This is a genomic window from Streptomyces sp. NPDC048415 (assembly GCF_040651675.1).
In the GTDB taxonomy this organism is placed as follows: Bacteria; Actinomycetota; Actinomycetes; order Streptomycetales; family Streptomycetaceae; genus Streptomyces.
The window spans coordinates 226,995-271,364 of sequence record NZ_JBEZKJ010000003.1 but is presented as its reverse complement, the minus strand read 5'-3'; the positions used below and the strand labels follow the sequence as shown (position 1 = coordinate 271,364).

Annotated in this window: 40 protein-coding genes, 2 pseudogenes and 1 riboswitch (1 of these 43 cut by a window edge); of the genes and pseudogenes, 9 read left to right on the top strand and 33 right to left on the bottom strand. The window is 70.3% G+C overall.

What is annotated here, in order from left to right; genetic code table 11:
• Positions 1–219: 219 nt before the first annotated feature.
• From AB0D27_RS04360 to AB0D27_RS04335, 6 genes and pseudogenes are all read right to left on the bottom strand, one after another.
• Positions 220–966 (bottom strand): SIMPL domain-containing protein, encoded by a 747-nt coding sequence (locus AB0D27_RS04360; RefSeq protein WP_362501856.1) that lies wholly within the window; start codon positions 964–966, stop codon positions 220–222.
• Positions 967–1,345: 379 nt separating this feature from the next.
• On the bottom strand, positions 1,346–2,131 hold the full coding sequence (locus AB0D27_RS04355; RefSeq protein WP_362501855.1) for an SGNH/GDSL hydrolase family protein: 786 nt from the start codon (positions 2,129–2,131) through the stop codon (positions 1,346–1,348).
• 145 nt (positions 2,132–2,276) lie between these two features.
• Positions 2,277–2,507 (bottom strand): annotated as a pseudogene (locus AB0D27_RS04350) (DUF6250 domain-containing protein); the annotation flags it as partial.
• Positions 2,495–2,911, bottom strand: a complete 417-nt coding sequence (locus AB0D27_RS04345; RefSeq protein ID WP_362501906.1) for a hypothetical protein — start codon at positions 2,909–2,911, stop codon at positions 2,495–2,497. The gene AB0D27_RS04345 and the pseudogene AB0D27_RS04350, both read right to left, overlap by 13 nt.
• Before the next feature lie 192 nt (positions 2,912–3,103).
• Positions 3,104–4,027, bottom strand: a complete 924-nt coding sequence (locus AB0D27_RS04340) for a LysM peptidoglycan-binding domain-containing M23 family metallopeptidase (RefSeq protein WP_362501853.1) — start codon at positions 4,025–4,027, stop codon at positions 3,104–3,106.
• Positions 4,028–4,031: 4 nt separating this feature from the next.
• Positions 4,032–4,188: riboswitch (cyclic di-AMP (ydaO/yuaA leader) on the bottom strand.
• A 302-nt stretch (positions 4,189–4,490) separates the two neighbouring features.
• Positions 4,491–6,560, bottom strand: a complete 2,070-nt coding sequence (locus AB0D27_RS04335; RefSeq protein ID WP_362501851.1) for an alpha-galactosidase — start codon at positions 6,558–6,560, stop codon at positions 4,491–4,493.
• 189 nt (positions 6,561–6,749) lie between these two features.
• Here AB0D27_RS04335 and AB0D27_RS04330 point away from each other — a divergent pair, with 189 nt between their 5' ends.
• Complete coding sequence (locus tag AB0D27_RS04330) at positions 6,750–7,547, top strand: tyrosine-protein phosphatase (RefSeq protein ID WP_362501849.1); 798 nt, start codon at positions 6,750–6,752, stop codon at positions 7,545–7,547.
• A 7-nt stretch (positions 7,548–7,554) separates the two neighbouring features.
• Here AB0D27_RS04330 and AB0D27_RS04325 read toward each other — a convergent pair whose 3' ends face one another.
• From AB0D27_RS04325 to AB0D27_RS04230, 20 genes are all read right to left on the bottom strand, one after another.
• A complete protein-coding gene (locus tag AB0D27_RS04325) occupies positions 7,555–7,671 on the bottom strand; it encodes a DUF6126 family protein (protein WP_362501904.1) in 117 nt (38 codons plus the stop codon).
• Positions 7,672–7,715: 44 nt separating this feature from the next.
• Positions 7,716–8,354 (bottom strand): XRE family transcriptional regulator, encoded by a 639-nt coding sequence (locus AB0D27_RS04320; RefSeq protein ID WP_362501847.1) that lies wholly within the window; start codon positions 8,352–8,354, stop codon positions 7,716–7,718.
• A gap of 83 nt (positions 8,355–8,437) precedes the next feature.
• Positions 8,438–9,838 carry an aspartate aminotransferase family protein gene (locus AB0D27_RS04315; protein WP_362501845.1) on the bottom strand — a complete coding sequence of 467 codons (1,401 nt, stop codon included), beginning with the start codon at positions 9,836–9,838 and terminating at the stop codon, positions 8,438–8,440.
• Positions 9,835–11,766: a 1-deoxy-D-xylulose-5-phosphate synthase gene (gene dxs, locus AB0D27_RS04310; protein WP_362501843.1), complete on the bottom strand. Its 1,932-nt coding sequence runs from the start codon at positions 11,764–11,766 to the stop codon at positions 9,835–9,837. Before dxs ends, AB0D27_RS04315 begins: the two co-directional genes overlap by 4 nt.
• A gap of 28 nt (positions 11,767–11,794) precedes the next feature.
• Positions 11,795–12,952 (bottom strand): flavodoxin-dependent (E)-4-hydroxy-3-methylbut-2-enyl-diphosphate synthase, encoded by a 1,158-nt coding sequence (gene ispG / locus AB0D27_RS04305; protein ID WP_362501841.1) that lies wholly within the window; start codon positions 12,950–12,952, stop codon positions 11,795–11,797.
• 4 nt (positions 12,953–12,956) lie between these two features.
• Positions 12,957–13,979 (bottom strand): adenosyl-hopene transferase HpnH, encoded by a 1,023-nt coding sequence (hpnH, locus tag AB0D27_RS04300; RefSeq protein ID WP_362501839.1) that lies wholly within the window; start codon positions 13,977–13,979, stop codon positions 12,957–12,959.
• Positions 13,980–13,984: 5 nt separating this feature from the next.
• Complete coding sequence (locus tag AB0D27_RS04295; RefSeq protein WP_362501837.1) at positions 13,985–14,626, bottom strand: 1-hydroxy-2-methyl-2-butenyl 4-diphosphate reductase; 642 nt, start codon at positions 14,624–14,626, stop codon at positions 13,985–13,987.
• On the bottom strand, positions 14,626–16,629 hold the full coding sequence (shc, locus tag AB0D27_RS04290) for a squalene--hopene cyclase (RefSeq protein ID WP_362501835.1): 2,004 nt from the start codon (positions 16,627–16,629) through the stop codon (positions 14,626–14,628). The genes AB0D27_RS04295 and shc overlap by 1 nt, the downstream gene beginning before the upstream one ends.
• Before the next feature lie 113 nt (positions 16,630–16,742).
• Positions 16,743–17,873, bottom strand: coding sequence for a polyprenyl synthetase family protein (locus AB0D27_RS04285; RefSeq protein WP_362501833.1), 1,131 nt, complete (start codon positions 17,871–17,873; stop codon positions 16,743–16,745).
• Entirely contained in the window at positions 17,870–19,288 is a 1,419-nt protein-coding gene (gene hpnE, locus AB0D27_RS04280; RefSeq protein WP_362501831.1) for a hydroxysqualene dehydroxylase HpnE, read from the bottom strand. Before hpnE ends, AB0D27_RS04285 begins: the two co-directional genes overlap by 4 nt.
• Positions 19,285–19,425 (bottom strand): DUF6380 family protein, encoded by a 141-nt coding sequence (locus AB0D27_RS04275; protein ID WP_362501829.1) that lies wholly within the window; start codon positions 19,423–19,425, stop codon positions 19,285–19,287. Before AB0D27_RS04275 ends, hpnE begins: the two co-directional genes overlap by 4 nt.
• Positions 19,425–20,375, bottom strand: coding sequence for a presqualene diphosphate synthase HpnD (gene hpnD, locus AB0D27_RS04270; RefSeq protein ID WP_362501827.1), 951 nt, complete (start codon positions 20,373–20,375; stop codon positions 19,425–19,427). The genes AB0D27_RS04275 and hpnD overlap by 1 nt, the downstream gene beginning before the upstream one ends.
• Entirely contained in the window at positions 20,372–21,274 is a 903-nt protein-coding gene (gene hpnC / locus AB0D27_RS04265) for a squalene synthase HpnC (protein WP_362501825.1), read from the bottom strand. The genes hpnD and hpnC overlap by 4 nt, the downstream gene beginning before the upstream one ends.
• Before the next feature lie 358 nt (positions 21,275–21,632).
• A complete protein-coding gene (locus AB0D27_RS04260; protein ID WP_362501902.1) occupies positions 21,633–22,403 on the bottom strand; it encodes an ABC transporter ATP-binding protein in 771 nt (256 codons plus the stop codon).
• Positions 22,404–22,407: 4 nt separating this feature from the next.
• Positions 22,408–23,337, bottom strand: a complete 930-nt coding sequence (locus AB0D27_RS04255) for an ABC transporter permease (RefSeq protein WP_362501823.1) — start codon at positions 23,335–23,337, stop codon at positions 22,408–22,410.
• A 101-nt stretch (positions 23,338–23,438) separates the two neighbouring features.
• The gene (locus AB0D27_RS04250) at positions 23,439–24,332 is read right to left on the bottom strand and encodes a glycosyltransferase (RefSeq protein ID WP_362501821.1); all 894 of its coding nucleotides are present in this window, start codon (positions 24,330–24,332) and stop codon (positions 23,439–23,441) included.
• Entirely contained in the window at positions 24,329–25,108 is a 780-nt protein-coding gene (locus AB0D27_RS04245) for a CDP-alcohol phosphatidyltransferase family protein (protein WP_362501819.1), read from the bottom strand. The genes AB0D27_RS04250 and AB0D27_RS04245 overlap by 4 nt, the downstream gene beginning before the upstream one ends.
• A complete protein-coding gene (locus AB0D27_RS04240) occupies positions 25,086–26,147 on the bottom strand; it encodes an iron-containing alcohol dehydrogenase family protein (protein WP_362501817.1) in 1,062 nt (353 codons plus the stop codon). The genes AB0D27_RS04245 and AB0D27_RS04240 overlap by 23 nt, the downstream gene beginning before the upstream one ends.
• Complete coding sequence (locus AB0D27_RS04235; protein WP_362501815.1) at positions 26,135–26,887, bottom strand: phosphocholine cytidylyltransferase family protein; 753 nt, start codon at positions 26,885–26,887, stop codon at positions 26,135–26,137. Before AB0D27_RS04235 ends, AB0D27_RS04240 begins: the two co-directional genes overlap by 13 nt.
• Complete coding sequence (locus AB0D27_RS04230) at positions 26,884–28,689, bottom strand: DUF5941 domain-containing protein (RefSeq protein WP_362501900.1); 1,806 nt, start codon at positions 28,687–28,689, stop codon at positions 26,884–26,886. Before AB0D27_RS04230 ends, AB0D27_RS04235 begins: the two co-directional genes overlap by 4 nt.
• A 334-nt stretch (positions 28,690–29,023) precedes the next feature.
• On the opposite strand from AB0D27_RS04230, the gene galE reads away from it, so the two are divergent.
• The 3 genes from galE to idi all read left to right on the top strand — a co-directional run bounded on the left by galE (position 29,024) and on the right by idi (position 31,928).
• Positions 29,024–30,004, top strand: coding sequence for a UDP-glucose 4-epimerase GalE (galE, locus tag AB0D27_RS04225; protein WP_362501813.1), 981 nt, complete (start codon positions 29,024–29,026; stop codon positions 30,002–30,004).
• A 134-nt stretch (positions 30,005–30,138) separates the two neighbouring features.
• Positions 30,139–31,077: a cation diffusion facilitator family transporter gene (locus AB0D27_RS04220; protein WP_362501811.1), complete on the top strand. Its 939-nt coding sequence runs from the start codon at positions 30,139–30,141 to the stop codon at positions 31,075–31,077.
• Positions 31,078–31,334: 257 nt separating this feature from the next.
• A complete protein-coding gene (gene idi / locus AB0D27_RS04215) occupies positions 31,335–31,928 on the top strand; it encodes an isopentenyl-diphosphate Delta-isomerase (protein ID WP_362501809.1) in 594 nt (197 codons plus the stop codon).
• Here the strand turns inward: idi and AB0D27_RS04210 are convergent, their stop codons facing one another.
• Together AB0D27_RS04210 and AB0D27_RS04205 are read right to left on the bottom strand one after the other, a co-directional pair.
• The gene (locus AB0D27_RS04210) at positions 31,929–32,435 is read right to left on the bottom strand and encodes an ATP-binding protein (RefSeq protein WP_362501898.1); all 507 of its coding nucleotides are present in this window, start codon (positions 32,433–32,435) and stop codon (positions 31,929–31,931) included. It abuts the gene before it with no gap.
• A 174-nt stretch (positions 32,436–32,609) separates the two neighbouring features.
• Positions 32,610–33,254 carry an HdeD family acid-resistance protein gene (locus AB0D27_RS04205; RefSeq protein WP_362501807.1) on the bottom strand — a complete coding sequence of 215 codons (645 nt, stop codon included), beginning with the start codon at positions 33,252–33,254 and terminating at the stop codon, positions 32,610–32,612.
• Between the two features lie 66 nt (positions 33,255–33,320).
• Here AB0D27_RS04205 and AB0D27_RS04200 point away from each other — a divergent pair, with 66 nt between their 5' ends.
• Complete coding sequence (locus tag AB0D27_RS04200; protein ID WP_362501805.1) at positions 33,321–34,064, top strand: enoyl-CoA hydratase/isomerase family protein; 744 nt, start codon at positions 33,321–33,323, stop codon at positions 34,062–34,064.
• Between the two features lie 13 nt (positions 34,065–34,077).
• Here AB0D27_RS04200 and AB0D27_RS04195 read toward each other — a convergent pair.
• Positions 34,078–34,712: pseudogene (locus tag AB0D27_RS04195) on the bottom strand (DJ-1/PfpI family protein).
• A gap of 20 nt (positions 34,713–34,732) precedes the next feature.
• Positions 34,733–35,686 (bottom strand): GlxA family transcriptional regulator, encoded by a 954-nt coding sequence (locus AB0D27_RS04190; protein ID WP_362501803.1) that lies wholly within the window; start codon positions 35,684–35,686, stop codon positions 34,733–34,735.
• A 113-nt stretch (positions 35,687–35,799) separates the two neighbouring features.
• Between AB0D27_RS04190 and AB0D27_RS04185 the strand changes: the two genes are divergently transcribed.
• From AB0D27_RS04185 to AB0D27_RS04175, 3 genes are all read left to right on the top strand, one after another.
• On the top strand, positions 35,800–36,666 hold the full coding sequence (locus AB0D27_RS04185) for a hypothetical protein (protein WP_362501801.1): 867 nt from the start codon (positions 35,800–35,802) through the stop codon (positions 36,664–36,666).
• A 52-nt stretch (positions 36,667–36,718) separates the two neighbouring features.
• On the top strand, positions 36,719–36,850 hold the full coding sequence (locus AB0D27_RS04180; protein ID WP_362501799.1) for an LPFR motif small protein: 132 nt from the start codon (positions 36,719–36,721) through the stop codon (positions 36,848–36,850).
• Between the two features lie 127 nt (positions 36,851–36,977).
• Positions 36,978–39,356: a Tex family protein gene (locus AB0D27_RS04175; protein WP_362501797.1), complete on the top strand. Its 2,379-nt coding sequence runs from the start codon at positions 36,978–36,980 to the stop codon at positions 39,354–39,356.
• Positions 39,357–39,450: 94 nt separating this feature from the next.
• Here AB0D27_RS04175 and AB0D27_RS04170 read toward each other — a convergent pair whose 3' ends face one another.
• Positions 39,451–41,097, bottom strand: a complete 1,647-nt coding sequence (locus AB0D27_RS04170) for an ABC-F family ATP-binding cassette domain-containing protein (protein ID WP_362501795.1) — start codon at positions 41,095–41,097, stop codon at positions 39,451–39,453.
• A gap of 186 nt (positions 41,098–41,283) precedes the next feature.
• Positions 41,284–42,303, bottom strand: coding sequence for an oxidoreductase (locus AB0D27_RS04165; protein WP_362501793.1), 1,020 nt, complete (start codon positions 42,301–42,303; stop codon positions 41,284–41,286).
• A 67-nt stretch (positions 42,304–42,370) separates the two neighbouring features.
• Between AB0D27_RS04165 and AB0D27_RS04160 the strand changes: the two genes are divergently transcribed.
• Positions 42,371–43,384, top strand: coding sequence for an FAD-dependent oxidoreductase (locus AB0D27_RS04160; protein ID WP_362501791.1), 1,014 nt, complete (start codon positions 42,371–42,373; stop codon positions 43,382–43,384).
• 2 nt (positions 43,385–43,386) lie between these two features.
• On the opposite strand, the gene AB0D27_RS04155 is transcribed toward AB0D27_RS04160, so the two are convergent.
• A protein-coding gene (locus tag AB0D27_RS04155; protein ID WP_362501789.1) for a Xaa-Pro dipeptidyl-peptidase crosses the window boundary here: on the bottom strand, positions 43,387–44,370 show its 3' portion. 978 nt of this gene lie beyond the right edge of the window; only the last 984 of its 1,962 coding nucleotides appear in the window; the start codon falls outside the window, past its right edge; it ends in the stop codon at positions 43,387–43,389.

The following is a 44,370-nucleotide window of genomic DNA, read 5'->3' as shown; positions in this document are numbered from 1 at the left end:
GGGCTGAAGCGGGAGGCGTTGGTCGCGGCGGTGCGCTAGAGGCCGCGCCCCCGGCGCGTCGACCGTCGTACGCCCTGGCACCGGGCCGGTACGCGCACGGCGATCACTGGGTCCGTACGACTGCTGCGACCGCCGGGGCGCCTACGACTACGGTGACCACCGGGCCCGTGCGGCTACCGCGACCACCGCTCGCGTGTGAAGAGCCGGCACCTTTTCCGTTCAGTCCAGCTCGTACACCGCCGTGACCGTGATCGTGTCCCGGGTCTCGCCCGGCGCGACCGGCACGTTCGTCCCGGCCTGGTCGAAGGCCGCCGTCGCGATCGGTACCGGGCGAGACTCGCCGCTGCCGTCCTCGGTGAGGGAGACCAGTCGGCCGAGGCGGTGGCCACCGAGGCGGGCGTACTGGAGGGCCTTCGCGTACGCGTCCTCGTAGGCGGCCTCGCGGGCGCGGGCGTGCAGCGGAGCCGGATCGGCGATGTCGAAGGCGACGGAGTGGATGCGGCCCGCGTCGCCTGTGGCGTCCGTGAGGGCCTGCAGGACCGCACCGGTCGCGGCGATGTCGCGGACCTTGAGGGCGAACGACTGCGCGGCCTGGTAACCCGTCAGCTGGGAGACGCCGCCGTGGTCCTCGTAGACCGGGGACAGCGAGACGCTCTCGGTGCGGATGTCCCGCTCCTGGACGCCATGGGCCCGCACGGCGTCGAGCAGGGCGTTCGACGCGGCGCTCTGCGCGGCGAGGGCCTGCTTCGAGGTCTTCGCGGTGACCTCCACACCGGCGCCGACGATCGCGAGATCCGGCGCCGCGGTGGCGGTGCCCTGGCCGGTGACGGTGACCGTCGAGGGGCTGGGTGCGGCAATGCCGCCGGGACGGGCGGCCAGCGCGAGGGCGGGTGTCGTCGCGGCCTGGGGAAGGGTCAAGGCGAGGAGGGTCACGGCGAGCGCGGTGACGGTGCGAAGGGCGGGCATGCGGAGTCTCCTTCGGGCCCCGCCCCTCGGGACGTCGGGGCGGCGGTTCGCGGTCATCCCAGCACCGCCGACCGCGTCCCGCCCCGCGCCACTCCCGCGCTGTCACCTCACCGGTCGAGCCCGGCACCGGCACCCGCGCCGGCACCCGCAGCGGCGCTCTCCCTCACACACGCACCTGGGCCTGCGCGCCCGCAGCGGCCTGGCGCACAGCTAGGCCCCGCGCCCACAGCGGCCTTGGCACATACCTAGGGCCCCGCGCCCACAGCGGCTCGCACACGCACCCGCTCCCCCGAATCGCCCCCGCACTGCCGCAACGCCCCGCACCCCGCACCCACCATCAGCGGTCGGCGCCGACCTGCCAGGCGGGAGAGGCCGGACGTCAGGCCACCGACTCGATTCGCATCTTGATGTCGTCCGGCGACAGGGTTCCCTTGGCCGCCACGTGGTCGCCCGACGACTCCCCGCGCAACCGCCGCCCGATCCAGGGGACCAGGTACTCACGGGCCCAGTGGATGTCGTCGCGCCGTACTTCCAGGGTGCCGCGCGGCGGCAGCGGCGGCCAGGGCTGGTCAGGGTCGGCGGGGACTTCGAGGCCGAGGACCTGGCCGGCGCGGAGCGCCACCCGGGTGTGGCCCTCGGGAGAGAGGTGCAGGCGGTCACCGTCCCAGGCGCGGCGGTCCTGGATCGTCTTGAGCGACCAGAGGTCGAGGACCGGACAGCCGTACCGGTCCGCGATGGCCCGCACATGCCCGTTGTACGTGGCGATCTTGCCGCGCAGGTGTTTCAGCACGGGCACACCACGGGTGTCGAAGCCGGTGGTCACCATCACGGTGCCCACGGCGGAGGTAAGTTCGGCGATCGCGCGCTCGAAGCGTTCCGCGACCTCGTCGGGGTCGGTGCCGGGCCGGATGATGTCGTTGCCGCCCGCGGAGAAGGAGACCAGATCCGGGGCGAGTTCCTTGGCGCGCGGGAGCTGGTCCTCGACGATCTGGTCGAGCAGTTTGCCGCGTACAGCGAGATTGGTGTAGTTGAAGTCGCCCTCGGGCCGCCGGTCCGCGAGAAGCACCGCGAACCGGTCGGCCCATCCGACAAGGGCCCCGTCAGGCCCGGGGTCGCCGACGCCCTCGGTGAAGCTGTCCCCCACCGCCACGTACGACCCGATCACTGATCTGTTGTCACTCTTCGAATCGTCTGCCACATCGGGTCATGATTCACCTTTCGATGTGAGCTACGCGACCGTAAGGAAGGGTTGACGGTTGGTGAGATAAGCCACTCGTCAAGTATTGACCAATCTTGGAATACGCCTCGGATCAGGGGCGTTGATGCAGCCGCCACACACGGAAGTCACTGATCCGGAAATGGCTCCAGGTGGTGCGGAACGCGAAGTGCCCGCTGGTGTAGGGCTCCACGTCGGTGTAGTGGAAGACCAGCCACCCGTTGTTCCACCATTGCACGAGGGAGCCGTCCGAGACGATCCGGACCTGGTTGGGCTCGTTCGCGACGAGCAGCGGCTCGGTGTAGTCGTAGATCAGCGGCCGAACGCGGCGTCGGTGTCGTACCAGGGGAAGTGGGACACGATGCCCAGATCGGACTGCTGGATGGCGAAGCCCTCCGGGCCCGGCCTGTCGGGGTCGAGGTCGGCGATGTCGAACCGGTCACCGTGAATAGCCCCGTCGACGACGTAGCGCAGGGTGCCGTCGCTGTTCACGACGTAGTTGCCATCGGCGATCTCGTCGCTGCCGCCCTGGTCCACGTCGACGGTACGGATCTGGTGGAAGCTGGTGGCGCCGCTGCCCGAGGGGGCAACGTACTTCCAGCGCCGGGTCAGATCCGTCCCGTTGAAGTCCCACGTCTGGAAGAGGACGCGGAAGACTCCGCGCCCGGCTCCGACGCGGGTGACCAACTTCATGACGAGGCTGGGGTGTTCGCCGTCGAGGTAGGCGATGCCGGAGGGGCCGTCGGCGACGAAGTCGTCGGGGACCGGCTGCCGGGTGCGCTCGGTGCCCGTCTCGCCGTCGATCGCCGAGATGAACTAGCGCTGATCATGAACCGCTCACGGAACACCGAAGGCCGGACCCCGGGGATCGTGGGGTCCGGCCTTTGGAGGCGGTCCTGCCGTCAGGAGCAGGGAGCGGCGTCAGACGACGGCGACGCCGTGCGAGCGCAGGTACCCGACCGGGTCCACGTCCGAGCCGTAGTTCGGCGTGGTGCGGATCTCGAAGTGCAGGTGCGGTCCGGTGACATTGCCGGTCGCGCCCGAGAGGCCGACCTGCTGGCCCGCGGTCACGGTCTGGCCCGCCGAGACGGAGAGCGCGGACATGTGGGCGTACTGCGAGTACTGGCCGTCGGCGTGCTGGATGACGACCTGGTTGCCGTACGCGCCGCCCCAGCCCGCGGAGACGACGGTGCCGGGGGCAATGGCCTTGATGGTGGTGCCGGTCGGGACCACGAAGTCCACACCGGTGTGGTAACCGCTGGACCACATGCTGCCCGCCACCTTGTAGCCGGTGCCGATCGTCGCACCCTCGACCGGCAGGGTGTAACCGGAACTGGTGGCGATGGAGGCGGGCTTGGCCGTGGCGGTCTTGGTGGTCTTCGCGGCCGAGGTCGTCGTCTTGGTGGACGACTGGGTGGCGCCGGCGGCCGCGGCCTTCTTGCCGATCGTCAGCTTCAGGCCGGGGTGGATCAGCGACGGGTCGCTGCCGATGGCCGAGCGGTTGTCGGAGTAGAGCTTCTTCCAGCCGCCGCTGACGTTCTGCTCGTCGGCGATCTTGGAGAGATAGTCGCCGGCCCTCACCGCGTAGGTCTTCGTCGCGGCCACCTTCTTCGCGGCGGTGGGAGCGGCGGTCGCGGTCTTCTCGACCTTCTGCGCGACGGCCTTCTGCGCGACGGCCTTCTGCGCGACGGCCTTCTGCGCGACAGCGGCGGTCGGAGTCGCGGCATGGGCGCCGGCGGCCCCCATCAGAGGCAGCGCGAGCGCGGCGCCACCGGTTCCGGCCACGGCGATCGAGCGGGTGAAACGCTGGGACTTGGGACGGCGGTGCTTACCCTTCGCGGGCATGACGAGTTCCTCTCCGGCGCCTGCGAGGTGAGCTGTCGGGTGCGGGCTGGAGATGCCCGGCCGTGCGCATGCGCGGCTGTACCCCTAGCCGTTCCGGAGACCGGAACAGGCATGGAACCTGTGGGTCCCCCGCTCCTGCCGTGTGCGGGTGAGTGTGCGGATTCCGGGCGGCGGCAGGATTGGGCGTCCGTCCGGATTGGGGCAGAACGTAAGCGAGATGAGAGCGCTTCGACAACCATGGGCGATTTCTATGCACGTGCCGTTCTTGATCCATGCCGGAATTCCGGTCACCCTCCGTGCATGGACGATCTTTTCCGTTCCTCAACCCGCCTTTGAATTCGGGCTGATTGTGAAATGGACGCCGCAACGCATCGTCACGAATATGACGCTCCTCACGCACCTCACCCCACGGTGCTTTATTCCAGGGTTAGTTGGAATGAAGACGCCAATTCGGACAGAACAGTCAGATGCGACGCAGTCGGATAACCGTCGCATCGAGGTCGCCGCGAAGCCTCGTCCGCACCCCGTGATGCAGCAGCACCGCCCCTCGGTACACTTCGCCCGTTTCGCGGCACTCATACGCTTGTGTCGGGTCGAGTCCGCGCAACCGGAGTGCGGCGACGGGCTCACCGTGGTGCTGGGCCTGGAGCCAGGCGAGCACGACGGTCTCGTCGCCGTGGACGTACTGCACCGCGCTCAGCCCGCCCTCCGGGGGCCGCAGCCGATAGAGGTCGCCGCGCTGCACGACGGGCCGGATGTCTTTGTAGAGCTCCACCCACTCCCGCGCCTCGTCGAGTTCCTGCTCGCTCCACTTGGTGAGGTCTCCGCCGACACCGAGCACCCCGGCCATGGCGCTCACGAAGCGGAAGCGCAGCGAGCTGGCGCGCCCGTTGAGCTGCGTATTCGGGCTGTCCGTGACCCACGCGGCCATGATCCGGGCCGGGTGGACCTGGCTGAAGCCGTACTGGATGGCGAGCCGGTCGAGCGGGTCGGTGTTGTCGGAGGTCCACACCTGGTCCGTGCGCGCCATGATGCCCAGGTCGATACGGCCACCGCCGCCCGAGCAGGACTCGAAGGCGACGCCCGGGTGGGCGGCCCGCAGCCGGTCGAGGAGTGCGTACAGGGCCTGTACGTGCTCGACCCACAGCTTCTGCGGGTAGCGCTCGGCCGGCCAACCCGCGTCGGTGAAGCAGCGGTTGAAATCCCATTTCACATAGTCGATCGGGGCGCTGGAGAGCAGGCCGTCGAGCTGCCCCCAGAGATACTCCTGGACGTCCGGGCGCGCGAGGTTCAGTACAAGCTGATTGCGGTATTCCGTCCTGGTTCGACCCGGCTGGAACTGCACCCAGTCGGGGTGCGTGCGATACAGCTCGCTGTCCGGATTGACCATTTCCGGCTCGACCCAGATCCCGAACCGCATACCGAGCCCGTGCACATGGTCGGCGAGCGGCTTGAGTCCCGCGGGGAAGCGGTCGGGGTTGGGCGTCCAGTCGCCGAGGCCGGCCCGGTCGCTGGTGCGCGCCCCGAACCAGCCGTCGTCGACCACGAACAACTCGACCCCCATCGCGGCGGCCCGCCGCGCGAGCGCCTGCTGCTGCTCCTCGGAGATGTCGAAGGTGGTGGCCTCCCAGGAGTTGAACAGCACCGGCCGGTCCTGGCCGGCGTCGGGGATGACATACGCCCGCTGGTACGCGTGCCAGGCCCGGCTCGCCCCGCCGAAGCCGCCGTCGCTCCACAGCCCGGCGAAGACGGGGGTCGTGAACGACTCCCCCGGCTCCAGTCGCAGCAGTCCCGAGTCGTCGTACCCGGCGCCGCCGGTGATCTGCACGCGCGCGTCCGGAAGCTGGGCCACGGAGATCCGCCAGGAACCCGACCAGCCGAGCGCGCATCCGTAGACCTCGCCGGTCTCCTCGGTCGCCTCTGTGTCGAGCGCGACCCACGGCAGGTGCTGGTGCCCGGTGTGCCCGCGCCGGCTGCCGATGACCTTCTCACCGTAGGTGAGGGGGGAGCGCGCCAGCCGGGACTCGGCCGCCCATCGGCCGTGCAGCTGGGACAGCCGCCATCCGTCGCGCTCGGGCAGCGTCCAGGTCGCGGAGTCGGCGCGCAGCAGCTCCAGGGCGGGGCCCTCGCCCGCCAGGGTGACCCAGCGCTCGATGACATCGCCACGTGTCCGGTAGTGCAGCGTGATGCCGAGCCCGGAGTCGGAGAAGCGCAGCCGCAGCTCGTCACCGTCCGTGCCGTACTCCTCGAAGCGCCACTCGGTGCCGCGCCGCTCGTCCGTCCGCACCGACAGGGCGGGGCGTACGAAGCGGGGGCCGCCCTCGACCGGGTACTCCTCGTGTCCGTCGAGCGGCGACTCGAACGGCCAGTACCGCGATGCGGGCAGGACGGCGAGCGCCTCGGCGTCGGGCAGCGTGATCCGCGGGCCCCAGTGCAGATGCAGCAGCTCGTCGCGTTCGGTGAGCCGCAGTGCGTAACTGCTCGTCGGCCCCGACAGAAGCCACGTACGACCGTCCGCGCCGACCTCGATCATCGGTCCCCCACAGATTCGAACAGCTGCGATCACAGACCAACATCATCAGGGGATCCGGGTTCGGGAGCAACGCCTGTGGACAACTCATTGCCTCAGGAACCCATGTCGTATCGTCAAGAACGCAAACCGTCGACACACGCCGCCGAGCAGAGCCCGAGCAGCGACGACGGCCGAATGGGAGGAGCCCCCGTGACGCAGCAGATCCCGTCGACCGAGCCCGAGCTGGCCGGAGTGCGCAACTTCCGGGACGTGGGCGGCCTGCCCACCGAGGACGGCCGGCAGGTGAGGTACGGGCAGCTGTTCCGCAGCGGCCATCTCGCGCACGCCACCGAGGAGGACGCCGCGTTCCTCGCCTCCCTGGGACTGCACACCATCTTCGACTTCCGCAATGCCTCGGACCAGAAGCTGGAGGGCCCGGACGTCGAGCTGCCCGGCGTGCGGAACGTGAACCTTCCGCTGACCGACCCGGCCGACGGCGCCGAGTTCTGGAAGATGGTCCGCGACGGCGACCTCGACCAGCTACGCGCGATCCTGTCGGACGGCAAGGGCGCGAACCGGATGATCGTGTCCTACCGCACGATCATCAAGGAGCGCACCGCCGAGCACTCCCGGGTGCTGCACGCGCTGGCCGAGGACAGCGTGCCCGCCCTGATGCACTGCGCGGCGGGCAAGGACCGCGCCGGCCTGTCCATAGCCGTGACGCTCCTCGCCCTCGGCGTCGAGCGCGACGCGATCATCGCCGACTACCTGGAGTCGAACGCCGCGCATCGCCGCTACAAGGTGCACCGCAGCAGCACCTCCGCCTCCGCGTACTCGCCGGAGGTCATGGAGCTGCTCAGCCCGCTGTTCGACGCGCGCGCCGCCTACCTGACGGCGGCCTTCGAGACGATCGAGGAGACCTGGGGCGGGGTCGACGCCTACCTGAAGCAGGGGCTGGGCATGACCCCCGAGCTGCGGGAGCGCCTGCGGGAGCGGCTGCTGGACTGACGTACGCCTACTGGTTGTGCGCGCCCAGCGTGAAGAGCAGGTAGATGAAGGCCGCGAAGAGATGGCCGACGGCCACGTAGATGATCAGTCGCACCCACAGGGCGCGCGGGAACTTCTCCTCCATGGACCGCCGCGGGCCCGTCGGTTCGGTCTTCTCGGTGGGTTCGGTCATGGCGTCTCTCCCGAGGTCGGGTGTCCCGTCGCCGGGCCGAGGCACAGCGCGGCGGTGGGGCTCTGCAGCAGGGTGTGTACGAAGAGGAGCTCGGCCCCGCCGCGATCGTCGGCGGCGATGCGGTGCGGGGTGAGCGAGTCGAAGTGCGCGCTGTCGCCCGGCGCGAGCACGTGCGCGGTGTCCCCGAGGCGCAGTCGCAGCCGGCCCTTGAGGACGTAGAGCCACTCCTCGCCGGGGTGCACGCGCACGATGTCGCCCTGCGAGCCGTACGGGACGTGCACGCGCAGGGCCTGCATGCCGCGGCCCGAAGCGCCGGCCTGCCAGTAGGTCCAGCCGCCCGCCCCGGTCGGCTCCATGTCGGCGGCGCGTACGATCGCGTCACGCTCGGCGACCGTCTCGCCGAGCAGCTCCGAGACCGTCGTACCGTAGATACGAGCCAGCGCGAGCAGCATCGGCAGCGAAGGCTGGCGCCGGCCGGTCTCCAGGCGCGAGAGGTGGGCGGGCGAGAGCCCGGCGGCGCGGGACGCGACCTCAAGGGTCAGGGAGGCGCGGCGGCGCAGCGCACGGAGCTGTGGCGCGACGGCGGGCAGCTCGGCGGACGGCTCTTCGACCGCCCCGGTCTCAGCAGGGCTCATGTCTTCCATTGAGCCCGAGCCTTACCTGTGGGGCAAATCTTTTGCCCCACAGGTAAAAACCAGAACCAGCAGGCGGGCGAAGATCAGCGGTTCGCCACCGCCTGCTTCACCAGTGTCTTGCCGAAGTCCCACATCAGCCCGCCGCCGCTGTGCGCGTCGTCCATCACGGCGGTGAAGGCCTCCACGAAGCGGTCCACGTCCCGCTCGCCGATGATCAGCGGCGGGATCAGCTTGATCACCTCCAGGTGATCGCCGGAGACCTGGGTGAGGATGCGGTGCCGTTGCAGTAGCGGCACGACCACCATCTGCGCGAACAGGCCCTTGCGCGCGGCCTGCAGCATGGTCCAGCGGCTGCGCAGCTTCAGCGACTTGGGCCGCCCGAACTCGATGCCGATCATCAGACCCCGGCCGCGTACGTCGCTGAGCAGCTCATATGTGTCCACCAGTGCGGTGAGCCGGGACTTCAGCCGTTCGCCCGTGGCCCGGGCGTTCGCCACGACCTGCTCGTTCTCCATGACGGAGAGCACGGCGAGCCCCGCCGCCATGGCCTGCGCGTTCGACCCGAAGCTCGCCGAGTGGACGAGGACCCGGTCCATCGACGAGTAGACCTTCTTGAAGATCCAGTCCTTGCCGAGGGTGGCCCCGACCGGCACGTAGCCGCCGGACAGCGCCTTGGCCACACACACCAGGTCCGGCTCGACGCCTTCCTCGTGCTGGTAGGCGTAGAAGTCCCCGGTCCTCCCGAGGCCCGTCTGCACCTCGTCCGCGATGAGCAGCGCCTTGTGCTGGTGCAGCAACTCCTGGGCGGCGCGCAGATATCCGGGCGGCGCCTCGTGCACGCCCTTGCCCTGGATGGGCTCGACGATGAGCGCGGCGACGTCGCCCTTCTTCAACTCCCGTGCCAGAGCGTCGAGATCACCGAGCGCGACGGCCGTGTCGGGCAGCAGCGGTGCGAAGCCGTCGCGGAACCCGTCCTCGCCGTTCACGGACAGCGAGCCGGTGGTCAGCCCGTGGAAGGCGTGCGCGCAGTACAGGATCCGCGGCTTCCCGGTGGCGTAGCGGGCGAACTTCAGCGCGGTCTCGACGGCCTCCGTGCCGCTGTTGCCGAAGAACACCCGGTCCAGGTGAGGGCTGTGGGCGAGCAGCTTCTCCGCGAGGAGCCCGGGCAGCGGCTGGCAGTCGAAGCGGGTGAGGTCGGCGAGCGAGGCGTCGAGGACGTCGTGCAGCGCCCTGCGGACGACGGGGTGGTGGCGGCCCAGGCCCATCACTCCGAACCCGGCGAGCATGTCCAGGTAGTCGTCGCCGTCCGCGTCCCAGAAGTGGGCACCCTCGGCACGCTCGTACACCTTGTCGAAGCCGATGGTGTGCAGCATGCGCGGGAGCTGGTGATTCAGGTACTTGGTGTGCAGCTCGTAGCGCTCGGCTCCGCGCTCGGCGAGGAGCGCGCCGAGGTCGAAATCGCCCTTCTCCGCAGGGTCGGTCATTGCTGTTTCTCCTTGGACAACTCATCCACGGACAGCTCGTCCTTCGCCTTGGACAGCTCATCCTTGACGGCCAGGCCGGCGCTGATCCGCCCGGCGATCTCGACGGGCGTCAGACCTATGTCGGCCAGCACCTCACCGCGCTTGGCGTGCGCGAGGAACTGCTCCGGTATGCCGAACCGCCTTACCGGGACGTCGACTTCGGCGTCCCCGAGCGCCAGCGCGACCGCCGCGCCGACCCCGGCCGCCCGGCTGTTGTCCTCGACGACGGCGACGAGCCGGTGCTCGGCGGCGAGGCCGGGCAGCGACGGGTCGACGGGTTTCACCCAACGCGGGTCGACGACGGTGCAGCCGATGCCGCGGGCTTCGAGCAGTTCGGCGGCCTGGAGACAGACCGGGGCCATGACGCCGACCGCGACGAGCAGCACCTCGGGGTGGTCGGCCCGATGCAGCACATCCATGCCGCCCACATGGTCGGCCGCCGGGATCCGCGGCCCGACCGACTCCTTCGGGAAGCGGATCAGCGTAGGCGCGTCGTCGACGGCGACCGCCTCCCGCAGCTGGGCCCGCAGCTGGTCGGCGTCGCGCGGGGCGGCGATCCTGAGGCCCGGTACGACCTGGAGGATCGACATGTCCCACATGCCGTTGTGCGAGGCCCCGTCGACACCGGTGACCCCGGCCCGGTCGAGGACGAAGGTCACGCCGCAGCGGTGCAGTGCGACGTCCATGAGGAGCTGGTCGAAGGCCCGGTTGAGGAAGGTGGCGTAGACGGCGACGACGGGATGCAGGCCGCCGGTGGCGAGGCCGGCCGCGGACACCGTGGCGTGCTGCTCGGCGATTCCGACGTCCCACACGCGATCGGGGAACCTCTCGGCGAACTTCCCGAGTCCCACCGGGTGCAGCATGGCCGCCGTGATCGCCACGACGTCCTCGCGCTCCTGGCCGATCCTGACGATCTCGTCACCGAACACCGAGGTCCAGGAAGGCCCGTTGGACGGCGCGAGAGGCTCGCAGGTGAGCGGGTCCATCACGCCGACCGTGTGGAAGTGGTCCTCCTCGTGCGCCAGCGCGGGCTCGTAACCGCGCCCCTTCTCCGTCAGGCAGTGGATGAGCACGGGCCCGTGGAAGCGTTTCGCGCGCCGTAGCGCGGACTCCACGGCGCCCATGTCGTGTCCGTCGATCGGCCCGAGGTACTTGAGCCCCAGATCCTCGAACATGCCCTGCGGCGCGAAAGCGTCCTTGAACCCCTTCTTCGCGCCGTGCAGCGACTCGTAGACGGTGTTTCCGATGACGGGCGTGCGCAGTAGTACGTCCTTGCCCCAGGCGAGGACCTTCTCGTAACTGTCGGTCGTACGAAGGGTGGCGAGGTGGTTCGCGAGGCCGCCGATGGTCGGTGAGTAAGAACGCTCGTTGTCGTTGACGACGATGATCAGCGGACGGTCCTTGGCGGCGGCGATGTTGTTCAGTGCCTCCCACGCCATGCCGCCGGTCAGCGCGCCGTCGCCGATGACCGCGACGACATGGCCCTTCTTCCCTTGCACCTGACGGGCCTTGGCGAGCCCGTCGGCCCAGCCCAGCGCCGTGGAGGCGTGGCTGTTCTCGATGATGTCGTGCTCGGACTCCTCGCGCGAGGGATAGCCGGACAGGCCGCCCTTTCCGCGCAACTTGGAGAAGTCCTGACGTCCCGTCAATAGTTTGTGTACGTAGCTCTGGTGGCCGGTGTCCCACAGGATGCGGTCGACGGGTGACTCGAAGACCCGGTGGAGCGCGATGGAGAGTTCCACCACTCCCAGGTTGGGCCCGAGGTGGCCGCCGGTCCTGGCGACCGCGTGCACCAGGAACTCCCGTATCTCGTCGGCCAGTTCACCGAGTTCCGCCTCGGACAGCGCCTTCAGGTCGCGTGGTCCCCGGATGTTCTCCAGAATGGTCACGCTCGGGCCCCCTCTCGGTCCGTGCTGATCAACTCACCGTGACGGCCGGTTCTCCGGACGCGACGCCGTCGTTCTCCATCTGCTCGGCGATCTTCATCGCCTCGTCGATGAGGGTCTCGACGATCTTCGACTCGGGCACGGTCTTGATGACCTCGCCCTTGACGAAGATCTGCCCCTTGCCGTTGCCGGAGGCGACCCCCAGGTCGGCCTCGCGCGCCTCGCCGGGGCCGTTGACGACGCAGCCCATGACCGCGACGCGCAACGGGACCTCCATCCCCTCCAGACCGGCCGTGACCTCGTCGGCCAGCTTGTACACATCGACCTGGGCGCGCCCGCAGGACGGGCACGAGACGATCTCCAGGCGTCGCTGCCGCAGGCCCAGGGACTCCAGGATCTGGATGCCGACCTTGCACTCCTCGGCGGGCGGCGCGCTCAGGGAGACCCGAATGGTGTCCCCGATGCCCTCGCTGAGCAGCGCCCCGAAGGCGACGGCCGATTTGATGGTCCCCTGGAACGCCGGACCCGCCTCGGTCACACCGAGGTGCAGCGGGTAGTCGCACTGCGCCGCCAGTTGCCGGTAGGCGTTGACCATGATCACCGGGTCGTTGTGCTTCACCGAGATCTTGATGTCCCGGAAACCGTGCTCCTCGAAGAGGGACGCCTCCCACAGCGCCGACTCGACGAGCGCCTCGGGCGTCGCCTTGCCGTACTTCTGCAGCAGCCGCCGGTCGAGCGAACCGGCGTTGACACCGATCCGGATGGGAGTCCCCGCGTCCTTGGCGGCCCGCGCGATCTCCTTCACCTTGTCGTCGAACTGCTTGATGTTGCCCGGGTTCACCCGCACCGCGGCGCAGCCCGCGTCGATCGCCGCGAACACGTACTTCGGCTGGAAGTGGATGTCCGCGATCACCGGGATCTGCGACTTGCGGGCGATGGTCGCGAGGGCGTCCGCGTCGTCCTGCGTGGGGCAGGCGACGCGGACGATCTGGCAGCCGGACGCGGTGAGTTCCGCGATCTGCTGCAGGGTGGCGCCGATGTCCGACGTACGCGTCGTCGTCATCGACTGCACCGAGACGGGTGCTCCTCCCCCGACCGCCACCGGTCCGACCTGGATCTGCCGCGAGAGGCGGCGCTCCGCGATCGGCCGGACCGGCACCTCGGGGAGGCCCAAGGAAACGGCGGTCATTTCGTCACCCGCGGCTTTCCGTGAAGGTCTCACGGGCGGCGCGGATCGACTCCTTGAGGGAGCCCATGGTGGCGAGGACGGCTGTCGGCTCGTAGCCGCAGTGCGCCATGCAGTTGGCGCACCTCTCGTCCTTGCCGCGGCCATAGGAATCCCAGTCGGTCTCCTCCAGGAGCTGCTTGTACGTCTGCACGTACCCGTCGCTCATCAGATAGCAGGGCTTCTGCCAGCCGAAGAGCGAGTAGCTCGGGATCGCCCACGCCGTGCACGGGAAGTCGACCTTGCCCTCCAGGAAGTCCAGGAAAAGCGGGCTCTGGTTGAGCCGCCAGCGGCGCCGGTTGCCGCCCGCGAAGGCCTTCTTGAACAGCTCCCGGGTCTGCTGGACGCCGAGGAAGTGCTCCTGGTCGGGGGCCTTCTCGTAGGCGTAGGCGGGCGAGAGCATCATCTCGTCCACCTTCAGGTCGTCATTGAGGTAGTTCAGGACCTCGATGATGGTCTGCGGAGTGTCGGTGTTGAAGAAGGTCGAATTGGTGGTGACCCGGAAGCCGCGCCGCTTGGCCTCCTTGATGGCCTCCACCGCCTCGTCGAAGACGCCTTCCTTGGCGACCGACTCGTCGTGCCGCTCGCGCAGCCCGTCGATGTGCACGGCCCACGCGAAGTAGGGCGACGGCTTGAACTTGTCCATCTTCTTGCGCATCAGCAGCGCGTTGGTGCACAGGAAGACGAACTTCTTCTTGGCGATCAGCTGCCGCACGATCTCGTCGATCTGCGGGTGCATCAGCGGCTCACCGCCCGCGATGGACACCATCGGCGCACCGGACTCAAGGACCGCGCCCACGGCCTGGGCCACGGGCATCCGCTGCTTGAGCACACCGGCCGGGTGCTGAATCTTGCCGCAGCCCTCGCACGCGAGGTTGCACGCGAAGAGCGGTTCCAACTCGACGAGCAGGGCGAACTTGTCCCGCTTCCTGAGCTTCTGTTCAAACAGATATGCAGCGACCTTCATGGACTGCCGAAGCGGCATGGCCATCTGGCTCACCTCCGAGGGAGCAGCAAAGAACGGTGCCATTCAAAAAAAGCGGGAAGGACGGCACGAAGAACACGGAAAGCCGATATTCCACCGCGTACCGTGCCGATACGGACGAGTTCATGTTCAGGAGCGTCCACGACCACCCGTACGGCCGCAACCGGGCGCATGCCCGTGCGCACGGCGCTGTGGAGTGTGGACGCCGACTCCATGTCGACCGCGATTGCGCCGGTCGCGAGCAGATCCGACCGCTCGTGACCTCGGACGACGTGATCGGACCCGGTGAGCGGCCCCGTGTGGACGGTGCGCCCCGGCACGGCACGCACCAGTTCCTTGACGAGCAGGTCGGTGCCCACGCAGGGCGTGGTGCCGCGCGGGTCCCGGGTCTCCTCGGCGACGACCAGGTCACCGGGGTGCATGCCGGGGGCGAGCCCCGCGCAGAAACCCGTGGCCAGGACGGCGGCCTCGCGCAGCGCCGGGTCGGCGAGGACCCGGGTGACGGAACGCTCGGCGGCCTTGGGCCCCATGCCGGTACGCAGCACGGTGACGGGCCCGTCGGCCCCCGTCCGGTCACCGCTGCGCAGGGCGAGGTGCTCGATGCCGAGCGCGCAGGCGATCAGCAGGGGTGCCGGGGCGGGATTCGTGCTCATCAACCCCCCTTGGCCTCGGCGAACGGCTCGCCGTGGACGTAGCGGCCGAGTGCGGTGAGCGGGAAGACCTGCCGGTAGAGGTGGTAGTTGATCGAGAAGTCCCAGGGGAAGCCGGTGCCGGTGAAGTACGGCTCGTCCCAGGAGCCGTCGGGCAGCTGGGTCTCCGCGAGCCAGGCGACCCCGCGCTCGACGGCTTTGGACTCGCGCTCCCCGGCGGCGAGCAGGGCCAGCAGGGCCCAGCCGGTCTGGGAGGCGGTGGAGGCGCCGCGGCCGCTCCACTCGGCGGCGTCGTGGTAGGAGCGCAGGTCCTCGCCCCAGCCGCCGTCGTCGTTCTGCACGGTTTCCAGCCAGGCGACGGCCCGGCGGATCGCGGGATGCGAGCCGGGCAGCCCGGCGGCCACCAGCGCGGGCACCACCGAGCCCGTGCCGTAGACGTAGTTGACGCCCCACCGTCCGAACCAGGACCCGTTCGGCTCCTGGTTGGCGAGCAGCCACTCGATGCCCCGGCGGGTGCGCGGGTCGTGCGAGAGGCCCTCGACTGCGAGCATCTCCACGACGTGCGCGGTGACGTCGGCGGACGGCGGGTCGATGACCTCACCGAAGTCGCAGAACGGCAGCCGGTTGGGGAACGCGCTGGTGTTGTCGACGTCGAAGGCGCCCCAGGCGCCGTTCTTCGACTGCATCCCGAGGTTCCAGCGGATCCCGCGCCCGATGGCGTTCTCGACACGATCGGGGTCGTGGTGCCTGACGCGGCGCAGCGCGAGGACGACCTCGGCGGTGTCGTCGATGTCCGGGTAGTTGTCATTGTGGAACTCGAACGCCCAGCCACCCGGGGGAAGTTGGGGCCGCTTGACCGACCAGTCGCCGGGGCGGACGATCTCCTCCCCGAGCATCCAGTCCGCGGCCTTCACGAGCTGCGGATGGTCGGCGGGGACGCCGGCATCGGCGAGCGCGATGGTCGCGAGGCAGGTGTCCCACACCGGCGACTGGCAGGCCTCGATCATCCGTGCGCCGTCCTCGCGCCACACGGCGAAACGGTCCAGCGACGCCAACCCCTCGCGCATCACCGGGTGCTGGAGGTCGTAGCCGAGCAGGTGCAGGGCGATGATCGAGTACACGGCGGGTGGCTGGATGCCTCCCCAGCAGCCGTCGTTCTCCTGCCGTTCGATGATCCAGCGGGCCGCCGTGTTCATCGCGGCCCGGCGCAGCCTGCGCGGCGCCACCTTGCGGTACTGGTGCAGGACCTTGTCCAGGCGCTCGAACACGCCGTCCCAACTCACCACCGGAGAAAGGGGCTTGACGGGGTTGGGGTTGCCGGCATCGGTGTGCAGCTCGTCGAGCGGGAACGGCGCGGGCCGCACGGGGCGCTTCGCCGAGACGACGGTGAGCGGCACTATCGTCTGCCGCGCCCAGCACCCGAAGTCGTAGATGTTCAGCGGCATCCACTTCGGGAAGTAGATGAGCTCGGGCGGGAGTTCGGGCAGGTCGTCCCACTTCCACCAGCCGAACAGGGCGAGCCAGATCCGGGTGAAGACACGGGCCGAGGCGATGCCACCGCGCTCGCGGATCCACGCCGATGCCTTCGCCATGTGCGGCGCCTGCGGGTCGTCCCCGGCCAGCCGCAGGGCGACGTACGCCTCGATGGTGGTGGAGAGTTCGCCCGGGCCGCCGTAGAACGTGGCCCAGGTGCCGTCCTCGCGTTGTTCGCCGCGAATGAAGAGTCCGGCGGCGCGCGTGGTCGACTCGTCGCGGATGCCCAGGAACTGACGGAGGAGCAGGTCCTCGGCGTCCATCGTGACGTTCGTCTCGAGGTCGCCCTTCCACCAGCCTTCGGCGTCCTGCCGGGTGAGCAGGAAGTCGGTGGCGCGCTGTATCGCGCGCGCGGCGGCGTCTCGGGTCTCGACTGTCCCGGCCGCCTCGGGAGTCGTCGCGTGTGGGATGTCGCTGGCCGCGGCAGCGCGGGGCGGCAGGGCCCCGGTGCTTCCGTCGGTCGTCGCTGTCATGGCTTCCCCTTCGTGCAGTGGTACGTCTCTGCTGTGGGTCCGCCGTCGGCCGGTGCTTCCTTCTCCCGCGGCACCGGCCGGCGACTACGCGAGGTTCATTCGGCCGATAGTGATCATCTCTTCCGTACGACGACGAAGTCGGCGAGCGCCACGAGCTCGGCCCGTACCTGGTCGGGCATCTGGACGGCGTCCAGGGCCTCGATGGCGATCGTGTGCTGGCGGCGTGCCTCCTGGGCGGTCCACTCACGGCCGCCCGCCTCCTCGATGAGCGCGGCGCGCGCGGCGAACTCCTCCTCGGAGAAGTTCTCGAAGTCGCTGGCCTTGGCGTCCTCGGCGAGCAGTTCGCCGAGGCGTTCGGAGGCGGGGCCGCCCGCGGCGAGCGCGGCCACGACCGGCAGGGACTTCTTGCGCTGGCGCAGATCGCTCCAGGTCTGCTTGCCCGTCGCCTCCGGGTCGCCCCAGATGCCGAGGAGGTCGTCGACGGCCTGGAAGGCCAGGCCGAGGTGGTAGCCGTACTTCTCCAGCGTGTCGGCGGTGAAGTCGTCGGCGCCGCCGAGGACCGCGCCGATGGAGCAGGCGCAGGCGAGCAGGGCGCCCGTCTTGTTGCCCTCCATCTCCAGGCACTCCTCGACGCTGACACGGTCGCGGTGCTCGTAGGAGATGTCCTGCGCCTGGCCGTCGATGAGGGCGCGGGTGGCGCTGGTCAGGCGCCGGGTGGCGCGACCGGCCTCGACGGTGCCGAGCTCGAGGAGGATCTCGTTGGCCAGCGCGAACAGGGCGTCGCCGACGAGGATGGCCTGGGCGGGGCCGTGCACCTTCCAGACGGTGTCGCGGTGGCGGCGCTGTTCGTCGCCGTCCATCAGGTCGTCGTGCAGCAGTGAGAAGTTGTGCACCAGCTCGACGGCGACCGCGCCGGGCACGCCGACCTCGGGGGCGGCGCCGGCCGCCTGTGCGGAGAGCACGGCGAGGGCGGGGCGTACGGCCTTGCCGCCGTCGCCGTCGGCGGGGTTGCCCTCGGCGTCGATCCAGCCGAAGTGGTAGGCGGCGACGGTGTCCATGGGGGCTGCCAGGCGGTCGACGGCCGCCTTCAGCACCGGTGTGGCCAGGGTCCGGCCGCGCTCCAGGAGCGCGGTCACGTCCACCGCGTCGGCAGCCGTTTCGGCCGGGGGCACAGTGGGCACAGTCTCTCCTCTTGTCGCGGTACCGGGGGTGCGGGGGCCCGCCGTGCTCTGATCGAGCGTCATGCCGCCTCCTCGAAGAGTTCGAGGAGGTGATCGCGGGGCCGGCCCAGGGCACCCAGCGCGGCGCCCGCCGCACTGACGCCACTGCGGACCGCACTCTCCATGGTCGCGGGCCACCCGGTGGCGGTCCACGCTCCGGCCAGGTACAGGCCGGGGGCATTGGTGCGGGCGCCGGGCCGCAGCCGCCCGACGCCGGGGGTGGGGGCGAACGTCGCCGTGCGCTCCCGGGTCACGAAGAAGTCCTTCACTCCGGCGCCGCGCGCGGCGGGCAACAGCCGCTCCAGCTCCGGCAGATAGCGCTCGCGAAGTACGGACACCGGCTCGTCGATCTCGGCCTGCGCGGCCGACTGCGACAGAGCGAGGTACTGGCCCCCGGCGAGCCCGGACGCCTCGGTGCGGTCGAAGACCCACTGCACCGGGGAGCCGAGCGCCGCGAAGAACGGCCTGCTGAGCACCTTGCGGTCGTAGACGACATGGACGTTGAGGATCGGCGCGGTGCCGATCTCGAGGAGCTGGTCAGGGGAGTCGAGCGCCCCTTGGGGCAGCAGTTCGTGGGCCTCGCGCTGCGCTACGGCGAGCACGACCGCGTCGGCTTCGATGCTCTCGCCGGGAACCTGAACGCTCCAAAGCCCGTTTCCCTTGAGGGAGATGGAGGTGACGCGTGTACGGACTTCGGTACGGACGCCCGCGGAGTCGAGCGCCTTGCGGGCCAGGGTGTCGTGCAGTTCGCCCAGCGGGACGCGTGCCCAGCCGATGTCGGCCGCGCCCGGGTCGGACAGCAGACCCGTCTTGAACACCATCGCGGCGAGCCCGAGCGAGGCGTCTTTGGCCACCGCGTTGAGGGTGGCGACCCCCACCAGGTCCCACAGTGCCTCGATGGCACGCTCCGACTGACCGTGCGCGGCCAGCCAGTCGCCGAAGCTCTGTGCGTCGAGCGCCGGATCGGCAAGATCCAGGCCCTTGAGCGCCAGCGCGGCACGGCCGACCTTGGCACGCTCGACGAGCGACAGATGCTGATACGTCGCGAGACTGCGCGCCAGATGCAGCGGTACGGGCAGCGCGGTGCGGCCGATTCTGCCGAGCCGTCGCCCGGGTGTGCCCTCGGCGTCGAGAACGGGCACGTCGAGACGATCCTGCAGCGGCGCGAGCGAGGCTCCGTCGACGCGGTCGAGGAACCAGCGGTAGGCGGTGCAGCAGCGCAGGTACACATGCTGTCCGTTGTCCACGGTGAGATCGCCGCGCTGGAAGGAGAACGCGAGCCCACCGAGCCGCGGCCTGCCCTCGAGCAGCGTCACCCGGACCCCGGCGTCGGCGAGCGCGAGCGCGGCGGTGATCCCGGCGAGCCCGCCGCCGATCACGACGGCGGTCGCCCCCTCGGAGCGGCCCGGCATGTCAGCGGGCTGCGTGACCTCGCTCATCGTGTGCCCTCCCCCCTGGCCGTGCCGTGATGATTGAACGGTGCACGGCAGGCCATCGCAAGCAGGGACGCCGCACGGCCGCGGAGGGTTGCGTGCCGCTTTTCGCCGGTGGAATCACCTTGGACCGGATTGTCCATCAGGGGCGCCTCCTGACGGTGCGGCGGGAGACATGCCGGGCGTCGAGACCGGAGAGGCCGCGCACCGCGACGTACGCCTTCTCGCGACCGGGCAGCGAGACCCGGCCGCGCAGCACGGCCTCCGGCTCGCGCTCGATGCGGTCGAGAAGACGGCGGTAGATGCCGGCCATGGCCGCCACACAGGCGCCACTGCGCCGGTCCAGCATGGGCAGCAGCCGGTAGCCCTCGGCGAAAAGGGCGCGGGCCCGACGCACTTCGAAGTGCACGAGGCCCGCGAAGTCGGAACCGGGCGGTGGATTCGGCCCGTTGAACCCGGCCGAGCAGCCGAACTTGGCGAGGTCGTCGGCGGGCAGATAAGTGCGGCCGCCCTCGGCGTCCTCACGTACGTCCCGCAGGATGTTGGTGAGCTGGAGCGCGAGCCCGAGCGTGTCGGCATACTCCGGCGCGCGCTCGGCGCCGCGCGCCCCCGGCTCCGTACCGAACACGCCGAGCGAGAGCCGCCCGATCGCGCCGGCCACACAGCGGCAGTAGACCCTCAGGTCGTCCCAGGTCTCGTACGTCTCACCGCGTACGTCCATCAGCACGCCGTCGATCAGCTCATCGAGGCCGCCGAGCGGCACCGGGAAGGACGCGGCGGTGTGACTGAGGGCGACCGCGACCGGGTCGGTGTCGTCCTCGTCCACGGTGCCCGCTCGGACCCGGGCGAGCAGCGCCCGGGTGTCCTCGAGGCGCGCGGCCTTCACGTCCGGTGCGAGCGCGCCGTCGCCGATGTCGTCGACGCGCCGCGAGAACGCGTACAGCGCCGACATCGCGCGGCGCTTGGGCGTCGGCAGAAGTCTGATGCCGTACGCGAAATTACGGGCCTGCTGACCGGTGACCGCCTCGCAGTAGCTGTACGCGGCGAGTACCGGTGCGGACATGTGTGACGGAGACTCCACGGTCCGGATCACCCCTCTCCTCGCAGAGTCACTCCCACCTCGCGCAGCAACTGGAGCTTGCCGGGCTTGGGCGGGCCGGGAAGTACGTCGTATTCGGCGGCGGCGATCGCGCGGATCGCCGCCCTTCCCCCCGCAACAAACCCCGCGAGCAGCAGCTTCAGCCTGCCGTGGACGCTACCCACGAGGGGGGTGCCTTCATTCAGGAGGTTCGAGGCGCGTTCTGATTCGTATGCAACCAGTGCGCGCACCGATGCGCCTGCGGTGGCGGCGGCGAGATCCGCCTCCTGTACGTGAAAGCGCTTCATGTCCTCGGCCGGCAGGTAGATGCGGTCGCGGCCGAGGTCCTCGGCGACGTCCTGAAGGTGTTCGACGATCTGCAGCGCCGTGCACACCGCGTCGGAGCGGCGGACGCGCTCGGGAGTTGATGTGCCGGTGACGGAGAGGACCAGGCGGCCGACGGGGTTGGCGGACAGCTCGCAGTAGGCGACGAGGTCGTCGTAGGTCTCGTACCGCGTGACCAGCTGGTCCTGGCGGTTGGCCGCGATCAGGCCGAGGAAGGGCTCGGGGGTGAGGCCCGCGCGGCGGACCGTGGGCTGGAGGCGGCGCAGCAGCGGGTGGCGCGGGGTCGCCTCGAACACTCGGTGAAGATCGGTCTCGAAAGCGTCGAGGAGGGCGAGGCGGTCCTCGGCCTCCTCGGGCGACACGCCGAGCAGGCGGGCATCCGCGCCGCCGGGGGCGAGGTCGCCGTCGCCGATGTCGTCGACGAGGCGGGCGAAGCCGTACACGGCCATCAGATCGTCACGCCAGACCTTGGGCAGGAAAAAGGGAGCCACGGGGAAGTTCTCGTCCGCGGCCTTGTCGAGGGTGTCGCGCTCCGGATCTCCCATGCGCGCCGTCCCGGCTTCTGTCACCGCTCGCCGCCCGGCGCGAGGACGGCACGCGCATCGCCGAGCTGGAGAGTATCCGTAGACATTGCCGTCACATCTCCCGTTCTACACTGCCGACCCAATACTGCCCATTTCGGACACGCCGCCCGGAGATCCGCACGGCGCTCCGGAGCCGGGTGTCGCGCATTATCGCCCTACTTGCCGCGAATCGGCACCGGTACAGCTTACGTTGTACAACGCGGCACGCTCCGTCGGGGTGTCCTGCACATCACAACAACACACCGATTGCTGTCAAGATTCCTAAGGCCAGCAGGAGTTGGCGTTTCCTTTGCAGACGCGGGGCCCCGCCGAAGAGTTCCGGCGGGGCCCTGGGCGAAATGGGCTACTTGCCCGTGAACTTCTCGTACTCCTTGAGGACCTCTTCGGTCGGGCCGTCCATGCGCAGCTCACCGCGCTCCAGCCACAGCACGCGGTCGCAGGTGTCACGGATCGACTTGTTGTTGTGACTGACCAGAAACACCGTGCCGGCGGACTTGCGCAGCTCGCGGATGCGTTCCTCGGAGCGCTTTTGGAACTTGCGGTCGCCGGTGGCGAGGGCCTCGTCGATCATCAGGACGTCGTGGTCCTTGGCGGCCGCGATGGAGAAGCGCAGCCGGGCCGCCATGCCGGACGAGTAGGTGCGCATCGGCAGGGTGATGAAGTCGCCCTTCTCGTTGATGCCCGAGAAGTCGACGATGTCCTGGTAGCGCTCCCTGATCTGCTCGCGGGACATGCCCATCGCGAGCCCGCCCAATATGACGTTCCGCTCGCCCGTCAGGTCGTTCATCAGGGCCGCGTTCACGCCGAGCAGCGAGGGCTGGCCGTCGGTGTAGACCTTGCCCTTCTCGGCGGGGAGGAGACCGGCGATGGCGCGCAGCAGCGTGGACTTGCCGGAGCCGTTCGAACCGATCAGGCCGATGGCCTCGCCGCGGTAGGCGACGAAGGAGACACCCTTGACGGCGTGCACCTTGCGCACCCCGCGCGCCGCCTCGTCGGAGCCTCGCTTGAGGATGCGGCTGAGGGCGGCGGTTGCGCTGCCCTTGCCGGTCTTGGCGCCGTTGACGCGGTAGACGATGTGCAGCTCGTCCGCGATGACGGTGGGGACGTGAGACATCTCTTCAGCCACGGCCGTACCTCTCTTCAGCCTTCCAGAAGTACACGAAACCGCCGACCGCGACGACCACGGCCCAGAAGGTGGCGATGGCCCACACATGAGGCGGCAGGTGGGCGGAGCCGTACCCGTCGATGAGCGCGAAGCGCATCAGGTCCATGTAGACCGCGGCCGGGTTCACCTGCAGTGCGCGGATGATCCACTCCGGGCGCCCGGCGAGCATGCTGCTGATGGAGAACATGACACCGGACGCGTACATCCAGGTTCGCAGGATGAACGGCATCAGCTGGGCGAGGTCCGGCGTCTTGGCGCCCATCCTCGCCACGATCAGCGCGAGGCCGGTGTTGAAGAGGAACTGCAGAACGAGCACCGGGACGATGAGCAGCCAGGACAGGCCCGGGTAGCTGCCGAAGGCGATCGCCACGACGAACAGCACGATCATCGAGAAGAGCAGCTGCTGGAGCTGCTGCAGCGCGAAGGAGATGGGCAGCGAGGCGCGCGGGAAGTGCAGGGCGCGCACCAGCCCGAGGTTGCCGGAGATCGCCCGGACGCCCGCCATGATCGAGCTCTGCGTGAAGGTGAAGACGAAGACGCCGGTCACCAGGAACGGGATGTACACGTCGTGCGACATACCGCGGTTGGCCTTGAGGATCAGGCCGAAGATCAAGTAGTAGACGCCCGCGTTCAGCAGCGGGGTCGCCACCTGCCACAACTGGCCCAGCTTGGCCTGGCTGTACTGGGCGGTGAGCTTCGCCTGCGAGAACGCGAGGATGAAGTGCCGCCGCCCCCACAGCTGACGAACGTATTCGACGACTCCGGGCCGGGCGCCGCTGACCGCGAGCCCGTACTTGGCGGCCACGTCGGCCGCGGAGAGCCCGTCGTCGGGCGACGGTCGGTCGCTCACCGCGACGGGGCCGTCATGCGTTGTCTCACTCACAAGTGGAAACTTTCGTCTTCAAGATGCGCACAGCCAGATCGGGCAGAGGCATGAGCCAGGGACCGGGGTACGGCCACGAATTGCTCTCAGAAACGAGCTTGTCAGATCACAGGAGGCCGGCCCAGTCGAGTCAGCCGCCACACCGTACGCCACCTCATGGGACGCCGGGGCCCGCACGGACTGGTCCAGCCCTCCTTGAAGCCGCCGAACCAGGCCTTCAGGGCCGGTCCCGAGGGACGGCGGGCCAGCGTCAGGAGCATCCAGACGCCGAGGTACACCGGGACGAGCGGCGCCGGAAGGTTTCGGCGGGCGAGCCAGACGCGGTTGCGGGCCACCATGCGGTGGTAGACCGCGTGCCGCGAGGGCGCGGTCGTCGGGTGGTACAGCACCATGTCGGACCGGTAGTCGATCATCCAGCCCGCGTCGAGGGCCCGCCATGCCAGGTCGGTTTCCTCATGCGCGTAGAAGAATGCGTCCGGAAGCCCGCCGACTTCGGCGAAGACCTTCGTACGGACCGCGTTGGCGCCGCCGAGGAAGGTGGTGACACGCGAGGAACGCATCGGGTCGGAGGCGCGCAGCCGCGGGACGTGGCGGCGCTGGGTCTCGCCGGTCTCGGGGTCGGCGATGCGGAAGCTGATGATGCCCAGCTCGGGGTCGGCCCCGAAGGCCTGACGGCACAGTTCGGCGGTGTCGTGGGTGGCGAGCAGACCGTCGTCGTCGAGGAAGAGGAGCACATCGACGTCATAGCCGTCGGTGCCGCCGGGGCCGAAGGCATCGATGCCCACGTTGCGGCCGCCGGGTATGCCGAGGTTCTCGGGCAGTTCGACGGTGCGGACACCTGCCGGGACGTCGGGGACCGGCGAGCCGTTGCCGACCACGACCACCTCGACGCGGTCGCCGTCCTGCTTGGCGACGGAGTCCAGCAGGGCCCGGAGCTCGTCGGGGCGGTTGCCCATGGTGATGATCACCGCGCCGACCTTCATCGCCGTACTCACTTCAGCCTGCTCGAGGCGAGGATGGACACCAGGTGCAGCACGGTCTGGACAAGTGCGATGCCGGCCAGCACCGCGACGCCGAGCCGGGAGAAGAACAGGTCGCCCCGCACCGTGTCCAGGACGGCCAGGACCAGGATCAGCAGGGACGCCTCGATCCCGAGCACCAGCCGGTGGAACTTCAGCGCCGCGGCGGCCTTGCGGGCCAGCGCCATCCCGGACGAGCGCGGCTCGGACGCCGCCTCCTGGACGGGCGGCAGCCCGCCCTGGTGACGGGCGACACCGACGAGATCGGTCTCCGCCTTGATCAGGATCGCGCCGAGGGCGGCCAGCGTGCCGAGGAAGGCCCAGAGCCAGTCGATCCGGCCCGAGCCCCACAGATCGGCGGCGCGCAGGCCGAAGCCGACGAGCACCGCGGCGTCGGTCAGATAGGCCCCGACCCGGTCCAGGTAGACCCCGGCCAGCGAGAACTGCTGCTTCCAGCGCGCGATCTCGCCGTCGACGCAGTCGAGCAGCAGGTAGAGCTGGACCATCAGCACACCGAGCACGGCGCCCGCGATCCCCGGCACCAGCAGGGCCGGGGCCGCGAGCACGCCGAAGACAGTCATCAGGTACGTGAGCTGGTTGGGCGTGATCCTGGTGTTCACCAGGTAGCGGTCGCAGCGCAGCGAGATCTCTCGCATGTACAGGCGTCCCGCCCAGTGCTCACCGCTGCGCCGGTCCTTCACCCCTGCGGGATGAACGACGGGACGGAGTTCAGCTACTGGTGGCCTTGGCATAGTCGGAGTAGATGTCCTTGATCTGGTGGGGTTTCAGGTCGAGGTGTTCGAGGATCGTGTAGCGGCCCGGCCGGGTCTGCGGAGCGAACTCCACGACCCTGACGAACTCGTCCACGGTGAAGCCGATCTCCTCGGGCAGCACCGGCAGTCCGTGCCGGCGCAGCACCTCGGCCATGTACGCCGACTCCTCGTGCGCCCCCCGCAGATACATCGCGAAGGCCGCGCCCAGGCCGCACTGCTCGCCGTGGCTCGCCGCGCGCTTGGGGTAGAGGAGGTCGAAGGCGTGGTTGATCTCGTGGCAGGCGCCGGACGAGGGGCGCGAGTCCCCCGACACCGACATCGCGATACCGGTGAGGACGAGTGCCTCGGCCAGCACCTGGAGGAAGGCGTCGTCGCCGACGCCACCGGGGTGCCGCAGCACGGCCTCGCCGGCCTGGCGGGCCATCGCGGCGGCGAGACCGTCGATCTTCTCGCCATTGACGCGATTGGCCAGCTCCCAGTCCGCGACCGCGGAGATGTTGGACAGGGCGTCGCCGATACCGGAGCGCACGTAGCGCACCGGTGCCTCACGGATCACATCGAGGTCGATGACCACGGCGATCGGGTTCGGTACGCCGTAGGAACCGCGGCCCGCGTCGTTGTCGAGGGTCGCTACCGGGGAGCACAGACCGTCGTGGGCCAGGTTCGTGGCCACGGCGACCAGCGGCAGGCCCACGCGCGCGGAGGCGAACTTCGCGCAGTCGATGATCTTGCCGCCGCCCAGGCCCACGACCGCGTCGTAGTGTCCGGACTTTATGGCGTCGGCCAGCCGGACCGCGTCGTCGATCGTGCCGCCGTCGACCTCGTACCAGGTGGCGCCGGGCAGGGCCGGGGCGAGCCGCTCGCGCAGCCGGGCCCCGGAGCCGCCGCTCACCGCGATGGCCAGCTTCCCCGAGTGCGAGATCCGCTGGTCGGCGAGCACGCTCGCCAGGTCGTCCAGGGCACCCGGGCGGATGTCGACGACGACCGGCGAGGGGATGAGCCTCGTCAGTACTGGCACGCGATCTCCCGTCCCTTGGCGAGGTCGTCGTGGTTGTCGATCTCGACCCACTTGACGTCGCCGATCGGAGCCACGTCGATCCTGAAGCCGCGGTGGACGAGTTCCTGGTACCCGTGCTCGTAGAACTGCTGGGGGTCGGTCTCCCACACCGTCTTCAGGGCGTCGGCCAGCTCGTCGGCGGCCGCGCCTTCGATGAGGGTGACGCCGATGTACTCGCCGGTGGCCTCGGACGGCTCCATCAGCTTGGTGATCTTCTGGACGCCCTTGTCGGGGTCCACGACGACCTTCATCTCCTCGTCGGCGAGCTTCTTCACCGTGTCGAGGGCGAGGATGATCCTCTTGCCGTCGCCGCGGGCGGCCAGCAGCGTCTTCTCGACGGAGACCGGGTGGACGGTGTCGCCGTTGGCGAGGATCACGCCGTCCTTGAGGGCGTCACGGCCGCACCACAGGGAGTAGGCGTTGTTCCACTCCTCGGCCTTGTCGTTGTCGATGATGGTGATCTTGAGGCCGTACTTCTCCTCAAGGGCCGCCTTGCGGTCGTACACGGCTTCCTTGCGGTAGCCGACGATGATGCCGACCTCGGTCAGACCGATCTCGGCGAAGTTGCCGAGGGTCAGGTCCAGGACCGTGATGCTGTCCTCTATGCCCGCGGGGCCAACCGGCACGAGAGCCTTGGGGAGGCTGTCGGTGTAGGGGCGCAGACGCCGTCCGGCGCCGGCCGCCAGCACGAGGCCGATCATGCGGGTTCTCCTTCGTCGTGTACGGCGGGCGCACCGCCCAAATGAGCGGTCACCCAGAAGCGGATGCTCTCGACGAGCACCAGCAGAGCCACTGCCACGGCGAGCGCCGTGAGCGCGACCTTGAACTGTGCGGCGGTGAGCAGCGCGGCCAGGACGGTGACCAGCAGCGTCCTGCCTTCGTGCCCGCCTGTCGCCCGCACCAGCCAGTGCGGGGGCGCGCCGGCGTTGCCGCGAATGCGGTACACCGTGTCGTAGTGATGGTAGGCGACCGCGGCCACCAGTCCGAAAGCCGCGGGAAGCGCTCCGTTCACATCGGCTTTGGCCGCCAGGACCAGAACGGTGCCGTATTCGGCGGCGCGGAAGAAGGGCGGGACCAGCCAGTCGAGGGCGCCCTTGAGGGGCCGCGCGAGGGCCACGGGCGACAGGAGTACGTAGATCACGGCGCCCAGGACGGGCCACCAGCTGCCGTACGGCGACAGCGCGGCGCCGAGTACGAGGAGGGTTCCAGCGAGGAACGCGACGACCGCCGGTGCCCGGAGCGGCAGGCGACGCGTGTAGCGCGTCAGCAGCTCGGCCAGCGGGCCGGAGTCGGTGAGGTCGGCCAGTGCCTGGGCCGCGCGGTCGGTACGCCGTGCCTTGCGGGTCAGGGAGCGCAGTACGCGGCCCGCCGTGGTGTACGTGGCGGCGAAGGCGCAGCCGATGAGGAGGGCGTAGAAGGTGATGCGCGGGGTGGTCAGCGCCGTGAGCACGGCGATCATCGCCCACCGCTCACCGATGGGCAGGACTATCATCCGGCGCACCCAGACCGTCCAGCCGACACTGTCGAGCTTGTCGGAGAAGGCCGCGGTGGGACTGGTGTTGGCGGTGGCGTCGTGGTTCGCCTCGTTGAAGGAGAAGTCGACGACGTGGCGGCAGGTCTGCAGGACCATCGCGCCGAGGGCGAGTGCCCATACGTCGTCTCCGCCGCGGGCCGCTCCGAGGGCGAGGCCCGCGTAGTAGGCGTACTCCTTGGCGCGGTCGAAGGTCGCGTCGAGCCAGGCGCCGAGCGTCGAGTACTGGAGCGAGTAGCGGGCGAGCTGGCCGTCCGTGCAGTCCAGGACGAAGGAGAACAGGAGCAGCAGGCCGGCCGCGACGAAGCCGGCGCGGGTGCCGGTGGCGGCGCAGCCCGCGGCGATCAGGGCGGTGAGGAGTGAGGCGGTCGTCACCTGGTTCGGGGTGAGGCCGCGGCGGGCGCACCAGCGGGCGATGTAGCGCGAGTACGGGCTGATGCAGTACGTGGTGAAGAAGCCGTCGCGGGCCTTCACGGCGCTGCGCAGTCGTACGGCCTCGTCGTCGACGGCCGAGACGGCCTGGCGGGCCTCGTTGCGTTCCTGGGGGTCGCTGGGGACGGCGGCGACGAGCGTGCCCAGTTCGGGGCGGTACACGGCGACGCCTTCCGCGTCGAGGGCCGCGGTGACGCGCTCGGCGAGGTTGTCCGTGGCGACGGCGAGGCCGCCGGAGGCGGCGCTCTCACGGGTCACGGCCCGGGTCAGCGCCCGGCGGGCCTCGGGTTGCACCGATATCGCTCCGGGCAGCGCGGAGGCCGCGAACCGGGGGTCCGTGAGGCCGAGGCGCAGCGCGTGCAGGTGGCCCACGAAGCGGGCGTCGACGACGGCGACGCGCTGGTCCGCCGGGACGACGGCGAGCAGCGTCTCGGCCTCGCCCGCGTCAGAGGCGAGCCGCACGTCGAAGCCGAGCGACCGCAGATCGCCCTCGAGCGACGATCCGGGGACCGGCGGGCCGGTGAGGATGGCGGTCGACAGCGAACTCACTCCCTGGGTGCCCGGCGTGGCCTCGTGCCGGGCGTGTACGTGGTGGGATGGCCCCGGCCCCAGGCCCCCTCGGGCCTCGGCCGCTGGGCGGCATGTCGGCAGAGGCTATCGGATGATGGGAAGCGGGCGTTCACCGCCCGTTCACGGCCCGATCAACCACGTCTGCGTGGCCCTCCGCCGCGATCATCATCGGTGATCCGGGGCCCACGCCACAAACCGCGCCCCCAGACCGGTGCATTCCCGACATCGCGCCGGGCACACCGGCGCATCGGGCCGAAGCGGGGCAGGGTGGGCGGGACACGGGACCGGCATAGGGTTGGCGTCCATGACATGGCTGATCACAGGCGGAGCCGGATACATCGGGGCACACGTGGCGCGGGCGATGGCGGAGGCCGGGGAGCGCGTCGTCGCCCTCGACGACCTCTCGTCCGGGGTGCCGAACCGGCTTCCGGAGAGCATTCCGCTGGTGCAGGGGTCGTCGCTGGACGGGGACCTGCTGAAGCGGGTCCTCGCCGAGCACGCGGTGACGGGTGTCGTGCACCTCGCGGCACGTAAGCAGGTCGGCGAGTCGGTTGCCCAGCCGACGCGCTACTACCAGGAGAACGTGGGCGGTCTCGCGACGCTCCTGGAGGCTGTCGCGGGGGCGGGCGTCAAGCGGTTCGTGTTCTCCTCGTCGGCGGCCGTCTACGGCAATCCCGATACGGACCTCATCACGGAGACCACCCCCTGCGCCCCGATGAGCCCGTACGGCGAGACGAAGCTCGCCGGGGAATGGCTGGTGCGCGCGGCGGGCCGGGCGCACGGCATCGCCACCGTCTGTCTGCGCTACTTCAACGTGGCCGGCGCGGCGGCGCCGGAACTCGCCGACACCGGTGTGTTCAACGTGATCCCCATGGTCTTCGACCGCCTCACCCGCGGCGAGGCCCCGCGAATCTTCGGCGACGACTATCCGACGCCGGACGGCACGTGCGTCCGCGACTACATCCACGTCGCCGATCTCGCCGAGGCACACCTCACGGCGGCCCGGCGGCTGGCCGACGGCGCGACGGGCGATCTGACGGTGAACATCGGCCGCGGCGAGGGAGTGTCGGTCCGCGAGCTCATCACCCTCATCGGCGAGGTCAGCGGCGACAGTCGGCCCCCCGTCGTCGAGCCGCGCCGCCCGGGTGACGCACCGCGCGCAGTCGCCTCGGCCGCGCTGGCCGCCGAGGAGCTGGGCTGGAGCGCGCGGCGCGGGGTACGCGAGATGGTCGAGTCGGCGTGGCGGGGCTGGTCGCTGCGCCACCCTGGAGCACCGGCCGAGTGATCTTGTCAACGCTCTGACCTGCGGATCGTTTCCGCAGGTCAGAGCATATGACAACGGTGTTCAATGCCGCGTTGCCCGATACCCGGGAACCGTAGTTCACTGTGATCCCGAGCAGAGCACAGGAGGCGGCTTCCATGGGGGCTGGGCACGACCACGGGCACGCGCACGGCGCTCCCCCGACCGGTACGGCGACAGCCGCGTACCGCGGGCGGCTGCGGGTCGCGCTGTCGATCACGCTCACCGTCATGGTCGTCGAGATCGTCGGCGGTCTTCTCGCCGACTCCCTCGCGCTCATCGCGGACGCGGCGCACATGGCGACGGACGCGCTGGGGCTGGGCATGGCGCTGCTCGCGATCCACTTCGCGGGCCGCCCGCCGAGCGAGAACCGCACCTTCGGATACGCGCGGGCCGAGATCCTCGCCGCGCTCGCCAACTGCCTGCTGCTGCTCGGCGTCGGCGGCTACGTGCTGTACGAGGCGGTCCAGCGCTTCGTCACGCCCGCCGACACCGAGGGCGGTCTGACCATCGTGTTCGGCCTGATCGGCCTGGTCGCGAACACCATCTCGCTGACGCTGCTGATGCGGGGCCAGAAAGACAGCCTGAACGTGCGCGGCGCCTTCCTCGAGGTGGTGGCGGACGCGCTGGGGTCGATGGCGGTCATCATCGCCGCGGTGGTGATCCTGACCACCGGCTGGCAGGCCGCCGACCCGATCGCCTCACTCGTCATCGGCCTGATGATCGTCCCGCGCACCTGGAAGCTGCTCCACGAGACGCTCGACGTGCTCCTGGAGGCGGCTCCCAAGGGCGTCGACATGGCGGACGTGCGCGCCCACATCCTGGCCCTGCAGGGCGTCGAGGACATGCACGACCTGCACGCCTGGACCATCACGTCCGGCATGCCGGTCCTCTCCGCCCATGTGGTGGTCAGCTCCGACGTGCTGAGTGCGATCGGCCACGAGAAGATGCTCCACGAACTCCAGGGCTGCCTCGGTGACCACTTCGACGTCGAGCACTGCACATTCCAGCTCGAGCCGAGCGGGCACGCCGAGCACGAGGCGCGCCTGTGTCACTGACGCTCCGGGGCGCCGGATCGGCCGTCGTACGCACGGTGCTGTTTCGGAGTACGTCGTCCGGCCCGCATTCGACGTTCTGCCCGAACACCTGATGGCCCTTGTCCTGGACGATTCCTCGCCGTGGGCACCGGGCACGATCAGGTATCCGGCCGCTTCCCGCGGGCCCGCGGGGCGGGACATGCGGGAATCGCGAAGTGCCGGGAGTGCCGGTTTCGTACGGCAGACTTGGGGCTCGAAGACCGATGCGAAGGATGGGTATGCCGATCACACCTGCCACCGCGACGCACAGTTCGTCGAACGGCACCTCTGAAGCGATCTTGCTCGAGCTGGTCGACGAGGACGGCAACACGATCGGCACGGCGGAGAAGCTGGCCGCCCACCAGACGCCGGGGCAGCTGCACAGAGCGTTCTCCGTGTTCCTCTTCGACGAGCACGGCCGGCTGCTGCTCCAGCAGCGCGCCCTCGGCAAGTACCACTCCCCCGGCGTCTGGTCGAACACCTGCTGCGGTCACCCCTACCCCGGCGAGGCGCCCTTCGCTGCGGCGGCCCGGCGGACGTACGAGGAGCTGGGGGTGTCCCCGTCGTTGCTCGCCGAGGCGGGCACGGTGCGCTACAACCACCCGGACCCGGACTCGGGGCTGGTGGAGCAGGAGTACAACCATCTCTTCGTCGGGATGGTGCAGTCGCCGCTGCGGCCCGACCCGGAGGAGGTCGGCTCGACCGCCTTCGTGACCGCCGCCGAGCTGGCGGAGCGGCACGCGAAGGACACCTTCTCATCGTGGTTCATGACCGTGCTGGACGCGGCGCGTCCGGCGGTCAGGGAGCTGACGGGGCCGTCGGCCGGCTGGTGATCAGAGCACGCCAGGGGTGAGCGGCAGGGCGGCCCAGATCACCTTGCCGCCGCTCGCCGTGTGCTCGACGTCGCACACTCCGCCCGACTCCCTGGCGATCTCCCGCACCAGCAGCAGACCCCGGCCGCCGGTCTGGCCGTGGTCGGCCTCCAGGGCGGTCGGGCGGTAGGGGTGGTTGTCCTCCACGGAGACACGCAGCCACTCGGCGCCGACGGCGACCTCCACGGCGAGCATCGGCGACAGGAGGGCCGCGTGCCTCACCGCGTTCGTGACCAGTTCGGAGACGATCAGCAGGAGTCCCTGGACGAGGTCGTCCGATGCGGGCACTGCCTGGCGGATCAGCAGGTCGCGGACGGCGTGCCGCGCCTGCGGGACCGACGAGTCGATGGCGGGAGCGGTGAACCGCCACACTCCCTCGTACGGCAGCGGGCCCGGCGGCCTGCGGTCGGCCGTCACGTCTCCGCCGACTTCAGGGCTCGGGTCGGACCCCCGCCCGAGGTTGTCCATCGTCCGGTCGCCGCCCTCGCGCTCGATTGTCACCACACATCGAGTGTTGGTAACGCGCTGGTCCGTACCCGAGCACTGAACAGAAGTCAGCGAGTATCGACGGTTTCTGATCGTCGGCGTATGACACAGTCAGTTGTAAGACTGCTCCTGTCCCTGTTGTGCCGACTTCGCGAACTATTCGGGTTGTACGGGTTTGGCACCGGGCTCGCCCGATTCGTTCGCCGCCGTCCGCTCGTCCACGAGGCGCTCGGAGACCATGCCCACGATGCGCCGTCCGCCGTACCCCGTGGCGATCAGGCCGAGGCCGTCGAAGAGCAGCGCGAGGGCGAAGAAGGTGCCGATGACGTACTTGCTGCTGCTCGGCCAGGAGGCGAGGACCAGGATGCCGAGCAGCAGGTCGAAGGCGCCCTGCACGAGGGTCCAGCCGAACTGGGGACCGCGCACCACGACGCTGCCCACCAGGCGGAACACCCCGCCGGTCAGGAACAGCAGCGCGGCGAACATGGTCAGTGCGGCGGCGGCCGCGTCCGGTCTGCGGATGACGACCACACCGGCCGCGAGGTTCAGGGCGGCGACCACGACACCGAGCCAGAAGAAGTTGGTGCCGCGCGCCTGGATCGCGTGCATCAGTCCGACCGCGCCGCCGATCAGCAGCAGCCAGCCGAACAGGATCATCGAGGTCAGCGTGGCGGCCGCAGTGTAGACGAGGCCCACGACGCCCGCGAGCACGAGGATCACGCCGAGCGCCGCGATCCAGCCGAAGCTGCGGGTGAGCTTGGCGGTCTCACCCTTGGGGCCGGCCTTGCGGGATGTGACCATCAGCGCCTCCTCGCGCCTCTCCTCTTCTTGATCGTACGTTCGGCGGGTGCGGATAGCATCCGGCCTATGGAGCCGCAGCTGTCGCACCGCATCGGCGACGGGGTCGCCACCGTCGTCATCCACCACCCGGCGAAACGCAACGCCATGACGACGCGGATGTGGCGCACGCTGCCGCCGCTGCTCGACGAGTTGACCGCTGACGCCGATGTACACGCGCTGGTGCTCACCGGCGAGGGCGGGACGTTCTGTGCCGGCGCCGATATCTCGACGCTGCGGGGCGACCCGGAGGAGGCACAGGGCCTGGCCGTGCTCGCCGAGGAGGCGCTCGCCGCGTTCCCGAAGCCGACACTGGCCGCGATTCGCGGGTACTGCGTGGGCGGCGGGGCCCAGCTCGCGGCGGCCTGCGATCTGCGGTTCGCGGAGCGGGGGGCGCTGTTCGGGGTGACTCCGGCGAAGCTGGGAATCGTCTATCCGGCCTCCTCGACACGACGGCTGGCGGCGCTGGTCGGTCCGGCCGCCGCCAAGTACCTGCTGTTCTCGGGCGAGTTGATCGACGCGGAACGGGCGCTGCGCACGGGCCTGGTGGACGAGGTGCTGCCCGAGGGCGAACTCGACAAGCGCGTCGGGGAGTTCACACGTGTGCTGGCCGCGCGCTCGCTGCTGACGCAGGCGGCGGCCAAGGAGTTCGCGAACGGGCGCGGGGACCGGGACGCGTACTGGGCGGAGCAGGCGCGGGGCAGCGGCGACACCGCGGAGGGTGTCGCCGCCTTCCTCGAGCGCCGGCAGCCGCGGTTCACCTGGACCGCGTGAGGCTTCACGGGGACTACGTGAGGATGAAGCGGCTCTTCGTGCGGAACTCCTCGACGAGGTGGGCGGGCGCCTTCTGCGGCGATCCGGCGTCGTAAGGCGGCCGCGGGTCGTATTCGGTCAACAGCTGTACGGCCTGTGCGTGTTCGTCGCCCGCGATCCGGCCGAGCAGGGTGAGCCCCATGTCGATGCCGGACGAGACGCCGGCCGCGGTCACGTACTTGCCGTCGAACACGACCCGCTCCTGCGTCGGCTCGGCGCCGTACTCCTTGAGGAAGTCCAGGGCCAGCCAGTGGGAGGTGGCCCGGCGCCCGTCGAGGAACCCGGCGGCGGCGAGCAGCAGCGAGCCGGTGCACACCGAAGTCGTCCAGGTACTGGCGTTGTCGGCGGCCCGCAGCCAGTCCAAAAGGACCTCGTTCTCCATCTGCGCGAACTGGCCCGGGCCCCCGGCACCACCACGATGTCCGGGTGCGGCACGTCGGCCAGGGTCTTGTCGGCGGTCAGGGCCAGATTGCCGGTGTCGGCGCGGACGGGGCCGGTGCGCTCGGCGACGAAGACGGTCTCCGCGTCCGGCAGCCGGCCGAGCGTCTCGTACGGCCCCACGGCGTCCAGGGCGGTGAAGCGGTCGTAGAGGACGATGGCGATCTGCATGGAATTCCTTCGGGTGGGATTCAGTGGACGGGTGCCGGCCGGAAGCGGCGTCGGTACTCCGCCGGTGCCGAGCCGAGCGTCTTGACGAAGGCGCGGCGCATCGCCTCGGGTGTGCCGTAGCCGCAGGCGCGGGAGATCTCCTCGATGCCGTCGGCGGTGTCCTCCAGGAGACGCCGCGCGTGTTCGAGGCGGACGCGCTCGACGTACCGGCCCGGCGTCATACCCGTCTCGGCCTGGAAGGCGCGGGCGAAGTGGCGGGGCGAGAGACTGGCGCGGGCGGCGAGGGACTCGACGCTCAGGTCGTGGTCGGGGTGCTCGGTGATCCACTGCTGGACCTCGCGCAACGGTTCGCGCTGCGCGGTCTGGGCGGCCAGCTGGGCGCTGAACTGGGCCTGGCCGCCCGGGCGGCGCAGGAAGACGACCAGATGGCGAGCGACGGTGAGGGCCATCTCGCGGCCCAGGTCCTCCTCCACGAGGGCGAGGGCCAGGTCGATGCCGGAGGTGACGCCTGCCGAGGTGGAGACCTGGCCGTCACGGACGTAGATGGGGTCAGGGTCGACATGGACCGCCGAATGGTCGCGGGCGAGCTTGTCGCAGTAGGCCCAGTGGGTCGTCGCGCGGCGGCCGTCCAGGAGGCCGGCCGCGGCGAGCACGAAGGCGCCGGTGCAGACGGAGACCAGTCGCTCGGCCCGCGGACCGTGCGCGCGCAGCCAGTCGGTCAGGCGGGGGTTCGGATGCCGGGTTCCCCGGCCGCCGGGGACGAGCAGGGTGTGCGGGGTGGGCGCGTCGGCGAGCGCGTGGTCCGGGACGAGGGTGAGACCGCTGGAGGTGCGCACGGGTGCGCCGTCCAGGGAGGCGGTGCGGATACGGTACGAGCCGCCGCGGCCGGTCTTGGCGCCCGCGAAGACCTCCACAGGGCCCGTGACGTCGAGGCTTTGCACATCGTCGAAGAGGACGACCAGAACGGTTCGCATGTCCTTGATTCTTGGCGGCCGCGACGATGTCCGCAATGACGAGTACCCCACCTTTCCTGCCATGGCCCGCGCCCCGGATTCCCTACCTACCGACCAGTCGGTAACCTCCGGCTATGACCACTCCACTGCCGGAGCGCGCCGGGCGGCGCTGCCACAACGTCCTCAATCCGCTGCATTCGACGCACTACTTCTCGCCCGACCTGGAGCGGGAGCTGGCCGCGGTCGGGATCGAGGACAGCAGGGCCGCGTACTTCGCGGTGCGGGCCGCGGCCATGGGCGCCGTGGGCCCGGGCACGGTGACGGCCACGTTCTACAACTTCCGCCACGAGCTGGTGGCCGAGCACCTGCCCGAGGTGTGGCGGACCGCCGCCCCCGAGGACGTGCTCGCGGCACGCGCGCGTGCCGTCGACGCGACGCTGCGGCGGCTGCTCGGCGAGGACGTCATCGCCTCCAAGGAGGTCGCCGAGGCCGCCGAACTCGCGCTGCGCGCGACCGAGGCCTGCCGCAGGACCGCCCGCCCGCTGTACGCCGCCCACGCGGACCTCCCGGTGCCCGACGCTGCGCACCTCGCCCTCTGGCACGCGGCCACCCTGCTGCGCGAGCACCGCGGCGACGGTCACCTCGCCGTGCTGCTCGACGCGGAACTCGACCCAGTGGAGGCCCTGGTGAGCCACACCGCGACCGGCAAGGGCATGGCCCCCAGGTGGGCGCTGGCCACACGCGGCTGGTCCAGGGAGGACTGGGAGGCGGCGGCCGGCCGGCTGCGGGAGCGTGGGCTGCTCGACGCCGAAGGCGAGTTGACCGAGGCCGGTGTGGCCCTGCGCCAGGACATCGAGGCGCGGACGGACCGCCTCGACCGTGCGCCGTACGAGCATCTGGGCGCGGCGGGCGTGGAGCGGCTCACCGAGTTGGCGAAGGGGCTCCTGATGACGGCGTTCGCCGCCGGGGCGTTCCCGGAAGGCATGGTCGGCAAGGGCTGAGGTACCCGTAAGTCTCCCGGCTCTCCGTGCCGGGAGACGAAAGGGGAGAGACATGTTGCGTGCCATCGCGGACGTGCTGCGCCAGATCGGCGGGGCGATCGCCACGGTCGTGACGCTGCCGTTCCGGGCGCTGGCCCGGCTCTTCGGCGGCGCCTCGCGCTCCGGGCGGACCGGCCGCGCCTGAGTGATCCCGCGTCCCTTGGTGCCGTCTTTCGGCACGGGACGCGCTCCAGTGCCGCCCTGATCCCCCGTTGTCGGTGTCACCTGCCACAATTGCCGCGCAACCTCAGTGGAGAAGGCGGTACGGGATCGTGACGACACCCCTCGTAGGGTCCATCGAAGGCAGGATCGCCGAGGAACTCGGCGTACGGGAGCGGCAGGTCAAGGCCGCCGTCGACTTGCTCGACGGCGGTTCGACGGTGCCCTTCATCGCCCGCTACCGCAAGGAAGCGACCGAGATGCTCGACGATGCGCAGCTGCGCACCCTCGAGGAGCGGCTGCGCTATCTGCGGGAGCTGGAGGAGCGGCGCGCCGCGATCCTCGATTCGGTGCGCGAGCAGGGCAAGCTCACCGCCGAGGTCGAGGCGCAGATCAGAGGCGCAGAGACGAAGGCGCGCCTCGAGGACATCTATCTGCCGTTCAAGCCGAAGCGGCGCACGAAGGCGCAGATCGCGCGCGAGGCCGGTCTGGAGCCGCTGGCCGAGGGCCTGCTCGGCGATCCGTCGGTCGACCCGCTCGGCGCGGCGGCGGCCTTCGTCGACGCCGACAAGGGCGTCGCCGATCCGCAGGCCGCCCTGGACGGCGCGCGGGCGATCCTCACCGAGCGCTTCTCGGAGGACGCCGACCTCATCGGCGAGCTGCGCGAGCGCATGTGGGTGCGGGGGCGGCTCGCCGCGAAGGTGCGGGACGGCAAGGAGGAGGCGGGCGCCAAGTTCGCCGACTACTTCGACTTCGCCGAGCCCTTCAAGGAGCTGCCCTCGCACCGCGTCCTGGCCCTGCTGCGCGGCGAGAAGGAGGAGGTCCTCGACCTCGTCCTGGAGCCCGAGGAGCCCGTCGAGGGCCCTTCGTCGTACGAGGGGATCGTCGCCCACCGTTTCAGGATCGCCGACCGCGGCCGTCCCGCCGACAAGTGGCTCAGGGACACGGTCCGTTGGGCCTGGCGGACTCGCATTCTCGTGCACCTCGGCATCGATCTGCGCCTCAGGCTGCGCACGGCCGCCGAGGACGAGGCGGTGAACGTCTTCGCGGCGAATCTGCGGGACCTGCTGCTCGCCGCCCCGGCGGGCACGCGCGCGACGCTGGGGCTCGACCCCGGGTTCCGTACGGGCGTGAAGGTCGCCGTGGTCGACGCGACGGGCAAGGTCGTCGCGACGGACGTCATCCACCCGCACGTCCCGGCGAACAGATGGGACGAGGCCATCGCCAAGCTCGCCCGCCTCGCCCAGCAGCACTCGGTCGAACTGATCGCGATCGGCAACGGCACGGCGTCCCGCGAGACGGACAAGCTGGCCGGTGAACTCATCACCGAACACCCGGAGCTGCAGCTCACCAAGGTGATGGTGTCCGAGGCGGGGGCGTCCGTGTACTCGGCGTCCGCGTTCGCCTCCCAGGAACTGCCCGACATGGACGTGTCGCTGCGCGGCGCCGTGTCCATCGCACGCCGGCTCCAGGACCCGCTCGCCGAGCTGGTGAAGATCGACCCGAAGTCCATCGGTGTCGGGCAGTACCAGCACGACCTGTCCGAGGTGAAGCTGTCCCGCTCGCTGGACGCGGTGGTCGAGGACTGTGTGAACGGCGTGGGCGTGGACGTGAACACGGCCTCCGCACCGCTGCTCTCCCGGGTCTCCGGCATCACCTCCGGGCTCGCCGAGAACATCGTGGCGCACCGCGACGCGAACGGCCCCTTCACGGCCCGTACGGCGCTGAAGAATGTGACCCGGCTCGGTCCGAAGGCCTACGAGCAGTGCGCGGGATTCCTGCGGATCCGGGGCGGGGACGACCCGCTGGACGCGTCCAGCGTGCACCCCGAGGCGTACCCCGTGGTGCGGCGCATGGTGAAGACGGCGGGGAGCGAGGTCGCGTCCCTCATCGGCAACACCGGTGTGCTGCGTTCGCTGAAGCCGACCGATTTCGTGGACGAGACGTTCGGTCTGCCGACCGTCACGGACATCCTGAAGGAGCTGGAGAAGCCCGGGCGTGATCCCCGGCCAGCCTTCAAGACGGCCACCTTCAAGGAGGGCGTCGAGAAGATCTCCGATCTGGCGTCGGGGATGGTGCTGGAAGGGGTCGTCACGAATGTGGCCGCCTTCGGGGCGTTCGTGGACGTGGGTGTCCATCAGGACGGGCTCGTGCACGTCTCCGCGATGTCCAAGACCTTCGTCAAGGATCCTCGGGATGTCGTGAAGCCCGGGGACATCGTCAAGGTGAAGGTGCTGGACATCGACATCCCGCGCAAGCGGATCTCGCTGACGCTGCGATTGGACGACGAGGCCGCGGCTGCCGCCCCGGAGGGTGGCGGGCGTCCCCAGCGCGGGGGGCGGCCGCCTCAGCAGCGGGGACAGCAGCAGCGCCAGGGGCGTGGCGGCGGAGGGGGTGGCGCCCCTCGGCAGGCGCCGGCGCCTGGGAACAGCGCGATGGCGGATGCGTTGCGGCGGGCCGGGTTGGTTGACCCCAAGCGGGGTCGGGGCTGACCTCTTCCGGTGCTGGGGCCTTGGCGAGAGGGCCCCAGCACCGGGGCTGAGCTTGGGGTCGGATCGCGAACCGGTGTCTACGGCGTGCCGCTCTCTAGGACGGCAGTTCCGTCACCTTGCCGTCCGCCACTTCCAGGCGGCGCGTCGTGTGAACCGCGTCCAGCATGCGGCGGTCGTGGGTGACCAGGAGGAGCGTGCCCTCGTAGGTGTCGAGGGCCGATTCCAGTTGCTCGATGGCCGGGAGGTCGAGGTGGTTGGTCGGCTCGTCGAGGACGAGGAGGTTGACGCCGCGGCCCTGGAGGAGGGCCAGGGCCGAGCGGGTGCGCTCGCCCGGGGAGAGGGTCGCCGCCGGGCGCAGGACGTGCTCCGCCTTGAGGCCGAACTTGGCCAGGAGCGTGCGGACCTCGGCCGGCTCGGTGTCGGGGACCGCCGCGCAGAAAGCGTCGAGCAGGGACTCGGAGCCGTGGAAGAGCTTGCGGGCCTGGTCGACCTCGCCGACGATCACGCCGGAGCCGAGGGTGGCATGCCCGCCGGACAGCGGGACCCGGCCGAGCAGCGCGCCCAGCAGCGTCGACTTGCCCGCGCCGTTCGCGCCGGTGACGGCCACGCGGTCCGCCCAGTCGATCTGGAGCGTCGCGGGACCGAAGGTGTAGTCGCCGCGCCGTACCTCCGCGTCCCGCAGCGTGGCGACGACCGCGCCCGAGCGCGGCGCCGCGGCGATCTCCATGCGCAGCTCCCACTCCTTGCGCGGCTCATCGACGGCGTCCAGCCGCTCGATCATGCGCTGGGTCTGCCGGGCCTTGGCGGCCTGCTTCTCACTGGCCTCGCTACGGAACTTGCGGCCGATCTTGTCGTTGTCGTTGCCCGCCTTGCGCCGGGCGTTCTTGACGCCCTTGTCCATCCAGGAGCGCTGCATCTGGGCCCGGCCCTCGAGCGCGGACCGCTTGTCGGCGTACTCCTCGTAGTCGTCGCGGGCGTGCCGGCGGGCGGTGTCGCGCTCTTCGAGATACGCCTCGTATCCGCCGCCGTACAGGGTGATCTGCTGCTGCGCCAGGTCGAGTTCGAGCACCTTGGTGACGGTGCGGGTCAGGAATTCGCGGTCGTGGCTGACGACGACGGTGCCCGCGCGCAGGCCGGAAACAAAGCGTTCGAGGCGCTCCAGCCCGTCCAGGTCCAGGTCGTTCGTCGGCTCGTCGAGCAGGAAGACGTCGTAGCGGGAGAGGAGGAGCGACGCCAGTCCGGCGCGGGCCGCCTGGCCTCCGGACAGCGACGTCATCGGCTGGTCCAGGTCGACGCGGAGCCCGAGGGAGTCGGCGACCTCCTCGGCGCGCTCGTCGAGGTCTGCGCCGCCCAGGCCGAGCCAGCGCTCCAGGCTCGTGGCGTAGGCGTCGTCCGCGCCGGGCGCCCCGTCGACGAGCGCCTGCGTCGCCTCGTCCATCACACGCTGGGCCTCGGCCACGCCCGTGCGGCGCGCGAGGAACTCCCGTACGGTCTCGCCCTCCCGGCGCTCCGGCTCCTGCGGCAGATGCCCGACGGTCGCGGTCGGCGGGGAAAGGCGCAGCTCTCCCTGCTCCGGCGTGAGGAGACCGGCGAGCAGCCGCAGCAGTGTGGACTTGCCCGCGCCGTTGGCACCGACGAGCCCGATCACATCGCCGGGCGCGACAACGAGGTCGAGCCCGGAGAAGAGGGAGCGGTCGCCGTGTCCGGCGGCGAGATTCTTGGCGACGAGAGTGGCAGTCATCAGAAGCCCGATCCTAACGGCCCGCCCAGCCGCCCCGCGCCTAGGTTGTCCGTGGGCCATCGCCCCCACCATCAGGAAGTCGCCGCGTCCACCATCAGCTGGCCATCGCCCCCACCATCAGGAGGTCGCCGCGTCCACCATCAGGAGGTCGTCCCGGCCACCGTCAGGAGGTCGTCCCGCGCACCGTCAGTGGGCCATCGCCTCCACCAGCACACTCCCCGTCGTCCGCGCGACGAGGAACGCCTCCCCCTTCACCGCCTTGGCGTCCAGCGCGACCCGGTGCCGGCCCGGCTCCAGGATCCCGTCAAAGACGTCGTGCGCGTGGGTGCGGGAGAGGCGGTCCAGCCGGTACGCGGTCAGCCGGACCCGGCACGTCGAGGTGACCTCGATGCCCGCCTCTTTGTCGGCGGCGACCAGGCGGGTGAGCCGGCGCAGCTCCTGCGGGCGGCGGTCCAGGGCGTGCTCGGTCTGGGCGACCAGGAGCGGAAGGATCGGAGCGAGGCCCTCGACGTAGGCGACGTCGACGCCGGCGCTCTGGAAGGACTGCCGTACGGCGGCGCGTTCCCGCGCGTCGACGGCCGGTCCGAAGGCCACGGCTCCGTATGTACGGAGTTCCTCGGCCGACACGTCCGTCGTGTCGCGGGCGATGTCGGCGCCGATGCCGATGGTGCGCAGGGCGGCGGCGAGCTTGGCGAGCAGCGCGACGCGGGCCCCGATCAGCAGGACACGGCGACGGGGTGCCCAGTCGCCGTCGAGGAGGGAGTTCAGGGCGCCGCGGTATTCGGCGCCCCGGAAGCGGAAAGGCCCTATCCCGTGATAGCCGTTGAGCTCCAGGTCGGCGCGTTCGTCGGTCTGCCAGGCGAAGTCGCGCCACACGTAGTCGTCACCGTTCTTCTCGATGACGGCGGTGACGGCACCGCATTCGAGGCTCGCGCACTCGGGGCAGCCGTAAATGAAGTACCGGCCGCCGTCGAGAGGTGCCTCGTCCTCCAGGAGGAGGCCGCGCACCTGCGCGGTGAAGATCGCGGGCGGTACGTCGGAGGCGAGCGGGGACACCGCGTCGAGGTCGGAGAGCTGGAACAGCAGCGGGCGCCCGTCGACGATGAAGTCCAGGAAATCCCGGTGCACTTGGTAGTCACCGTTGGCGAGGACTCCACCGGCACGCATCGCCGGTGCCAGGCCGAAGGTCGCGTACTCGGCAGACATGCTGTGAGTATCCCCAGACTGGGAGCGATGTGAGCACGGCATGACATATTTCCGCTACCGTCCCCGCGTGGAGAACGCTCGCGGCGGAGAGGTGATCGTGCTCGGCAGCGGTGTCATCGGTCTGACGACGGCCGTTGTCCTGGCCGAGGGCGGCAGCCGGGTACGGGTGTGGGCCCGGGAGCCCGCCGAGCGGACCACCTCGGCGGTTGCGGGCGCGCTGTGGTGGCCGTACCGCATCGAGCCGAAGGCGCTCGCCCGCGCATGGGCTCTCCAGTCGCTCTCCGTGTACGAGGAGTTGGCGGCGCGGCCGGAGGAGACGGGCGTACGCGTGGTCGAGGGGGTGCTCGGCGAGACGCGGCTGGACGAGCAGGGGCCATGGGCCGCCGCCCGGCTTCCGGGGCTGCGGGCGACGACGGCCGAGGAGTACCCGGGGACCGGGCTGTGGGCCCGGCTGCCACTGATCGACATGCCGGTGCATCTGCGGTGGCTGCGCGAGCGGTTCCTGCGGGCGAGCGAAGCGAGATGGGGATCCCCCCGGACGGGGTCTGGGGCAGGGACGATCGAGACACGCACGGTGACGGACCTCGCCGAGGCCGGGGCGCCGATCGTCGTCAACTGCACGGGCCTGGGCGCCCGGGAACTCGTACCGGATCCGGCCGTACGGCCCGTGCGCGGACAGCTGGTGATCGTCGAGAATCCCGGTGTCCGCAGCTGGGTCGTCTCGACGGACCCGGCCGCCGGGACGACCACGTACGTCTTCCCGCAGCCGGACCGGCTGGTACTGGGCGGCACGACCGACGAGGACGACTGGTCGCTGACGCCCGACCCGGCGGTAGCGGCGGAGATCGTCGAGCGGTGCGCGGCGCTGCGTCCGGAGGTCGCCGGGGCGCGTGTGCTCGACCATCGGGTGGGGTTGCGGCCGGTGCGTGACGCGGTGCGGCTGCAGCGTCAAGTGCTGCCGGACGGGCGGGTGTTGGTGCACAACTACGGACATGGCGGTGCCGGGGTCACGGTGGCGTGGGGATGCGCGCGGCAGGCGGCCGGGCTCGCCGTCGGCGAAGGCCCGGCCGCCGCAGGGTGAACTCAGCGGGTCTCCCCCGGGACCCGGAGGGCGGTGCGCGGACCCTGTACGCCGTCAAGGACGGACGCGTCCGGGGCCGCCGTGGAACCCGCCGTCGCCCTGGTGAAGGCGTCGGCGCCGCCGACCAGCGGGACCCGGGCCGACGTACGGGACAGGTCCAGTGTCAGGGTCGGCGTGCTCGACGGCGGGTCGATGAGGTCCTTGTCGGTGCCGGCGACGATCAGTGCGAGCCGGTGACCCTTGGGGACGACATGGTCGGTGGCCGCCAGGTCGAGGGTGATGGTGTACGCCTTGCCGGGAGTGAGCGGGACGCCCTTCAGGTCCGAGGCGTAGTTGCCGAGGTCGGCCCAGCCGCGGCTGAAGACGGTGTAGTCGACGTCGGTCTTTTTCGCCTGCGCGACCTTGAAGCAGGGGCTGTCACCGGTCGTGCTCGCGCCCCAGCAGGTGCGGTCGGTGAGCGTGGTGATGCCCTCGCCGGCGGCGGCGTAGTCACGGATGGTGTCCGGGCCGAGGTCGACAAGTACCGCGGAAAGATGGGCTGTTGATTTGGTCGGGGTGGCGGTGACGGTCACCTTGGAGGAGCCGGACAGCCGTAGGTCGTGGCTGAGCGGCTTGGTGACGAAGCCCGCCTTGTCGGGGGTCGACTGGTCGACGTGTGCGGCCCAGTCGGTCTCGCTCAGCTGCGGGTTGTCCGTGAAGGCCTCGGTGCCGGAGCCGGTACGGAGTCCGAGGGTGCCGACGCCGGACTGGGTTCCCGTGGCCGGACGCAGGGTTGCGGCCTCGGTGGCGCGCGGTGGCCAGACACTGGAGGTGACCCACTGGTCGGGGTGGCGTTCGAGGTCGGCCATGGGCTCGTCGTCGATGCCGTTGTCGTAGCCGAGCAGTTCATGGTCGAACCAGCGGTGCAGGGTGTCGACCCAGGCGCCGCGGCGGAAGTCGAAGGGATCGACGTGGCCGGTCTGGGAGAGCCAGATCTTGCGCTCGAC

Excerpts from the sequence above, each read along its gene's own strand:
- AB0D27_RS04360 (WP_362501856.1), bottom strand. The coding sequence starts at position 966 with ATGCCCGCCCTTCGCACCGTCACCGCGCTCGCCGTGACCCTCCTCGCC.
- AB0D27_RS04340 (WP_362501853.1), bottom strand. The coding sequence starts at position 4,027 with ATGCCCGCGAAGGGTAAGCACCGCCGTCCCAAGTCCCAGCGTTTCACC.
- AB0D27_RS04335 (WP_362501851.1), bottom strand. The coding sequence starts at position 6,560 with ATGATCGAGGTCGGCGCGGACGGTCGTACGTGGCTTCTGTCGGGGCCG.
- AB0D27_RS04325 (WP_362501904.1), bottom strand. The coding sequence starts at position 7,671 with ATGGAGGAGAAGTTCCCGCGCGCCCTGTGGGTGCGACTGATCATCTAC.
- AB0D27_RS04320 (WP_362501847.1), bottom strand. The coding sequence starts at position 8,354 with ATGAGCCCTGCTGAGACCGGGGCGGTCGAAGAGCCGTCCGCCGAGCTG.
- AB0D27_RS04315 (WP_362501845.1), bottom strand. The coding sequence starts at position 9,838 with ATGACCGACCCTGCGGAGAAGGGCGATTTCGACCTCGGCGCGCTCCTC.
- ispG (WP_362501841.1), bottom strand. The coding sequence starts at position 12,952 with ATGACCGCCGTTTCCTTGGGCCTCCCCGAGGTGCCGGTCCGGCCGATC.
- hpnH (WP_362501839.1), bottom strand. The coding sequence starts at position 13,979 with ATGGCCATGCCGCTTCGGCAGTCCATGAAGGTCGCTGCATATCTGTTT.
- AB0D27_RS04295 (WP_362501837.1), bottom strand. The coding sequence starts at position 14,626 with ATGAGCACGAATCCCGCCCCGGCACCCCTGCTGATCGCCTGCGCGCTC.
- shc (WP_362501835.1), bottom strand. The coding sequence starts at position 16,629 with ATGACAGCGACGACCGACGGAAGCACCGGGGCCCTGCCGCCCCGCGCT.
- AB0D27_RS04285 (WP_362501833.1), bottom strand. The coding sequence starts at position 17,873 with ATGACGCTCGATCAGAGCACGGCGGGCCCCCGCACCCCCGGTACCGCG.
- hpnE (WP_362501831.1), bottom strand. The coding sequence starts at position 19,288 with ATGAGCGAGGTCACGCAGCCCGCTGACATGCCGGGCCGCTCCGAGGGG.
- AB0D27_RS04275 (WP_362501829.1), bottom strand. The coding sequence starts at position 19,425 with ATGGACAATCCGGTCCAAGGTGATTCCACCGGCGAAAAGCGGCACGCA.
- AB0D27_RS04260 (WP_362501902.1), bottom strand. The coding sequence starts at position 22,403 with ATGTCTCACGTCCCCACCGTCATCGCGGACGAGCTGCACATCGTCTAC.
- AB0D27_RS04245 (WP_362501819.1), bottom strand. The coding sequence starts at position 25,108 with ATGCCAAGGCCACCAGTAGCTGAACTCCGTCCCGTCGTTCATCCCGCA.
- AB0D27_RS04235 (WP_362501815.1), bottom strand. The coding sequence starts at position 26,887 with ATGATCGGCCTCGTGCTGGCGGCCGGCGCCGGACGGCGTCTGCGCCCC.
- galE (WP_362501813.1), top strand. The coding sequence starts at position 29,024 with ATGACATGGCTGATCACAGGCGGAGCCGGATACATCGGGGCACACGTG.
- AB0D27_RS04220 (WP_362501811.1), top strand. The coding sequence starts at position 30,139 with ATGGGGGCTGGGCACGACCACGGGCACGCGCACGGCGCTCCCCCGACC.
- idi (WP_362501809.1), top strand. The coding sequence starts at position 31,335 with ATGCCGATCACACCTGCCACCGCGACGCACAGTTCGTCGAACGGCACC.
- AB0D27_RS04210 (WP_362501898.1), bottom strand. The coding sequence starts at position 32,435 with ATGGACAACCTCGGGCGGGGGTCCGACCCGAGCCCTGAAGTCGGCGGA.
- AB0D27_RS04205 (WP_362501807.1), bottom strand. The coding sequence starts at position 33,254 with ATGGTCACATCCCGCAAGGCCGGCCCCAAGGGTGAGACCGCCAAGCTC.
- AB0D27_RS04200 (WP_362501805.1), top strand. The coding sequence starts at position 33,321 with ATGGAGCCGCAGCTGTCGCACCGCATCGGCGACGGGGTCGCCACCGTC.
- AB0D27_RS04190 (WP_362501803.1), bottom strand. The coding sequence starts at position 35,686 with ATGCGAACCGTTCTGGTCGTCCTCTTCGACGATGTGCAAAGCCTCGAC.
- AB0D27_RS04185 (WP_362501801.1), top strand. The coding sequence starts at position 35,800 with ATGACCACTCCACTGCCGGAGCGCGCCGGGCGGCGCTGCCACAACGTC.
- AB0D27_RS04180 (WP_362501799.1), top strand. The coding sequence starts at position 36,719 with ATGTTGCGTGCCATCGCGGACGTGCTGCGCCAGATCGGCGGGGCGATC.
- AB0D27_RS04170 (WP_362501795.1), bottom strand. The coding sequence starts at position 41,097 with ATGACTGCCACTCTCGTCGCCAAGAATCTCGCCGCCGGACACGGCGAC.
- AB0D27_RS04165 (WP_362501793.1), bottom strand. The coding sequence starts at position 42,303 with ATGTCTGCCGAGTACGCGACCTTCGGCCTGGCACCGGCGATGCGTGCC.